This is a genomic window from Mycobacterium sp. NGS61, from assembly GCF_059812325.1.
This window is the reverse complement of record NZ_JCALCL010000010.1, coordinates 167,480-211,133: the sequence shown is the minus strand read 5'-3', so window position 1 is coordinate 211,133 and position 43,654 is coordinate 167,480. Positions and strand designations below refer to the sequence as shown.

The following is a 43,654-nucleotide window of genomic DNA, read 5'->3' as shown; positions in this document are numbered from 1 at the left end:
CCTTCGCGCTGCCCTGCAGCCATAACGATAGGAAATTAGCCGGACAACGTACCCATGAACCTCAAATTTTCTGGCATCGTCGGATCAGGTCGGGCAAATCGCGCCGCAGCCCGCCGGGACCGGCTGCGCGAACGCTCTTCAGCAGACTCGCGGGCTCGGGGTGAATACCACCGGCATCGACTCCAGCCCGGACACGAAGTTCGCCGGACGCAGCGGCAACGCCGATTCATCGGCAAGCCGCAGATCGGGTAGCCGCTCGAGCACCCGCGACGTCATCAGCGACAGCTCCAGGCGGGCCAGCTGATTACCCATGCAGAAATGGGTGCCGAATCCGAATGCCAAGTGGCTGTTCGGGTTTCGTCGGATGTCGAAGTTCTCCGGCTGGTCGAACTGCGACTCGTCAAAGTTCGCCGACTCGAAGAGCAGCATGATCTTCTCGCCCGCCCGCATCGAGGTGCCGTGAAATTCCGTGTCACTGGTCAGCGTCCTGCACATGTTCTTCACCGGCGACGTCCAGCGCAGCATCTCCTCGATCGCCCCCGGCAGCAACGACGGGTCGGCGACCAGCGCCTCCCACTGATCGCGATGCCGTACCAGTTGCTCGGTCCCCCCGCTCAGCGTGTGCCGGGTGGTCTCGTCGCCGCCTATCAGGATCAGCAGTGTCTCCATCACGATCTCGTCGTCCGACATCCGCTGACCTTCGACCTCGGCGTTGATCAGGATGGAGTACAGGTCGTCGGTCGGTTCCGCACGGCGCTTACCGATCAGATCCATCGTGAAAGCGGTGTACGCGGCGAAGGCTTCCATCACCGTCTGGAATTCCGCCGACGTCGGGTCGATGTGCGAGCTGAGCCCGCAGACCAGGTCGTCCGACCATTTCAGCAACATCCCGCGGTCCTCGGGCAGTACGCCCAGCATGTCGCCGATCACCGCCATCGGCAGCGGTGCGGCGATGTCCCGGACGAAGTCGCACTCGCCACGCTCGCACACCGCGTCGATCAGGGTGTCGCACAGCTCGCCGATCGATGCTTCTTTGTCCTTCACCCGCTTGCGGGTGAACCCGGCGTTGACCAATTTCCGGCGGATCAGGTGGGCCGGGTCGTCCATGTCGATCATGTAGGGCATGCCGGGCTGATCGGGGCGGATACCGCCGGTGCTGGAGAACAGTTCCGGGTTGCGTTCGGCGTCCAGGATTGCTTGATAGGTGGTGGCTCCGGCCAGTCCGTTGCGATCCCGAAACACCGGCTGATTGGCCCGCATCCAGCGGTAAGCTGCCCGCGCCGCGACGCCGTCGGCATAGAAGTTGCCGTCCGCCAGATCGATGTTCAGGATCGTCTCGGGAATGGTTTCACCCACAACGTCAGTCATCTACAGCCTCCAGTTCGCTACGTCGAGCCCATTACAGTAAGCCCCATGACTGTCTCGCAACACACCATCGCCGGAACCGTGCTCACCATGCCGGTGGTGATCCGCAAGGCCGATCAGCATTCCGCGATGTTCTCGGTCCCCGCCGGCGCCGCGCAGCGTCTGATCGACTACAGCGGCCTGCAGGTCTTCGAATACCTGCCGGGCCGGGCGATTCTGGTGCAGCTGCTGGTCCGCTACCTCGACGGCGATCTCGGCAAGTACCACGAGTACGGCACCGCCTTCCTGGTCAACCGGCCGGGAACGCACGCCAAGGGCTTGCGGGCAATGGCCGATGCCGCCACTTTCATCCATCGCCTGCCGGTCGACCAGGAGTTCACCCTCGAGGCCGGGCGCACCATCTGGGGATATCCAAAGATCATGGCGGACTTCACCGTTCGCGAGGGACGCAAGTTCGACTTCGACGTCAGCGCCGACGGTCAGCTGATCGCCGGGATCGAGTTCAGCCCCGGCCTTCCGCATCCGGCCATGAAAGCGCAGCACCTCACGACGTACTCCCACCTGGACGGGGTCACCCGGGAGACCTCGTCGACAATGCAGACCTCGGGGGTGCGCACCCGCCTCGGCGGCGCCCGGATCAGGCTGGGCGAGCACCCCTACGCCAAGGAGTTGGCATCGCTGGGCCTGCCCAAGCGGGCGTTGATGACGCAGTCGGTGACCAACGTGGAGATGTCGTTCGGCGACGCGCACGCCGTCTGAGCCCATCCCCATCGAGTCAATCTAGAACGCGTTCTAGCGGTACCGCAAGGCCGCCGCTCAGATCAACGCGGCGAGGTCCCGTACCTGCTCAACGCTGCGGGCACCCACCACCATCATGGTGACGCCCGCCGCCTCCCAGGCGCCGATCTGCTTACGCACGTAGTCCAGATCGCCGACGATCATCGCGTCGTCGACGAGCTCGTCCGGGATGGCCTTGCCGGCTTCGTCCTTGCGGTCGGACCGGAACAACCTGGTGACCTCCTCGACCACCTCGGCGTATCCCATCCGGCGATAGACGTCGGCGTGGAAGTTGGTGTCCTCGGCACCCATGCCGCCCATGTAGAGGGCCAGGAACGGCTTGATGCCCTCGAACGCCGCAGCCCGGTCTTCGGTGACGACGATCTGCGCGGTCGCACAGATCTCGAAGTCCGCCCGGGAGCGTCGGGCGCCCGGCCGCGCGAACCCCTCGTCGAGCCACTCGTTGTACATGTCGGCCATGCGCGGCGAGTAGAAGATGGGCAGCCAGCCGTCGCAGATCTCGGCGGCCAGCGCCACGTTCTTGGGCCCCTCGGCCCCCAGCATGATCGGGATGTCGGCGCGCAGCGGGTGGGTGATCGGTTTGAGCGGCTTACCCAAACCTGTTGTGCCGGAACCGGACAGCGGCAGCGGATAGTGCGGACCGGCGCTGGTGACCGCCTCCCTGCGGGCCCACACCTGGCGCACGATGTCGATGTATTCGCGGGTGCGGGCCAGCGGCTTGGGGAAGCGCTGCCCGTACCACCCTTCGACGACTTGGGGTCCGGACACGCCCAGGCCCAGAATGTGCCGGCCGCCGGACAGGTGGTCCAGCGTCAGCGCGGCCATCGCACAGGCCGTCGGGGTGCGCGCGGAAAGCTGGACCACCGAGGTGCCCAGCCGCACCCGTTGCGTCGAGGACCCCCACCACGCCAGCGGCGTGTAGGCGTCCGAACCCCATGCCTCGGCGGTGAACACCGCATCGAACCCGGCTTCTTCGGCCACGGCGACGAGCTCTGCGTGGTTCTCCGGCGGTTGAGCGCCCCAGTAACCGAGTTGCAGTCCGAGCTTCACAGCTTGCCTCCTACGGCCTTGGTAAAGGGCTAGTTGAAACCATTCTTAGAACCTGTTCTACTCGAAGGCGTGACAGCCAGTTCGAGCGGCCCGACCCTGATCGACCACCCTGAGCCGCCTCTCTCCGCACCGTTGACGTTGTCTTTCGACTACACCCGTTCGGTGGGTCCCACGCTCGGTGAGTTCTTCACCGCGCTGCGGGACCGCCGGGTGTTGGGGGTCCGTGGCTCCGACGGCCGGGTTCATGTGCCGCCGGCGGAATACGACCCCGTCACCTACGAACCGCTGCGCGAGATGGTACCCGTGGCCAGCGTCGGCACCGTGGTGTCCTGGACGTGGCAACCCGAGCCGCTCGGCGGGGAGCCGCTGGACCGACCGTTCGCCTGGGCGCTGATCAAGCTCGACGGCGCGGACACCCCGCTGCTGCACGCGATTGATGTCGGAGCCGCGGGTCCTTCGTCCATCAAGACCGGTGACCGGGTGCACGTGCACTGGGCCGAGCAGACCGTGGGTGCCATCACCGACATCGCCTACTTCGTGCCCGGCGAAGACACCGAGCCCGAAGGCGAGCCGTCCGAACAGGATCCGGTCACCATGATCGTCACGCCCGTCTCGCTGACCATCCAGCACACCGCGTCGCACGAGGAAAGCGCCTACCTGCGGGCCATTGCCGAGGGCAAGCTGCTGGGCGCCAAGACCGGCGAAAACGGAAAGGTCTACTTCCCCCCGCATGGCGCCGACCCGGCCACCGGCCTGCCCACCACCGATTTCGTCGAACTGCCGGACAAGGGCACGGTGACGACGTTCGCGATCATCAACATCCCGTTCCAGGGTCAGCGCATCAAACCGCCCTACGTGGCGGCCTACGTGCTGCTCGACGGCGCCGACATCCCGTTCCTGCACCTGGTCGCCGACGTCGACGCGCACGAAGTCCGGATGGGCATGCGGGTGGAGGCGGTGTGGCGTCCTCGCGAAGAGTGGGGCTTCGGCATCGACAACATCGAGTTCTTCCGGCCGACCGGCGAACCGGACGCCGACTACGACACCTACAAACACCACCTGTAAAGGGCTTACTCACACCATGAGCACTCGCAATGTCGCGGTGGTCGGCTTCGCTCACGCGCCGCATGTACGCCGTACCGACGGCACCACCAACGGCGTCGAAATGCTGATGCCGTGCTTCGCCCAGCTCTACGGCGACCTCGGCATCACCAAGTCCGATATCGGATTCTGGTGTTCGGGGTCGTCGGATTACCTTGCTGGACGGGCATTTTCGTTCATCTCCGCGATCGACTCGATCGGCGCGGTGCCGCCGATAAACGAATCCCACGTGGAGATGGACGCCGCCTGGGCGCTGTACGAGGCTTACATCAAGATCCTCACCGGTGAGGTCGACACCGCGCTGGTGTACGGGTTCGGCAAGTCGTCGGCCGGCATCCTGCGCCAGATCCTGTCGCGCCAGACCGACCCCTACACCGTGGCGCCGTTGTGGGCGGACTCGGTGTCGATGGCCGGACTGCAGGCGCGCATCGGACTGGACTCCGGCAAGTGGACGCACGAGCAGATGGCGCAGGTCGCCCTCGACTCGTTCGCGCGGTCGGAACGGACCGACTCCGAGCAGCCGGCCGACAGCATCGACGAACTGCTGGCCCGGCCGTTCTTCAACGATCCGTTGCGACGCCACGACATCGCGCCGATCACCGACGGTGCGGCAGCGATCGTGCTCGCGGCCGACGACCGGGCGCGCGAACTACGCGAAAAGCCGGCCTGGATAACGGGAATCGAACACCGCATCGATACCCCCGCGTTGGGTCTGCGCGACCTGACCATCTCGTCGTCCACCGCGGCTTCGGCGAAGGCGGCCACCGGTGGTGACACCGGCATCGACGTTGCCGAGATCTGCGCGCCGTTCACCCACCAGCACCTGATCCTCGCCGAGGCGATCGGCCTGAGGGAGTCGACGAAGGTCAACCCGTCCGGCGGCGCACTGGCCGCCAACCCGATGTTCGTCGCCGGCCTGGAACGCATCGGTTTTGCCGCACAACACATCTGGGACGGCTCGGCGGGACGGGTGCTGGCACACGCCACCAGCGGCCCTGCGCTGCAACAGAACCTGGTCGCGGTCATGGAAGGGAAGAACTGATGGCTGGCGCAGGAGCGAACCTCGCCGCGGTGCTCGGCACCGGACAGACCAAATACGTGGCGAAACGCAAAGACGTTTCGATGAACGGGCTGGTGCGCGAAGCCATCGACCGGGCGTTGGCGGACTCCGGGTCCACTTTCGACGACATCGACGCTGTCGTCGTCGGTAAGGCGCCGGACTTCTTCGAGGGCGTTATGATGCCCGAACTGTTCATGGCCGACGCCGTAGGAGCGACCGGCAAGCCGTTGATCCGCGTGCACACTGCAGGTTCGGTAGGCGGATCCACCGGCATCGTCGCGGCCAGCCTGGTGCAATCGGGCAAGTATCGCCGGGTGCTGGCGATGGCCTGGGAGAAGCAGTCGGAGTCGAATGCCATGTGGGCGTTGTCGATTCCGATCCCGTTCATCAAGCCGGTGGGTGCCGGCGCCGGTGGCTATTTCGCCCCGCACGTGCGGTCCTACATCCGCCGCTCCGGTGCCCCGCTCAACATCGGTGCCATCGTCGCCGTGAAGGACCGACTCAACGGCGCCAAGAATCCGTTGGCGCACCTGCACCAACCCGACATCACCGTGGAGAAGGTGATGCAGTCCCCCATGCTGTGGGACCCGATCCGTTTCGACGAGACCTGCCCGTCGTCCGACGGCGCCTGCGCTGTGGTGATCGGTAACGAGGAGATCGCCGATGCCCGGCTGGCAGAGGGGAACCCGGTGGCCTGGATTCACGCCACCGCGCTGCGCACCGAGCCGCTGCAGTTCTCCGGACGCGACCAGGTCAGTCCGCAGGCGAGCCGGGACGCCGCGGCCGCGCTGTGGAAGGCGGCCGGCATCACCAGTCCCATCGACGAGATCGACGCCGCCGAGATCTACGTTCCGTTCTCCTGGTTCGAGCCGATGTGGTTGGAGAGTCTGGGCTTTGCCCCCGAGGGTGAGGGCTGGAAGCTGACCGAAGCCGGCGAGACCGCGATCGGTGGACGGTTGCCGGTCAACCCGTCGGGCGGGGTGTTGTCGTCCAACCCGATCGGCGCGTCGGGCCTGATCCGCTTCGCGGAGTCCGCGATACAGGTGATGGGCAAGGGTGGGGACCATCAGGTGCCGAATGCGCGTAAGGCGTTGGGCCACGCCTACGGCGGGGGTTCGCAGTACTACTCGATGTGGGTGGTCGGATGCGACAAGCCGGAACAGGCCGGCGCATGAAATACACCCTCAGCATCGCGTTCAGCCCGATCGACCAGCTGACCGAACTCGCCAAAACCGCAGAGGAAGTCGGCTTCGACGCGATCGCGCTGCCGGATTCGATCTTCTACTTCGAGAAGCAGTCCGTCGACTATCCCTACACCGCCGACGGCAAGCGGATGTTCGACGAGAACTCCCCCTGGGTCGACCCGCTGATCCTGGCGGGCACCATGGGCGCGGTCACCTCGAAACTGCGGTTCTACACCAACGTGATGAAGTTGGGGTCACGCAACCCGTTGCTGCTGGCCCGCCAGGTCGGCTCGGTGGCCAACCTGACCAACAACCGGTTCGGATTCGGTGTCGGAATCGGCTGGGCGCCCGAAGAATTCGAATGGTGCGGGGTACCGTACGCGCGTCGCGGCAAGCGGGTCGACGAGATGATCGACGTGATCAAGCTGGTACTCGCCGGTGGCATGGTCGAATTCCACGGCGAGTTCTACGATTTCGACCGTCTGCAGATGAGTCCGGCGCCCAGTGAGCCGGTGCCCTTCTACGTCGGCGGGCACACCGACGTGGCACTCAAGCGGGCGGTGCGCGTCGGCGACGGCTGGACCAGCGCGATGATGACGCACGCGCAACTGGACGAAACCATCGGCAAGCTCAAGGCGCTGCTCGCCGAAAACGGCCGTGCGGAAGACCCTTTCGAGTACCAGGCCGTGTGCATGGACAAGTTCGGCGTGGACGGCCACCGCGAGCTCGCCGACATCGGGGTGACCGACTACATCACCATTCCCTGGGTTTTCGACGGCCTGAGCTTCGATGCGCCGCTGGACAAGAAGCAGGATTCGATGAAGCGGTTCGCCGACACCTACATCCACTCGGGTTGGCAGGACGCGTGACTCATCCGGCGCACGAGGCCGGCCGGCGCTCCCGCGAGGCGGTCGGCGCGCGCGACAAGGAGGCCTGGCTGGCGGTATTCGCCGACGACGCGATTGTCGAAGACCCTATCGGGCCATCGCATTTCGACCCTGAGGGCAAGGGGCATCGCGGCAAGGAGGCGATCTCGCGGTTCTGGGATCTGGCCATCGCGCCCACCGACAAGATCGAGTTCTTCTTCCAAGACAGCTATCAATGCGGAAATGAGGAAGCGAACGTCGGGCACATCCTGATCACTGCGGGCGGTTACCAGGTCACCGCCCAGGGCGTGTTCACCTACCGGGCCGACGATCAGGGGCAGCTGCTGGCGCTGCGCGCCTACTGGGAGTTGGACCAGGCGACCGCGTCCGCTCGCCCAGTCTCCAGCTGAGTGTGAATCACACGACACAACACGGCGATTCTGCGTCGCCGACTTCACTTTCGCTGTGGTGAAGTCGAATATGGACCAGCTACGCATCGTGTCAGTTTCCCTCCCTTTCTGTCAGCAAGGGGCTAAAGTCCGTTGGGCTTCCATTCGCACGGGTCAGGTGTCGCCGGCAACAAGCGTGCGATGAGCTAACTCTGGGTTCCGTCGGGCGGGATGCGCAGAGCCACGATCAGGGCCGCGTGTAAATCTCGCGACCACAGAGTTTGAGGGAGCCAAATGTCGTTTGTCATTGCAACACCTGACTTGGTGGCGGCTGCGGCTGATAATTTGGCCGGGATCGGGACGGCCGTTCAGACGGCAAACCGGACGGCGTCGGTCGCGACGACGCGGCTGGTGGCTGCCGCCGGTGATGAGGTGTCGGCGGCCATCGCGGCCCTGTTCGCGGCGCACGGCGAGGAATATCAGGCCTTCAGTGCGCAGGCGACGGCGTTCCACGATCAGTTCCTGCAGACCCTCGCGAGCGCCGGCAAGGCGTATGCCACAGCCGAAACCAGCGGCATTGATGCGCTGCTGCTCGAGGTAGTCAATGCGCCGACACAGACATTGCTGGGACGCGCGCTGATCGGCAATGGCGCCGACGCGACCGTCCCGGGCGGCCGGGGCGGCGACGGCGGGCTGTTGTGGGGCAACGGCGGCAATGGGGCCGCTGGCGCGGCTGGTCAAAGCGGCGGAGCAGGTGGCTCGGCGGGTTTGGTCGGCACGGGCGGGGCCGGCGGGGCCGGCGGTGCCGGACAGGCCGGTGCGGCCGGTGCACCGGGGATGGCCGGCGCCAATGGTGGCGCGGGTGGCGCCGGTGGATTGTTCTTCGGTCAGGGCGGAGCCGGCGGGATCGGTGGCGGAGGCGGCGAAGGCGGGGCGGGCGCGTCGGCCGTAGCGGGTAGCGGTGCGGCCGGTGCTACGGGCGGGGTCGGCGGGGTCGGCGGCCAAGGGGGTGCCGGCGGAGCACGCGGACTGCTGTTCGGCCAGGGCGGTAGCGGCGGTCTGGGCGGTCACGGAGGTCTGGGCGGCAACGGCGGAGACGGTGCCTCGGCTAGCGGCGCCGCGGGCGGTGATGGCGGAGCCGGTGGTGCCGGCGGTGCGGCCGGTGCCGGTGGCGCCGCTGGGGCTGGCGGCGTGGCGGGCGCATCGGGTAACGGTGGGCACGGTGGTGACGGCGGCAATGGAGCTATCGGCGCGAACAACACCGACATACCGACCAAGGGCAACGGCGGTTCGGGCTTTGCTGGGGGGTCGGGCGGGGCTGGCGGCGCGGGCGGGAACAGCGGTGCCGGCGGTATCAACGGCAGCGGCGGGCTCGGCGGCAATGGCGCCGCCGGCGGGCGCGCGGCCGACGGCTCCGCTGGCGCATTGACCGGCGGCGACGGCGGCACCGGCGGTCGCGGCGGCAACGCCGGCGCCGGCGGTGCCGTCGGCACCGGAGGCACCGGAGGTACCACCGGCCCCTCAGGTACCGGTGGTACCGGAGGCCGAGGCGGCGACGGTGGCTCTGTGTTCACCTCCGGTTCGAGCAACGTCGTGGGAGGTAACGGCGGCTCGGGCGGCGCCGCAGGCACCGGCGGGAACGGTGGTAACGGCGGCAACGGCGGCGACGCCCGGACCGACGGGTCGGGCAGCGCCACCGGCGGTAACGGCGCCGCGGGCACCGACGGGGCCACCGGCGGCAACGGCGGCAACGGCGGCAGCGCTGAGACCTCCGGGTCCGGGCAGGTCACTGCCGGTGCCGGCGGGGTGGGCGGGCACGGCAGCGCCGGGCGCGGCGGCAACGGCGGAAACGGCGGCTCCGAATACGTCTACTCCGAATCGAAGCAGCACGCGGTGGGCGCCAACGGTGCGGCGGGCGGCACCGGCACCACCGGCGGCGGCAACGGCGGCAACGGCGGCAACGCCCAGACCAACGGGCCGGGCAGCGCCACCGGCGGTGCCGGCGCCGCGGGCACCGCAGGGGCCACCGGCGGCAACGGCGGCGACGGGGGGAACGCCAGGACCACCGGGTCCGGGCAGGTCTTTGCCGGTGCCGGCGGGGTGGGCGGTGACGGCAACGCCGGGCGCGGCGGCAACGGCGGCAATGGCGGCTCCGAAACCGTCTCCAACACCGGTTCGGCGCAGAACGTGGTGGGCGCCGACGGTGCGGCGGGCGGCAAGGGCACCACCGGCGGCGGCAACGGCGGTAACGGCGGCAACGCCGCGACCGACGGGTCGGGCAGCGCCACCGGCGGCAACGGCGCCGCGGGCACTAACGGGGCCACCGGCGGCAACGGCGGCAACGGCGGCACCGCCCAGACCTCCGGGTCCGGGCAGGTCAAAGCCGGTGCCGGCGGCGTGGGCGGGCACGGCAGCGCCGGGCGCGGCGGCAACGGCGGCAACGGCGGCTCCGAATACGCGTTGGCCACCGATTCGAAGCAGAACGTCACGGGTGCCGACGGTGCGGCGGGTGGTACCGGCACCACCGGTGGCGGCAACGGCGGCAGCGGCGGCGATGGGGCGACCAACGGGTCGGGCCGCGCCACCGGCGGCAACGGTGCCGCGGGCACCGCCGGGGCCACCGGCGGTAACGGCGGCAACGGCGGCTCGTCGATCTCGGTGTCCGGGCAGGTCGCTGCCGGTGCGGGCGGGGTGGGCGGTGAGGGCAGCGCCGGGCGCGGCGGCAACGGCGGCAACGGCGGCAGCGTATTACTCGCCGACCCCAGGTCGGCGCAGAACGTGGTGGGCGCCGACGGTGCGGCGGGCGGCAAGGGCACCACCGGCGGCGGCAACGGTGGCAACGGCGGCGATGCCTCGACCTTCGGGTCGGGCAGCGCCACCGGCGGCAACGGCGCCGCGGGCACTAACGGGGCCACCGGCGGCAATGGCGGCAACGGCGGCAACGCCACGACCGATGGGTCCGGGCAGGTCACTGCCGGAGCCGGCGGTGCGGGCGGTCACGGCAGCGCCGGGCGCGGCGGCAACGGCGGCAACGGCGGTTCCGAAACCGTCTACTCCGGGTCGGCGCAGGACGTGGTGGGCGCCAGCGGTGCGGCGGGTGGCACCGGTACCACCGGCGGCGGCAACGGCGGCAGCGGCGGCAACGCCCAGACCTCCGGGTCGGGCAACGCCATCGGCGGCAACGGCGCCGCGGGCACCAGCGGGGCCACCGGCGGCAACGGCGGCAACGGTGGCAACGCCGCGACCGCCGGGTCCGGGCAGGCCACTGCCGGTGGCGGCGGGGTGGGCGGTGAGGGCAGCGCCGGGCGCGGCGGCAACGGCGGCGACGGCGGCGACGCGACCATCATCAATTCAGCGTCCACCGCCACGGCGACCGCCGGCGGTGGAGGAAACGGCGGTGCAGGGAACGGCGGCGCAGGTGGCGATGGGGGTGACGGCGGGAATGCGACCACCGATTCTGTTTTCGGCAACGCCATCGGCGGCAGCGGCGGATCGGCGGGCCGCGGAACACCCCCCGGCACACCCGGCACCCACGGAACCCCGTAGATCCACCCCGTCAGATGCCGATGACCGACGTCGTAGCAGCGCCCACGCACTTACAGGTGTGTTCGTCGTTGGCCTCGTTGCCGAACCCGAATCACAAAACCGGCTCGATCCCCGCGATGTGCCGCTGCGCGAGGTCCCGGTAGGCCTGCGGATTCACGTTCACCCATAGCTCCGCGCCGGTCCCCTCGATCGGCCCCTTCACCTTGGCGGGCGCACCCACCACCATCATCCCGGCCGGAATCTGCGTGCCCCCGACCACCAGCGCACCCGCCGCCACCATGCACCGCGCGCCGATCACCGCGCCGTCCAGCACCGTGGCGTGGTTGGCGATCAGCGCCTCGGACCCGATGTGGGCGCCGTGGATCACGCACAGATGCGCGACCGTCGCCCCCGGACCGATGTCGACGGGGATTCCGGGCGGGGCGTGCAGCACCGACCCGTCCTGCACGTTGGCGCCCTCCCGGATCACCACCGGGGCATAGTCGCCGCGCAGCACAGCGTTGTACCAAACGGACGCGCCGGCCTGCACGGTGACGTCGCCGATCAGCGTCGCGGTAGGTGCCACAAATGCGGTCGGATCGACGCGCGGCGAGCGACCTTCGAAAGAGAACAACGGCATCAATTACATATACCGTAACGCGCATATACCGTGGTTAGCCTCACCGTCGTTGCGCACCTCCGCCCCAAAACTGTAACGTGTTCTAGTTAGCAGCCCCTTTTTTGCGATACAACCGCGGAGGTAACAGGGTGAGTACCGACACAAGCCACGTCGGTGTCCGGGAAATCGACCCCGGCGCCTTGCCGACCAGGTATGCCCGCGGCTGGCACTGCCTGGGCGTCGCGAAAGACTTTCAGGACGGCAAACCGCACTCGGTGCAGGCGTTCGGCACCAAACTAGTGGTGTTCGCCGACTCTCACGGTGACATCAAGGTGCTCGACGGCTACTGCCGGCACATGGGTGGCGACCTGTCCGAGGGCACCATCAAGGGCGACGAGGTCGCCTGCCCGTTCCACGACTGGCGCTGGGGTGGCGACGGCCGCTGCAAGCTGGTGCCGTACGCCAAACGCACCCCCAAGACGGCGCGCACCCGGGCGTGGACCACTGATGTCCGCAGCGGTCTGCTGTTCGTGTGGCACGACCACGAAGGCAACCCGCCGGACCCTGCGGTCCGGATTCCGGAGTTGGCCGAGGCGGCCAGCGACGAGTGGACCGAGTGGCGGTGGAACAGCATCCTCATTGAAGGGTCGAACTGCCGCGACATCATCGACAACGTCACTGACATGGCGCACTTCTTCTACATCCACTTCGGGTTGCCGACGTACTTCAAGAACGTCTTCGAAGGCCACATCGCTTCGCAGTACCTGCACAACGTCGGCCGGCCTGACGTCGACGATCTGGGCACCACTTACGGTGAGGCGCATCTGGATTCGGAGGCTTCGTATTTCGGCCCGTCGTTCATGATCAACTGGCTGCACAACAGTTACGGCGGTTACAAGGCCGAGTCGATCCTCATCAACTGCCACTACCCGGTCACTCAGAACTCGTTCGTGCTGCAGTGGGGCGTGATCGTCGAGAAGCCCAAGGGCATGGACGAGAAGATGACCGACAAGCTGTCCCGGGTCTTCACCGACGGCGTGAGCAAGGGCTTCCTGCAGGACGTGGAGATCTGGAAGCACAAGACGCGCATCGACAACCCCTTGCTGGTCGAGGAAGACGGCGCCGTCTATCAGCTGCGCCGCTGGTATCAGCAGTTCTACGTCGACGTGGCCGACATCCAGCCGGAAATGGTGGAGCGCTTCGAGATCGAGGTCGACACCACCCGCGCCAACGAGTTCTGGAACGCCGAGGTTGCGGACAACCTGAAGGCACGCGACGCCGAGCCGGCCGCCGACGACGTACCTGCGCAGCAACACTGAAGTCGTGGCCGACGACCAGGACGTACCCGACGTCGACCGGCTGGCCCGGTCGATGCTGGCCCTGCACGGCGATCACCATGATCATGACGACGCACCGTCGCACAATGGCCGTAGCGGTTCCGGAACGTGGTCCAAGTCAAGGGATTTCACCAATGACCCGGAGCGCGCCGCCTCGGTGGCCGAAGCCAGCCGCGTCGACCGGGACCGCTACCTGAGCGCAGGGTTACGGCCGGTGGACTGCCGGTTCTGCCACGTCACGGTGACGGTGCGGCGGCTCGGACCGGGACACACTGCGGTGCAATGGAATACCGAGGCCGCTCAGCGCTGTGCGCACTTTGCCGAGGTGCGCGCCGGGGGCGGCGACACCGCACGCACCAGGGCCTGTCCGCGGCTATCCGACAGCATCGAGCACGCGGTGGCCGAGGGCATTCTCGAGCACGAAGCGGCCGACTGAGACGCGCGACTCAGTCGCGCGGGTTAGCCACGCGGTCACATCCGTCACGCCAGCCCCACGGCCGGGATGCTCACGCGACTGCCCGCCTCACCGCGACTTTCCCACCTATCAGCGACTTTGGCCGCGCAGTGCATTGTCGCTGCTGGTGGGCAAGTCGTTCGCAGCCGGGCACGCTCACAGGCCGGCGAACCGCTCCTTCACCGCTTCGGCGGTCAGCCCGTAATCGGCCAGCGAATACCGGTGTTTCGGCGCCCGATCACCTTGCTGGCTCGCGGCGTGACTGGCTTCCATCGCCTGCCGGGCCTCGTCTGTCAGGGCGATACCGAAGTGCCGGTAGATGTCGGCCACCGTGCCCAGTGGGTCGGCGATCAATTCCTGATAGTCGACGTCGTAGAACTGCGCCGAATCATATTTGGCGCGCGCAGCATTGAACCGTTCCAGCCCGCGCGACCAGGTCTCCATCGAGTCGGCCCCGATCTGGGCCCCGGTATACGTGGTGGACCATCCCTCGGCGGTGTGCTGGGCCAGCGAGCACATCGACGCCATGATCGTCTCGACCGGTCGGTGCGTCTGGATCACCAGCGCGTCAGGATAAGTCGCCATCAGCGCGTCCAGCGCAAACAGATGACTCGGATTCTTCAGCACCCAACGCTTGTCCGTGTCGTTCATGCCGATCAATTGAAGGTTGCGCTTGTGCCGCTGGTACGACGGCGTCCAATCCTGTTCGGACAGCCACCTCGCGTAAGTCGGCAGGTGGGCAAGGGTCTCATAGGACACCGAGTGCAGCGACTGCCGCAGCAACTGCCAGCACTCCTCGAGCTCGTAGGCCGCCATGAAGTGCAGGCCGGTGTAACCGGGGTTCTCCGCATGGTGCTGGTTTAACTGGTCATCAAGCCTGCGGTACAACGGATTCGAGTCCCAGGTGTCGCGCGGCGGGCGGGGCTGCGGGAACTCCGCCAGCCACATGTGCAGACCCTGGTGCGCCGGATCGGCGCCCAGCAGCCGGTGCAGCGCCGTCGTCCCGGTGCGCACCAATCCGGTCACGAAAATCGGCCGCTCGATCACGACGTCCGCGTATCCCGGATGCTGTTTCCACGCCGATTCGGACAGCAGCCTGGCCACCAGCGCGCCGCGCAGGAAGAACCTGTTCATCTTGCTGCCCAACACCGTCAGGCCGGCTTCGGTCCGATACGAGTCGAGCAACACCGTCAGCGCTTCGCGGTAGTTGTCGTCGTCAGAGCCGAAATCATCCAACCCGGTGAGTTTGGTTGCCGACGCGTGCAATTCGTCGACCGTCGCAATGTCAGTTCGCTCGGCCATTACGTGTGATACTCCCCGCAGTTGACGTCCAGGGTCTGTCCGGTGATGCCACTGGACAGATCGCTGGCCATGAACAGGATCGCCGACGCCACCTCGTCCTCGGTGGGCAACCGTTTGAGGTCGGAGTTGGCCGCGGTGGCCTGATAGATCTGCTCGGCGGTGGTGCCGTACTTGCCCGCCTGGTGATTGAAATAACCCTGCAGGGTGTCACCCCAGATATAGCCAGGTGCAACGGAATTGACGCGGATACCCTGCTCACCGAGTTCTGTCGCCAGGGACTGCGACATCGACAGCAGGGCCGACTTGGCCATCTTGTACGCCCCGTATTTGGCCTGCGAGTGCCGGATCACCATGGAGTTGACGTTGACCACGGAGCCATGCGACTCCGCGAGCGCCGGAGTGAAGCCCTGAATGAGCCGCAACGCACCCAGCGCACTGAGTTCGATCGCATCTCGGATGTGCTGAAACGTGGTGCCGGCCAGCGGTTTCATCGACGGCACCCGGAACGCGTTGTTGACCAGCACGTCGACCTTGCCGAATGCCTCCAGCGAGGCGTCAACGAGGTTGCTCACCTGTTCGTCGTCGGTGATGTCGGTGCGTACCGCAACCGCTTTGCGGCCGATATCGACGACCTGCTTGGCGACATCGTCCAACCGGTCGGCACTGCGGGCCGCCAGCACCAGGTCGGCCCCGTCGAGGGCACATCGGCGCGCCAGCGTGGTTCCCAGACCGGGGCCGACCCCGCTGATCACCACTACCTTGCCGTCGAGCAGATCGGTCATCCAAGCATCCTTGCCGCTATTTGTTGCTGCCGCAGCGCGATTCGCGCCCGCCAGTTTTCCTCGGAAATCTTGTTGTGGTCGAAGTACGGCAGCGCGGCCGGCACGTTGTCGACGTCCACCAGTTCGACGGCGGGACCGTCGGCGTCGGTGAGCTGCCTGGACACCCGCTGCCAGCGGAACTGCAGGAATCCGCGCCGATGTCCCAGCGTCTCAACCCAATTGGTGACCCCGGGGTTGTGGTCACTGACCACTATGCGCACCTTGCCGTCCGGATCGGCTTGAGCCTGAGTGTTGTTCAATGAAGTCTGGTGATTGATGTAGTCCAGCGAGATGTACCACAGGCTGCCCAGCTGGAAGCCCAGGTACGGCGCGTCACTGACCGGCACTGTGATCACCAGCGCCTGATCGGGCCGTAAGTCGAAGTGGCCCACCGACGAGTACTGCGTCGCCAGTCCGCCGGGGGTCAGCCGGGGCGGCACCATGGTGTTGACCGGTATGTCGAGATAGAACCACTGCGGGAACTGCAGCCACGTCTTGACGCGATTCACCAGCTGTTTTCCGGCTGTGGCGTAACGCTTTTCGATCGTTTGACGGGTGAGCGGGGGCGGTGCGGTGCCGGCGGTGTCGAGCCGCTCGATGGTCAGCGTGCCGCGTCGCGCCGACCAGTCGCCATACACTTCGCGCATCACCAGCTGGCCGGGACTGGTCGGGCGCACCCGCCACTCGAAGGTGCCGTCCGGCGCGATGTCGAGTTCCCGGTCGTCGAACGCGGCCTGGCTGGCAGGCACGTTGTCGTCGGTGTACTCGCCGCCGAGCAACTGGAAGCTCAGATCGGTAGTGGTACCGCGCACACCCCGGACCACGTAGTCGCGATCGGCATGCACGCGGGTGCCGAAGTACAGGGTGTCGGGATTGTCCAGGGCCATCTTGGTGAACGGCCCGGTGCCCGACTGCAGGAACGGGTGGTCACGCTCGTAGTCGAAGGCCAGATGCAGACAACCGGACACACATCCGGCCAGGTATTGCAGCCCCTCGAGGAGGTCGGCTTCGGTCTCGATGAACGGGGCGGCGGCGACCAACCTCTCGGCTTCGGCGATCGCCTCGGTCAGTTGGTCGGAGACAAGGGGTGCGGACACGGCTCTGACGCTAGAACGTGTTCCTGTTTTGAGTCAACCGCTAACATTTCCGCGCGTCGCAGACGCGGAGGGCCGACGAATCCCGCTCACCTCACGAGGTGCACTGATTGGCCAGCGTGATCAGCGCCTGCCGCACATCGGGGTGCCGGTTGAGGTAGTCGTTGAGGTCCGTGCCCGACCCGGCCCGGGCCTGTAGTTGGGCTCTGACGTCGGGGTGGCGGTCCAAGTAGCCGTTCACCTGCTCCCCCGCGGTCTGTCCCACGGTGGTGTTGCAGGGATCTGCGTTGGCCACCGGCATCGCGATCAGTGCCGAGGCGCAAGCACCCAGCAGGCCGCCAACGAGCAGGCGGGAAATCCTCGAAGTCACGATCATCGGAAGTCTCCTTCACGAGGCGAAACGGTGCAGTCGAGAGTACCCACGCAAGTTAGGCACAAGCTGAGGAATTCGAGCTGCTCAGCGCGCCCGCGCCGACCTCGGAGCGGGCTCTAGCTGCGTGCCGCTTCCTGCTCGCGCTTGATCTCCAGCGCGATGTCGATCAACTGGTCCTCCTGACCGCCGATCAGTTTGCGCTGTCCGGCCCGGTGCAGCAGTTCGTGCGCCGGGACGCCGTACCGCTCCCCTTGCCGTACGGCGTGCTTGAGGAAGCTGGAGTAGACGCCGGAATACCCCATGATCAGCGCGTTGCGGTCCAACAGGCACTCGGCCGGCATGGCGGGACGCACCACGTCCTCGGCGGCGTCGGCGATGTCGAAGAAGTCGATGCCGGTCTTCACACCGATCTTGTCGAAGACGCCGATCAGCGCCTCGACCGGGGCGTTGCCCGCGCCGGCACCGAACCGGCGCACGCTGCCGTCGATCTGCTTGGCACCGGCGCGTACGGCTTCCACCGAGTTGGCCACTCCGAGCCCGAGGTTCTCGTGGCCGTGGAAACCCACCTGGGCGTCGTCGCCGAGCTCGGCGACGAGGGCGGCCACCCGGTCGGCGACACCGTCGAGCACCAGCGCGCCGGCGGAGTCGACGACGTAAACACACTGACAGCCGGCGTCAGCCATGATTCGGGCCTGCGCGGCCAGCTTCTCCGGCGGGATGGTGTGCGCCATCATCAGGAATCCCACTGTTTCCAGACCCAGTTCGCGCGCCAGCCCGAAGTGCTGAATCGACACGTCGGCCTCTGTGCAGTGGGTGGCGATCCGGCAGATGGACCCGCCGTTGTCCTGGGCCTCCTTGATGTCCTCCTTGGTGCCCACCCCGGGCAGCATCAGGAAGGCGATCTTGGCATCCCGGGCGGTTTCGGCGGCGAGCTTGATCAGCTCCTGCTCGGGTGTCTTGGAAAAGCCGTAGTTGAACGACGAGCCGCCCAGGCCGTCGCCGTGCGTCACTTCGATCACCGGCACCCCGGCGGCGTCGATCGCCGTCACGATCGCCTGCACCTCGTCCTTGGTGAACTGGTGACGCTTGTGGTGCGACCCGTCCCGCAGCGACGTGTCGGTCATCCGGACGTCCCAGACCGGGTTGAAGAAGATGTCGGTCGTCATCGTGCGCCTCCTTGCACGGCCAGCGTCTCCTTGGCGATCTCCTCGCCGACTTTCGTCGCTGCCGCGGTCATGATGTCGAGGTTGCCGGCGTAGGGCGGCAGGTAGTCCCCGGCGCCTTCTACCTCCACGAACGTGGTGACCACGTGATTGCCGCCGTTGACCACCGAGGGCTCATCGAATTGCGGCTCGTTGAGCAGGCGGTAGCCGGGCACGTAAGTCTGCACTTCGGCGACCACGTCGTGGATGGACTTGGCGATCGCATCACGGTCGGCGTCCTCGGGGATGGCGCAGAAGATGGTGTCGCGCATGATCATCGGCGGATCGGCCGGGTTCAGGATGATGATGGCCTTGCCGCGAGCGGCGCCACCGATGGTCTGCACCCCGCGCGACGTGGTCTTGGTGAACTCGTCGATGTTGGCCCGCGTTCCGGGGCCTGCGGACACCGACGCCACCGACGCCACGATCTCGGCGTACGGAACATCGACCACTCTGGACACCGCGTGCACGATCGGGATCGTGGCCTGTCCGCCACAGGTGATCATGTTGACGTTGGGGGCGTCCAGGTGCGCGCGCAGGTTCGCGGGCGGGATCACCGCAGGGCCCACCGCGGCCGGAGTCAGATCGATGGCACGGATACCGGCGGCCTCGTACTTGGGAGCGGCGTCGCGGTGCACGTAGGCGCTGGTCGCCTCGAACACCAGGTCGGGTTTCTCGGACTGCTCCAGCAGCCAGTCCGCACCTTTGTGGCTGGTCTCCAGACCCAGCTTGCGGGCCCGGGCCAAGCCTTCGCTGTCCGGGTCGATGCCGACCATCCAGCGCGGCTCCAGCCAGTCCGATCGCAGCAGCTTGTAGAGCAGGTCGGTGCTGATGTTCCCCGACCCGACGATGGCGACACTCGCCTTACCAGGCATGTTGCTCCTCTACTAACTTGTCGCGATCCGGCGGCTGCGATCGCTCGCTACTGAAATGTAAGACGGACCGCACCCAGACCCGCGAAGTCGGCGACGAATTCGTCGCCACCTCGCACGTCAACCGCTACGGTGCACGATCCCGGCAACACGATGTCACCCTTTCTCAACCGCACCCCGAAACTTTCCACCTTGCGGGCCAACCAGGCCACTGCTGTGGCGGGATTGCCCAGCACGGCGTCGCTGCGCCCCTGCGCGATCAACTCCCCGCTGCGGGTCAGCTTCGCGTCGATCCCGGTGATGTCGATGTCGTTCGGCCCCACGCGCGCTTCACCCAGCACGAAGCCGGCTGAGGAGGCGTTGTCGGCGATGGTGTCGCACAGCGCGATCTTCCAGTCCCTGATCCTGGTGTCGATCAACTCGATCGCCGGGGCGACGGCTTCGGTGGCAGCCAGCACGTCGTCCTCGGTGCAGCCTGCGCCCGGCAGGTCCTCGCCCAAGATGAACCCGACCTCGACTTCCACCCGCGGCAGCAGATAACGACTCGTCTGCACCGGCGTCGACTCGAACACTTCCATCTCGTCGAGCAGATGACCGTAATCGGGTTCGTCGACGCCCATCATCTGCTGCATCACCTTCGAGGAAAGGCCGACCTTGTGCCCCACCACGCGGGCGCCTTCGGCCACCCGTTGGCGGATGTTGATCAGCTGGATCTCGTAGGCGTCGACGACGTCGATATCGGGGTATGCGGCGGTCAACGGGGCGATGCCGCGGCGGCTTCGTTCCGCCTCCGCCAGGTCGGCAGCGAGCTCGTCGCGGGTGGCCACATCGAGCATTTACCGAATTCCCTTCGCGCTTGTGACCGGGCCAGTAGCGCCCGACCCGGGCAATTCTATAACGTGTTCTACATGACCGCACAGGAGTACGACGTCGTCGTGGTCGGCAGCGGCGCCGCCGGCATGGTAGCTGCCCTGACCGCCGCCCACCGCGGCCTCTCGACAGTAGTCGTCGAGAAGGCTGCGCACTTCGGTGGCTCCACCGCCCGCTCCGGCGGTGGCGTGTGGATCCCCAACAACGAAGTGCTCAAGCGCGACGGAGTCAAGGACACACCCGAAGCCGCCCGCACCTACCTGCACGGCATCGTCGGCGACAAGTCGGTGAGCGGGGTCGAACCCGAACGCATCGACACCTATCTGCAGCGCGGACCGGAGATGCTTTCGTTCGTCCTCAAGCACACACCGCTGAAAATGTGCTGGGTGCCGCGCTACTCCGACTACTACCCCGAGGCACCGGGCGGCCGCGCGGAAGGCCGGTCTATCGAACCGAAGCCGTTCGACGCCCGCAAGCTCGGACCCGACGAGGCCGGACTGGAGCCCGCCTACGGCAAGGTCCCGCTCAATGTGGTTGTGATGCAGCAGGATTACGTGCGACTGAACATGCTCAAGCGACACCCGCGGGGCGTGGCCCGCAGTTTGAAGGTGGGCGCCCGCACCATGTGGGCCAAGGCGACCGGTAAGAACCTGGTCGGCATGGGTCGCGCGTTGATAGCGCCTCTGCGCATCGGTTTGCAACAAGCGGGTGTTCCGGTGGTACTCAACACCGCGCTGACCGACCTCTACGTCGAGGACGGTGCGGTCCGCGGAATATATGTGCGCGACACCGCGGCGCCCGAGTCCGCCGAACCCCGGCTGATCCGCGCCCGGCGCGGCGTGATCCTGGCCTCGGGCGGTTTCGAGCACAACGAACAGATGCGAGTGAAGTACCAGCGGGCGCCCATCACCACCGAGTGGACGGTCGGCGCCAAAGCCAACACCGGGGACGGCATCATCGCCGGCGAAAAGCTCGGTGCCGCACTGGATGTCATGGAGGATGCGTGGTGGGGCCCGACGGTTCCGCTGGTCGGCGCACCGTGGTTCGCGCTTTCCGAGCGCAATTCGCCGGGCTCGATCATCGTCAACATGTCCGGTAAGCGATTCATGAACGAGTCGATGCCCTACGTCGAAGCCTGCCATCACATGTACGGCGGCGAGTACGGCCAGGGCCCCGGGCCGGGTGAGAATATTCCGGCTTGGCTGGTGTTCGACCAGCAGTACCGGGACCGTTATATCTTCGCCGGACTGCAGGCGGGACAACGCATTCCGCGAAAGTGGATGGAGTCGGGAGTGATCATCCAGGCGGACACTCTGGAAGAACTGGCCACCAAAGCCGGCCTGCCGGTCGATGAATTCAACAAGACAGTGGCCCGCTTCAACGGCTTCGCCCGCTCCGGCGTCGACGAGGACTTCCACCGCGGCGAGAGCGCTTACGACAGGTACTACGGCGACCCGACCAACAAGCCGAACCCGAACCTCGGAGAGATCAGCCACGCACCGTATTACGCCGCCAAGATGGTCCCGGGCGACCTGGGCACTAAGGGCGGTATCCGCACCGACGTGCACGGTCGGGCTCTGCGCGACGACGGCAGCGTCATCGACGGCCTCTACGCCGCAGGCAACGTCAGCGCACCGGTGATGGGTCACACCTATCCGGGTCCGGGCGGCACGATCGGTCCGGCCATGACATTCGGATACCTGGCGGCGTTGCACATAGCTGGGAACAACTGACATGCCCATCGATGTTGACGTCGCGCTGGCCGCCGAGCTGGAGCCGATCGAGTTCTCTTGGACCAGTAGCGACATACAGCTCTACCACCTCGGGCTGGGCGCCGGCAGTGATCCGATGGACCCACGCGAACTGCGCTACCTGATCGACGACACACCGCAGGTGTTGCCGACGTTCGGCAATGTCGCCGCGTCGTTTCATATGACGGAGCCACCCACCGTGCAGTTCCCCGGCATCGACATCGAGTTGGCGAAAGTGCTGCACGCTTCCGAGCGGGTCGAGGTGCCTGCCCCGCTACCGCCGTCAGGATCGGCCACGGCTGTCACCCGGTTCACCGACATCTGGGACAAAGGTAAGGCCGCGGTGATTTGGAGTGAGACGACGGTGACCGCGCCTTCCGGTGATTTGCTGTGGACGCAGCGACGGTCGATCTTCGCTCGCGGCGAGGGCGGGTTCGGCGGCGAACGGGGGCCGTCGGGGTCGGATACCGCACCGGACCGCGCACCCGATCTCGAGCTGGCGATGCCGCTGCTGCCGCAGCAGGCACTGCTGTACCGGCTGTGCGGCGATCGCAACCCGCTGCACTCGGATCCTGAATTCGCTTCTGCCGCAGGATTTCCCAGGCCGATCCTGCACGGTCTGTGCACCTACGGCATGACCTGCAAGGCGATTACCGACGCACTGCTGGACGGGGACGCTTCGGCGGTCGGGGCCTACGGTGCCCGCTTCGCCGGTGTGGCCTTCCCCGGGGAGACGCTGCAGGTCAACATTTGGAAAGAGGACGGCCGCTTCCTGGCCGGGGTCGTCGCACCGGCACGCGACAACGCTGTCGTGCTGTCCGGGGTGGAACTGATCCCTGCGTAGCGCCTGCTGTTCTGCGCCTCCCACCCCCGCCGAGCGTCACGCTAGCGTGGCTGTCGACGCCGAGCGTCACGCCTCCCACCCCCGCCGAACGTCACGCTAGCGTGGCTGTCGACGCCGAGCGTCACGCTAGCGTGGCCCCCGCAGCCGCTTGCCCCCAACAGATTTACTCACCCCCGCCGAACGCCACGCCTCTCACCCCCGCCGAGCGTCACCCCCGCCGAGCGTCACGCTAGCGTGGCTGTCGACGCCGAACGTCACGCCAGCGTGGCCTCCGCAGCCGTTTGCCCACAACAGATTTGCTCACCCCCGCCGAACGCCACGCCTCTCACCCCCGCCGAGCGTCACCCCGCCGAGCGTCACCCCGCCGAGCGTCACGCTAGCGTGGCTGTCGACGCCGAACGTCACGCCAGCGTGGCCCACGCAGCCGTTTGCTCACCACAGATTTGCTCACCCCGCCGAACGTCACGCTAGCGTGACAGCCGCAGCCGGTCTGCGCACCCGCGACTGGCACGCGCCGCTGCGACACGCTTGATGATGTCGGCCGGACGATCCCCAGACAGCACCCGGATGTCAATCCATCCACGGGCCCTGATCTTCTCTTGCCGCGTGCGATCCCAGTTGTACTGCCAACTATTGACTCGGTGCTGTTCCCCGTCGTACTCCACAGCGACTTTCACTTCCTCCCAACCCATGTCGAGATAAGCGAAAGCCTCGTCCGCCTCGTCGCACACCGTTATCTGGGTGCGCGGCCGCGGAAAACCAGCCCGGATCAGCAGCAAGCGGAGCCACGTTTCCTTTCTCGATTGCGAGCCACCGTCGGCCAGCTCGAGCGCAGTCCGTGCCCGCCGGATACCGCGCCGAGTGGGGTAGCGCTGACAGAGCAATTCCACATCCGCATCCTTGATGTCGACCGCGGCGAATAACGCATCCAGAGCCTCAACGGCATCGTCGGTCGGATACCAGCAACCCATGTCCAAGGCAGTCCGGGCCGGAGTTGTCACCGGCATCCCGCGGACGTGAACAACCTCGTCATCTTCGATGCGATCACCCCGAACCTTCAGACCTGGCAACGGGTTCCGATTAGTATGCAGGATTTCCAAAGGCGCACAAGCGTCGACCCACTTCGCACCGTGCACCGCACTCGCGGTCATACCCGCGACGATGCCTCTCCGTCGCGACCACAGCCATGCCGCTCTGGCCCGCACCTCTGGTGTCAACTCGTCGTGCGGACCGACGTATACGTCACGAAGTAGCTTCTTGTAGCGCGTTCGTAGTGCGCTCTTGACGATATCGCCGTTGGCGACGGCCTCACTGCCGACAAATGGTTCGGGCATGGAACCGTAGGGTTCCACGGCTGCGACAAGTCGTCAGCTCACCGACAGCGCGCGATCCACAACCCGTCACACTGGCTTGACACTCAACGCCCGCCGCCACGCTGGCGTGACGCTCGGCGACCAACAGCGCCGCCGCAACCCCCACCAATCCTGCCCCGCCACACTGGCATGACACTCAACGCCCGCCGCCACCCTGGCGTGACGCTCAGCGACCAACAGCACCGCCGCGCCCCCACCAATCCTGCCCCGCCACACTGGCATGACACTCAACGCCCGCCGCCACCCTGGCGTGACGCTCGGCGACCAACAGCACCGCCGCGCCCCCCACCAACCTTGCCGCGCCACGCTGGCGTGACGCTCGGCGACCAAAGGCGCCGAGCTACGCCAGGGACGACATCTAACCCAGGATCAATCCCGACGTCGGCACCCCGGTACCCGCGGTGACCAGCACATGCTCGACGTCGGGCACCGGGTTCACCGAGGTGCCGCGCAACTGTCGCACCCCTTCGGCGATCCCGTTCATGCCGTGGATGTAGGCCTCACCGAGCTGCCCGCCGTGGGTGTTGATCGGCAACCGCCCACCGATCTCTACGGCGCCGTCGGCGATGAAGTCCTTGGCCTCGCCCCGGCCACAGAACCCCAACTCCTCCAACTGAATCAGCGTGAACGGCGTGAAGTGGTCGTAGATCACCGCGGTCTGGATATCCGACGGCGACAACCCCGACTGCGCCCACAGCTGTTGGCCGACCAGACCCATCTCGGGCAGTCCCAGTTCGGGCCGGTAGTAGCTGACCATCGTGTATTGATCAGGACTCGAGCCCTGTGCGGCACCGTCGATGACGGCCGGGCGCTGTTTGAGATCCTTGGCACGTTCGACCGAGGTGATCACCAACGCCACCGCGCCGTCGGTCTCCTGGCAGCAGTCCAACAGGCGCAGCGGCTCGGCGATCCACCGCGAATTCTGGTGATCCTCAATGGTTATCGGCTTCTCGTAGAAGTACGCCTTGGGGTTCTTGGCGGCGTGCCGACGGTCGGCCACCGAGATGGCACCGAAGTCGCGACTGGTCGCCCCAGACCAGTGCATGTATCGCTGCGCGATCATCGCCACCTGCGCGGCCGGCGTGGAGAGCCCGTGCGGATACGAGAAGGAATTGTCGGCCGACGTCGAATCGGCTTCAGCCGCAGCGCTTCCCACCAAACGTGTCTGTACCTGCCCGAAACGCATCCCGGACCGCTCGTTGAACGCCCGGTAGGCCACCACGACGTCGGCCAGCCCGGTCGCCACAGCCATCGCGGCGTGGGCGACAGTGCCGCACGCAGCTCCACCGCCATAGTGCACCTGCGAGAAGAACTTCAGGTCGCCCATACCGGTGGCGCGGGCGACGGCGATCTCCTTGTTGGTGTCCATTGTGAACGTTGTCAAGCCGTCGACATCGGCGGGCGATAACCCGGCGTCGTCCAACGCATCCCGGACCGCTTCGGCCGCCAGTCGCAGTTCGGACCGACCGGAGTTCTTGGAGAAGTCAGTGGCGCCGATGCCGACGATCGCAGCCTTACCCGAGAGCATTACGCATCCCCGATCGTCAGCGTGACGTTGGCAATCACGTGGTCGCCAAGGCTGTTGCGGCCGAACACCTTCAACGTGATCAGCCCCTCCTCGACCGCGGTCACCTCACCGGAGAAGGTCACCGTGTCGTAGGCGTACCACGGCACACCGAGCCGCAGCCCTATCGACTTGATCCGCGCCGACGGGCCGGCCCAGTCGGTGACGAAGCGTTGCACCAAGCCGGTGTCGGTGAGGATATTGACGAAGATGTCCTTGGACCCCTTGGCCTGGGCCAGGTCCCGGTCGTGGTGCACATCCTGAAAGTCTCTGGTGGCCAACGCCGTTGAAATAATGAATGTCGGCGTGCCCTCCAGCTTCAGTTCGGGCAGCTGCACGCCCACTTCGACCACCGGCGCGCTCATGTCGAAGGCTCCCAAGCGTGAAGCGTCCATTCCGGGCCGCTATCGCCGGCCGGAAAGTCGATATAGGTTGCGCGAACCGGCATTCCGATCTTCACCGCACCAGGATCGACACCCCGCAACTCGCCCAGCATGCGCACCCCCTCCTCAAGCTCCACCAGCGCGATCACGAAGGGCAGCGTGCGGCCCGGCACCTTCGGCGCGTGATGCACCACGAAGCTGAACACGGTGCCGCGGCCGCTGGCCACCGCGTAGTCGACCGGATCGCCGGGCGGCTGCCAGACCGCCGGCACCGGAGGATGCACCAGGCTGCCGTCGCCGCGGCGCTGGATGCGCAACTCGTGGGCTTTGACGCCCTCCCAGAAGAACGCGGTGTCCCGCGACACCGCGGGCCGCATCATTGCATCGGCATCCAGGTCATCCGGCACCGCAGACACGGCTGCATCGGCCTCGCGCGGCTTGAACTTCAATATGCGCCAAGCCATCTCGGCGACGTCCTCGTCACCGACGCGCCAGGTGATGTGCTGGTTTATGAACCAGCCCTCGCCCAGTCCGGTCTGTTTGGGGCCGACCACGTCGCGCATCTCGGAGTGGATGGTGACCCGCTCGCCGGGGCGCAGATAGCGGTGGTAGGTCTGCTCACAGTTGGTGGCGACTACGCCGATGTATCCGGCGTCGTCGAAGAGTTGCATGATCGGGCCCATGGGGCCGTCGGTCGGGCGTTCGCCACCCTGCCCGAACATCGTCCACACCTGAATCATGGCCGGCGGTGCGACAATTCCCGGATGTCCGGCAGCCTTCGCTGCTTCCTCGTCCACGTAGATCGGGTTACGGTCGCCCAGTGCCTCGACCCAGTTGTTGACGATCGGCTGATTCACCGGGTCGCGGGACACGCGCGGTGCGGCGACGACGGTGGCGGTGATCTCCGCGACCGCTTCCCGAATATCCGTCATCGAGGGACCCTCGGCACCTTCAGCCCGGCGGCAGCGATCATCTCACGCATGACTTCGTTGACGCCCCCGCCGAAGGTGATGACCAGGTTGCGTTTGGTCTGCGAGTCCAGCCATTGCAGGAGTTCAGCGGTCTCCGGCTCCGCCGGGTTGCCGTATTTGCCGACGACCTCCTCGGCCAGCCGTCCGATGTACTGAATCTTCTCGGTACCGAAGACTTTGGTCGACGCGGCATCGGCCACGTTGATGTCCTCACCGGCTGCGGCCACCTGCCAGTTCAGCAGCTCGTTGATCCGCCACATCGCATAGATCTCGCTCAGCGCCCGCTTGACGTCGTCGTGCTCGATGGGGGTGACACCGTCGCCACCGGGCTTGGATGCCCAGTCGTGCACGCGGTCGTAGATCCCCGCGGTCCGTCCAGCCGGACCCAGCATCACCCGCTCGTTGTTGAGCTGGGTGGTGATCAACCGCCAGCCGCCGTTTTCCTCGCCGACCAGCATGTCGGCCGGCACCCGGACATCGTTGAAGTAGGTGGCGTTGGTGTGGTGGGCACCGTCGGACAGGATGATCGGTGTCCAGGAGTAGCCGGGATCCTTGGTGTCGACAATCAGGATCGAAATGCCCTTGTGCTTAACGGCTTCCGGGTCGGTGCGGCAGGCCAGCCAGATGTAGTCGGCGTCGTGCGCGCCGGTGGTGAAGATCTTCTGCCCGTTGACGATGTACTCGTCGCCCTGGCGCACGGCGGTGGTGCGCAGCGACGCCAGGTCGGTGCCGGCGTCGGGTTCGGTATAGCCGATCGCGAAATGGACCTCGCCGGCCAGGATCGCCGGCAGGAACTTCTTCTTCTGCAGATCGCTGCCGAATTGCTGCAGGACCGGACCGACCGTCTGCAGCGTCACCGCCGGCAGCGGCACGTCCGCCCGGTGCGCCTCGTTGACGAAGATGGACTGTTCGATCGGCCCGAATCCCAAGCCGCCGAATTCTTTTGGCCACCCGACACCGAGCTTGCCGTCTTTCCCCATCCGGCGGATGACCGCGCGGTAGGCCTCATTGTGCCGGTCGGACTCCATCGCCTTCGCCTCGTCCGACGAAATCAGATTGGAGAAGTATTCCCGCAACTCCGCCTGCAACTGGCGCTGCTCGGGGGTCAGGTCTATAAACATTGCGCTCCCACCAATCCCAGCCGATGAGACGACCCGCCCAGCAGCCGGGTCAGATCTTTGATCGACGAGTAGTACCGGTGCATCGGATAGGTGATGTCCATGCCCATGCCCCCGTGCAGGTGATGGCAGATCTGCATTGCCGGCGGCGCCTGAGCGGCCAGCCAGTACCCGAGGACATCCAAATCGGCGGTGGCGTCGAGCCCCTCGGACAACTTCCACAGCACCGCCTTGGCGGCCAAATCGATGGTGCGCGAAGCGATGTAGACCTCGGCTAATTGCGCAGCAACCGTTTGGAACGTCGACAACGGCTTGCCGAACTGTTTGCGTTCAGCCACGTAGTCGGCGGTCAGCCGCAGCGCGCCGGCCACCAGACCATCGGCGTAGGCGCCGATCATGGCCAGCGCCAACTGATTCACCCGCGCCGGTGCGGCACCGGCCAGCACCTCGGATTCCCCGACCGCAACATCGTCGAAGGTTACCGTGAACTCGTCAGCACCGGTCGACGTCGGCGTCCGGACCAGCCGGACGCCATCGGCCTTCGGCGACACCAACACCACGGCACTGTCGGTGGTCACCACGATCCAGTCGGCCGAATCGGCGTATCCGACACCGACTTTGGTGCCGGACAGCCGTCCGTCGACGAGACTCACCGAGGGCCGGTCCGGCAATGCGCGGCCAGGCTCATTCAACGCCGCCGTCAACACCCCGCCCTTGGCCACGCCGGCCAGAAAGCGGTCCTGCTGCTCGTCGGACGCCAACTCCACCAGCGGCACCACGCCAAATCCCAGGGTGGCCAGGGCCGGGGTGATGGCGCCGTGCCGACCCACTTCGGTCAGCACGGTGCCCACCTCGGAGAGGCCGACACCGTCGCCACCGAGCCGGTCGGGAACCGCCAGCGCCGTGACGCCGCCGTCTGCCAAAGCGGCCCAGGTCGATTCGCGACTCAGAACTGAGGTGACGACATCGGCGACAGCCTCTTGTTCTGCGCTGAGGTCGAAATCCATCAGGAGGTCACCGGGGTCTTACCGGTGTAGTCCACCTGCCAGTGCTTGATGCCGTTGAGCCAGCCGGACCGCAGCCGTTCGGGTTCGGAGATGGGCTTGAGGTCGGGCATGTGGTCGGCGACGGCGTTGAAGATGAGATTGATCGTCATCCGCGCCAGGTTGGCGCCGATGCAGTAGTGCGCCCCGGTGCCGCCGAAGCCGACGTGGGGATTCGGGTCGCGCAGGATGTTGAACGAATGCGGATCGTCGAAGACCTCTTCGTCGAAATTGGCTGAGCGGTAGGACATTACCAACCGCTGGCCCTTCTTGATCTGTACGCCGTTCAGCTCGGTGTCCGCATTGGCGGTGCGCTGGAACGCAGACACCGGCGTCGCCCAGCGGACGATCTCGTCGGCGGTCGTCGAGGGACGTTCCTTCTTGTACAGCTCCCATTGGTCGGGGTTGTTCGCGAAGGCGATCATTCCGTGAGTGATCGAATTGCGGGTGGTCTCGTTGCCCGCCACGGCCAGCATGATGACGAAGAAACCGAATTCGTCGTCGGACAGTTTCTCACCGTCGATGTCGGCCTGGATCAAGGTCGTGACGATGTCGTCGGTGGGGTTCCTGCCCCGCTCGTCGGCCATCGCCATCGCGTACATGATCAGTTCCATCGACGACTGCGCGGGATCGATGTCCGCGTACTCCGGGTCCTCCCCGCCGGTCATCTCGTTGGACCAGCGGAACAGCTTGTCGCGGTCCTCCTGCGGCACACCCAGCAGACCGGCGATGGCCTGCAGCGGCAGCTCACACGACACCTGCTCGACGAAGTCGCCGCTGCCCGCTGCGGCCGCTTCCTTGGCGATGTTCTGCGCGCGCCGGGCCAGCTCGTCCTCCAGCCGGCCCACCGCCCGCGGGGTGAAGCCGCGGGAGATGATCTTGCGCAACCGGGTGTGGTGCGGGGCGTCCATGTTGAGCATGACGTTGCGCTGCAGCTCGACGCTCTCCCGCGTCATCTCTTTGGGCCACGTGGGGATGGCCCCGTTCTGCCAGCTGGAGAACATGTCGCTGCGGCGCGACACTTCCTTGACGTCGGCGTGCTTGGTCAGCAGCCAGTAACCGTTGTCCTCGAAGCCCCCGCACCCGTCGGGCACCTCGACCCAGTGGATAGGTTCGGACGCGCGGAGTTGCGCGAGTTCGGCTACGGGCAGGCCGGCGAGGTTGATGTCGGGATCGAGGAAGTCGAAGTCAGCCGAAATATTTGCGGGTGCCATTCGAGTGTTCTCCTAAAATTGCAACGAGTTCTAGTTCCAGTAAAACACGCCTCCACCGCAGACAAAAGGCGGTCCGGCATCCTCGCTTGTCATAGTAATGAAACGTGTTCTAGCCTGGCTGCATGGGTAACCCGGTAATCGTCGAAGCCACCCGCAGCCCGATCGGCAAGCGCAACGGTTGGCTCTCTGGACTGCACGCCACCGAACTGCTCGGAGCTACGCAGAAGGCGCTGGTCGACAAGGCCGGAATCTCGTCTGAATTTCAAGCCGGCGAGGTCGAGCAGATCATCGGCGGCTGCGTGACACAGTTCGGCGAGCAGTCCAACAACATCACCCGGGTGAGCTGGCTCGTCGCCGGGTTGCCGGACCACGTGGGTGCGGTGACCGTGGACTGCCAGTGCGGCAGCGGCCAGCAGGCCAACGGTCTGGTCGCCGGCCTGATCGCCGCCGGCGCCATCGACATCGGTATCGCCTGCGGGATCGAGGCAATGAGCCGGGTGGGCCTCGGCGCCAACGCCGGCCCCGACCGCAGCATCCTGCGGCCCGCCTCGTGGGACATCGACCTGCCGGACCAGTTCACCGCCGCCGAGCGAATCGCCAAGCGGCGCGGCATCACCCGCGACGAAATCGACGAATTCGGCTACCAGTCGCAAGCGAAGGCCAAGCAGGCGTGGGCGGAGGGCCGCTTCGACCGCGAAATCTCGCCGATCGAAGCCCCCGCGCTCGACGAGAACAAGCAACCGACCGACGAACGTGTCACGATCAGCCGCGACCAGGGCCTGCGGGAGACCTCGCTGTCGGGGCTGAGCGCGCTGAAGCCCGTGCTGGACGGCGGAATTCACACCGCAGGCACATCGTCACAGATCTCCGACGGTGCCGCGGCGGTGCTGTGGATGGACGAAGACAAAGCCAAGTCGCTCGGACTCAAGCCTCGCGCGCGAATCGTCAGCCAGGCACTCGTCGGCGCCGAACCCTACTACCACCTCGACGGTCCGGTGCAGTCAACGGCCAAGGTGCTGGAAAAGGCCGGCATGAAGATCGGCGACATCGACATCGTCGAGATCAACGAGGCGTTCGCATCCGTGGTGCTGTCCTGGGCGCGGGTGCACGAGCCCGACATGGACCGGGTCAACGTCAACGGCGGCGCGATCGCGCTGGGTCACCCGGTGGGCAGCACCGGCAGCCGGCTGATCACCACCGCGCTGCACGAGTTGGAACGCACCGACAAGAGCACCGCGCTGATCACGATGTGCGCGGGCGGCGCGCTGTCGACCGGGACCATCATCGAGCGCATCTGATCGGGCCGTGCCGGTTTCCGACGAGCACCGCATCGCGGCCGCGCAGAGCTATATCGACGCACTGGTGAGCCACGACGCGGACGCGGTGCCGTTCGCCGCCGGTTGCACTCGCATCGAGTTGGGTGTGAAGAACGGTTTCTCCGGAAATCACCTGCGGCGCAGCCTGAGTCGCAACCCGCAGTACCGGATCATCGCCGACGCAACACCCCCGCAATACCGCATCGAGGGCGACGACGTGCACGCGGAGTACGACGTGCTGACCAAGGTGGCGTTCGCCGGCCGCCGGGTCGTCGGACGGGTCACCGAGACCTTCGTGATCCCGGCCGAAAGTCCCAGCGGCAAGGCCGAGATCCAGCACATCCGGGCACGGTTCGTGCCGTTCATCCAGCACTAGGAACCAATGATGCCGAAAGCCCAACCGCGGTACCTGAATTCGCCGTTCACCGATTTCTTCATGAAGTGGATGGCCAAGCTCAATACGTGGATGTACCGCCGCAATGGCGGCGACGGTCTGGGCGGCACCTTCGGCAACAGCCCGGTGGCACTGCTGACCACCACCGGTCGCAAGACCGGTGAACCCCGGGTCAGCCCACTGCTTTTCCTGCGCGACGGCGACCGGGTCATCCTGGTGGCCTCCCGCGGCGGCTCCGACAAGCACCCGATGTGGTACCTGAACCTCAAGGCCAACCCGGAGGTGAAGGTGCAGATCAAGAAGGAAACGCTGGAACTGACCGCCCGCGACGCCACTGACGACGAGCGCGAGCGGTACTGGCCGCAGCTGGTCGCGATGTATCCGTCGTTCGACGACTACCAGTCCTGGACAGACCGCAAAATACCGATCATCATCTGCGACCCCTAACATCTCTTGGCATGACCGACCGGCTGAACGACGTCGTCGCCAACCAGTACGAGAAGTGGACGTATCCCGAGCCGATACAAGATCTCGAGGTGTGGTTGCAGGACGGGTGGCAGTGGTTCGACCCCAGTCACGCGTCCATCCAGTTCTGGCCCGACCGGGACTACAAGCCGGACATGGACATCCTGATCGCGGGCTGCGGCAGCAATCAGGCGGCCATCGTCGCCTATAACAACCGCGCCTCCCGCGTGATAGGGATCGACGTCAGCCAGCGGTCGCTGGACCACGAGCAGTACCTCAAGGACCGGCACGGGTTGTCCAACCTGGAGTTGCACCGCCTCGCGATCGAAGAGGTCTCGACGCTGGGCCGGGATTTCGACCTGATCATGTCAACCGGGGTGCTGCACCACCTGGCGGATCCCGAGCTGGGTATGAAGGCGCTGGCCGATTGCCTGCGCCCGGACGGCGCCGTCGGACTGATGCTCTACGCCAGGTACGGCCGCATCGGAGTGGAGCTGGTGCAGTCGGTCTTTCGCGATCTCGGGCTGCAACAGGACGACGAGGGCATCCGAAAGGTGAACGAGACCATCGCGATGCTCGATCCCAACCACCCCTTCCTGGTCTACCGCGATACGGCACCGGACCTGTATTACGATGCGGGACTGGTCGATACCTGCCTGCACGGCCGCGACCGAAGTTTCACCACGGGGGACTGTCTGGACCTGCTCACCTCGGCTGGCCTGGAGTTCCAGCGCTGGTTCCACAACGCGCCGTACTACCCGCACGATGTCAACAGCCTGGCCAACCCGGCTACCGAGTTCTACGAGATCATCAGTGCACTGCCGCAGCGGCAGATGTGGTCGGTGATGGAGCGGCTGCGCACGGCCAACGCCTGCCACTTCTTCATCGCGACGCACCGCGACCGGCCCAAGGCCAGCTACACCATCGACTTCAGTGCGGCCGAGGCGCTGGACTTCGTTCCGCGAATGCGCCTGAGCTGCAACCTGTCCGGGGCTGTCATCCACCGACCGCACTGGGACATGACCCTCAACGCCACCGAACTGCCCTACGTCCAGTACATCAACGGTCAGCGCACCATCCGCGAAATCGCGGCCGCGGTCGCGCACAACGAAACGGACCCGTTCAAGCTCGGGCTGTATGAGAACTTCGGCCGCGGGCTGTTTCAGTCGCTGTGGCGACTGGACTTCATCGAGATGAGTCTGGAAGCGGTGCGCCGCTAGGGGGTCAGGAACCCGCCCCGTACACCGGAACCGGCGGCCGCGACTTGGCCAGCAGGTCGGTGACGACCGGCCCCAGTTCGGCCGGGTCCCACTTGGCTCCCTTGTCGATCTGCGGTCCGTGCGCCCAGCCTTCGGCGACCCGGATCAGGCCGGCCTCGACCTCGAACACCTTGCCGGTGACGTCCCGGGACTCCACGCTGCCCAGCCAAACCACAAGTGGGGAGACGTTTTCCGGCGCCATCGCGTCGAACCCGCCGTCTTCGGGTGCGGCCATGGTCTCGGCGAACACCGCCTCGGTCATCCGGGTGCGGGCGGCCGGCGCGATCGCGTTGACGGTGATGCCATAGCGTCCCAGTTCAGCGGCACCGACCAGGGTCAGCGCCGCGATGCCGGCCTTGGCCGCCGAGTAGTTGCCCTGCCCGACACTGCCCTGCAGGCCGGCCCCCGAGCTGGTGTTGATGATGCGAGCGTTGAGGTCGTCGGGACCGACGGTGCCGCCCTTAATCTGCCGGCGCCAGTAGCCCGCGGCGTGCCGCAGCGTCGCGAAGTGCCCCTTCAGGTGGACGCGGATCACCGCATCCCACTCGGATTCACTGGTATTGGCCAACATTCGGTCACGAATGAACCCGGCGTTGTTGACCAGCACATCCAGGCCGCCGAAGGTATCGACGGCAGTGTCGATCAGGTTCTGGGCACCCGTCCAGTCGGCGACGTCGTCACTGTTGACCACAGCCTCGCCGCCGGCGGCCTTGATCTCGTCGACCACCTGCTGCGCGGGGCTCTCGCCGGCGGACCCGTCCAGCCCGACGCCGATGTCGTTGACCACGACGCGCGCGCCCTCGGCGGCGAACGCCAAGGCATGCGCGCGGCCGATACCGCGGCCCGCTCCGGTGACGATGACAACCCGGCCGTCAACCACTCCCATGAGTTTCCCCTGTCCTCTACTTGACCGCGCTTGCGTTCGTTGTGGCTAGATAGTGCGGTGGTTCGCCGCCACCGTGTACCTCGAGCGTGGCACCGCTGATGTAGGACGCCGCGTCGGAGGCCAAAAATGCCGCGGCCCAACCGATGTCGTCGGGGCGGGCCAGCCGGCCCAGCGGCACGTTCTTGGAGATCGCGGCGATCGACTCGGCGTCGCCGTAGAACAGATCGGCCTGCTCGGTCTCGACCATGCCGACCACACACGCGTTCACCCGGACCTTCGGCCCCCACTCCACGGCCAGCGTCTCGGTCAGACTCTCCAGGCCGGCCTTGGCCGCGCCGTAGGCCGCGGTGCCCGGACTGGGCCGCCGCCCGCTGAGGCTGCCGATGTTGACGATCGACCCGCCGCTGGGCTGTGCCTGCATCTTGTCGTTGGCGTACTGCGAAACCAGCAGTCCGCCAATCAGATTGAGCTCGATGATCTTGCGGTTGAACTTCGGGCTGGATTCCGCGGTCAGCACGTACGGCGAACCGCCGGCATTGTTGACCACCACATCGAGGCGGCCGTGTTGTTGCACGATCGTCTCGATCAGCGCCTGGACGGCCACTTCGTCACGGATGTCGCAGCTGTGAAACTCGTGCGGAAACCCCTCGACCGGACGACGGGCACAGGTCACCACCGTCGCGCCCTGCCCGGCGAAAACCGAGCTGATACCGGCTCCGACGCCACGCACCCCGCCGGTCACCAGGACCACTCGCCCCGTCAGTCCGAGGTTGATCCCATTCGCATTCGGGGGGGCTGCTTGCGGATTGGTCACTGTGCTAGCGTACCAAGCAAGTGCTTGCTTAGGTAGTTGACCCCAGCGGACCCAGCAGGAAGTGCCATGACGATCACCTCCACCACCCTCGAACCCGGAATAGTCGCGGTCACCGTCGACTACCCGCCGGTCAACGCCATTCCGTCCCAAGGATGGTTCGAACTCGGCGACGCCATCACCGCCGCGGGCCGGGACCCGGAAACCCACGCGGTGATCCTGCGGGCCGAAGGCCGCGGCTTCAATGCCGGCGTGGACATCAAGGAAATGCAGCGCACCGAAGGCTTCACCGCGCTGATCGACGCCAACCGCGGCTGCTTCCACGCGTTCCGCGCGGTCTACGAGTGCGCGGTGCCGGTGATCGCGGCGGTCAACGGTTTCTGCGTCGGGGGCGGCATCGGCCTGGTCGGCAACTCCGATGTCATCGTCGCCTCCGACGACGCGGTGTTCGGACTCCCGGAAGTGGAGCGCGGTGCACTCGGCGCGGCCACCCACCTGTCCCGGCTGGTGCCCCAACACATGATGCGGCGGCTGTTCTTCACCGCCGCCACTGTCGACGCAGCCACCCTGCACCACTTCGGTTCGGTGCACGAGGTGGTGCCGCGGGGCGAGTTGGACGAGGCCGCGCTGAAGGTGGCCCGCGACATCGCCGCCAAGGACACCCGGGTGATCCGCGCCGCCAAAGAGGCGCTGAATCTCATCGACGTGCAACGGGTCAACGCGAGTTATCGCATGGAGCAGGGGTTCACCTTCGAGCTCAACCTCGCCGGCGTGGCCGACGAGCACCGCGACGCGTTCGCCGGCACGGCGAAGGGCAAGAAGGATGAGTGACAAGCGGACCACCCTGGACGACGCCGTCGCCCAGATCGAGAGCGGCATGACCATCGGCATCGCCGGCTGGGGTTCCCGACGCAAGCCGATGGCGTTCGTCCGCGCCCTGCTGCGCACCGACGTCACCGACCTCACCGTCGTCACCTACGGCGGGCCAGATCTGGGTCTGCTGTGCTCGGCCGGCAAGGTGAAGCGGGTCTACTACGGGTTCGTCTCACTGGACTCGCCGCCCTTCTACGATCCCTGGTTCGCCAAGGCGCGCACGACCGGCGCCATCGAGGCCCGGGAGATGGACGAAGGCATGCTGCGCTGCGGGCTGCAGGCGGCGGCACAGCGCTTGCCGTTCCTGCCGATCCGCGCGGGGCTGGGCAGCTCGGTGCCGGACTTCTGGGCGGGCGAACTGCAGACCGTCACCTCGCCGTACCCGACCGACGGCGGTTACGAGAAGTTGATCGCGATGCCGGCTCTGCGCCTGGACGCGGCCTTTGCCCACCTCAACCTCGGTGACGCCCAAGGCAACGCGGCCTACACCGGCATCGACCCCTACTTCGACGACCTGTTCCTGATGGCCGCCGACCGGCGGTTCCTGTCCGTAGAACGCGTGGTGCCCACCGAGGAGCTGGTCAAATCGGTTCCCCCGCAAGCGCTGTTGATCAACCGGATGATGGTCGACGGTGTGGTGGAGGCTCCCGGCGGCGCGCACTTCACCACCGCCGCACCGGATTACGGACGGGACGAGAAATTCCAGCGACACTATGCCGAGGCCGCCTCGACCGACGAGGGCTGGCAGCAGTTCAAGGCGACCTATCTGTCCGGCAGCGAGGACGACTACCAGGCGGCGGTGCGCAAGTTCGGTGAGGAGGCTTCGAAATGAGCGCGACCAGAGTCGAAGTCTGCGCGATCGCCTGCGCTGAATTGTTCAGAGACGCCGGCGAAATCATGATCAGCCCGATGACGAATATGGCGTCGGTGGGTGCACGGTTGGCGCGACTCACCTTCTCGCCGGACATCCTGCTGACCGACGGGGAGGCCCAACTGCTGGCCGACACCCCAGCGCTGGGCAAGACCGGAGCCATCGAGGGCTGGATGCCGTTCGGCCGGGTGTTCGAGACGCTGGCCTGGGGCCGGCGGCACGTCGTCATGGGCGCCAATCAGGTTGACCGCTACGGCAATCAGAACATTTCGGCGTTCGGGCCCCTGCAACAGCCGACCCGGCAGATGTTCGGGGTGCGCGGCTCGCCGGGCAACACCATCAACCACGCGACCAGTTACTGGGTCGGCAACCACTCCAAGCGCGTCTTCACCGAAACCGTCGACGTGGTGTCCGGCATCGGCTACGACAAGGTGGACGCGGACAACCCGGCGTTCCGGTTCGTCAACGTCTACCGGGTGGTCTCCAATCTCGGCGTCTTCGACTTCGGCGGTCCGGACCGGACCATGCGGGCGTTGAGCCTGCACCCCGGCGTCGGGCCCGACGAGGTTCGCGAGGCGACCTCGTTCGAGGTGCACGGCCTCGACGAGGCTGGCGAATCCAGGGAGCCGACGCAGGACGAACTGCGCCTCATTCGGGACGTTATCGATCCGAAAGCGCTGCGCGACAGAGAGATCCGCCAGTGAAGCTGCGTACCCCGCTGACCGAGCTGGTCGGCATCGAGCATCCGGTGGTACAGACCGGGATGGGCTGGGTGGCCGGTGCCCGGTTGGTGTCGGCGACGGCCAACGCCGGCGGCCTCGGGATCCTGGCGTCGGCCACTATGACGCTGGACGAACTGGCAACAGCGATCGGCAAAGTCAAGGCCGCCACCGACAAGCCGTTCGGCGTCAACATCCGGGCCGACGCCGCCGACGCCGGCGACCGCGTCGAGTTGATGATCCGTGAGGGCGTCAAGGTGGCGTCGTTTGCGCTGGCGCCCAAGCCGGAACTGATTGCGCGGCTCAAAGAGGCCGGTGCCGTTGTCATTCCGTCGATCGGCGCCGCCAAACATGCCCGCAAGGTGGCCGGCTGGGGTGCGGACGCGATGATCGTGCAGGGCGGCGAGGGCGGCGGACACACCGGTCCCGTCGCAACCACGCTGTTGCTGCCCTCAGTGCTCGACGCCGTCGAGGGCAGCGGGATTCCGGTGATCGCCGCGGGTGGTTTCTTCGACGGACGGGGACTCGCCGCCGCACTTTCCTACGGCGCGGCCGGGGTGGCCATGGGCACCCGGTTCCTGCTCACCTCCGATTCCACCGTGCCCGACGCCGTCAAGCAGCGATACCTGGACGCCGCGCTGGACGGCACCGTGGTCACCACCCGTGTCGACGGCATGCCGCACCGGGTGCTGCGCACCGGTTTGGTGGAGAAACTCGAAGGCGGCTCTCGGGCAAGGGGTTTCACCGCAGCCGTGGGCAACGCGGCCAAGTTCAAGAAGATGTCACAGATGTCGTGGCGCTCGATGATCCAGGATGGTCTGGCCATGCGGCACGGCAAGGAACTGAGCTGGTCGCAGGTGGTGATGGCGGCCAACACGCCGATGCTGCTGAAGGCCGGTTTGGTCGAGGGCAACACCGAAGCGGGTGTGCTGGCGTCGGGCCAGGTAGCCGGAATTCTGGACGACCTGCCGTCCTGCGCGGAGTTGATCGAGTCCATCGTGGCGCAGGCGATCGAGCATTTACACAAGGCCGCCAACTTCGTGCAGTAGCCGCCCGTGTCAAGTGGGTTACGCTTTCGCATTTATGGCGACCGTCGAGATGGACCAAGCGGCTCCAGAGTCCGCTGCGCACCACGCGCTGCCCGATCCGGGTGAAGCGGTACCCAAGCTCGCGCTGCCGACGATCGGCATCTTCCTCGCATCTTTGACCGGCTTCGTCACAGCGACGCTCGGCTATGTCAACGGATGGTCGCCGTGGTGGGTGACGGTTCCGGTCAACGCCGCGGTGACGTTCGTGATGTTCACCGTGGTGCACGACGCGTCGCACTACTCGATCAGTTCGGCCCGCTGGGTCAACGCCCTGATGGGTCGGCTGGCCTGGACGTTCGTCGGTCCGGTGGTGGCCTTCCCGTCGTTCGGCTACATCCACATTCAGCATCACCGGCACTCCAACGACGACGACCAGGACCCGGATACCTTTGCCTCACACGGGAAGTGGTGGCAGCTGCCGTTGCGGTGGTCGCTGGTGGAGTACTTCTACATCCGCTACTACCTGCCGCGCGTCCGCAGCCGGCCGGTCGGTGAGGTGGCCGAGACGCTGCTGATGTTGGCGCTGAGCATCGCCGGGGTGGTCGCGGCCATCGCCACCGGAAACTTCTGGACGCTGGCGGTGGTGTTCCTCATCCCCCAACGGATCGGCCTGACCGTCCTGGCCTGGTGGTTCGACTGGTTGCCGCATCACGGGCTGGCGGACACCCAGCGCACCAATCGATACCGGGCCACCCGCAATCGCGTTGGCGCAGAATGGCTTTTCACACCGTTGCTGCTGTCGCAGAACTACCACCTGGTGCATCACCTGCACCCGTCGGTGCCGTTCTACCGCTACATCCGCACCTGGAAGCGCAACGAGGAAGTGTACCTGGAGCGCAACCCCGCGATCAACACGGTCTTCGGGCAGCAGCTCAATCCCGACGAGTTCCGGGAGTGGAAGGAGCTCAACGGCAGGCTGGCCGCGGTGCTGCCAGTGCGGATGCCGACCAGGTCCAACTCGCCGCACGCGATGCTGCACCGGATTCCGGTGGCGTCGGTCGACCCGATCACCGCCGACAGCACGCTGGTGACCTTCGCGGTGCCCGAGCCGTTGCAGGATGCGTTCCGGTTCGAACCGGGCCAGCATGTGACGGTTGTCCGGGAGGGTGCGCGTCGCAACTACTCGATCTGTGCGCCCGCCACCCGGGCCCAGTTACGCATCGCGGTGAAACACATTGCCGGCGGAGTTTTTTCGACATATGTCGCCGAGCAGTTGCAGGCCGGCGATGTGCTGGAGCTGATGACGCCGTCCGGGCGGTTCGGCGCCCCGCTGCATCCGCTGCACCGGAAGCACTACGTGGGACTGGTGGCCGGCAGCGGCATCACCCCGGTGTTGTCGATTCTGGCAACCACGTTGGAGATCGAGACCGAAAGCCGGTTCACCTTGATCTACGGCAACCGCACCAAGGAGTCGACGATGTTCCGGGCCGAGCTCGACCGGTTGGAATCGCGCTATGCCGATCGTCTGGAGATCCTGCATGTGCTGTCCGGCGAGTCGATGCACACTCCCGAGCTCCGTGGCCGTATCGATCGTGCCAAGCTCGGCAACTGGCTGACGAGTTCGTTGCCCCCCGACAGCGTGGACGAGTGGTTCATCTGCGGCCCAAAGGAAATGACGACGACAGTGCACGAGCTGCTGGTCGAGCATGGCGTGGACACCGAACGGATCCACCTCGAGCTCTTCCACGGCTTCGAGACGTCCACTGTCGCCGGCGGCCGCTACGAGACTGCGACGGTGACGTTCACATTGTCCGGCACGCAGTACACCTGCGACCTGACCCCGGGCGACTCGGTGCTCGAAGGTGCGTTGCAGGTGCGTGACGACGCGCCGTACGCCTGCATGGGCGGCGCTTGTGGGACGTGCCGGGCCAAGCTGGTCGAGGGCGACGTGGAGATGGATCACAACTTTGCGCTGGGCCGCGCCGAACTCGATGCAGGATATGTGCTCACCTGTCAATCCCGCCCGACCACGCCGTTCGTCGCCGTCGACTTCGACGCCTGACCGGCGCTCCCCGCCCTCCCGGCGCTCCCCGCCCTCCCCGCTCCCCGCTCGGCCCTCCCCGCTCCCCGCGCGACTGTGCATCCGGCGACGCTTCACCTGGGGTTTGCGTCGGCGATTTCACAGTCGGCATTCAGGTCCGCCAACCAGCGGCATGCATCGCGGCGAACACCCGCGAGATGAACGTGCCCTCTCGGTAACGCAGTAGGTCGTTGTGGACCCGAATGATCGTCCACCCCAGATCTGCCAACGCGACCTGCTTGTCGGCGTCCGCCGCGCGTACCGCGGGGTCGGTCCAGTGTTGCGACCCGTCGTATTCGACTCCGACAAGAAACTCCTTGTAGCCCATATCGATCCGGGCCACGAAGTCGCCGAACTCGTCCCGCACCACGATCTGCGTCTGAGGTGCCGGCAACCCGGCATCGATCATCGCTAACCGCGTCCGCGTTTCCGGTGGCGACTCGGCGCCACTGTCGACGAGCGGCAACACCCGCCGAAGTCTGGCCAGTCCCCGTGCGCCGGAATGCTCGGCGATAACTGCCTCGATGTCGGTGATCTTCAGATCAGTCGCATTCGCCAAAGCATCGATCCGCTCGATGGCCCGAAGTCTGTTCGGTGTTCGTCGGCCGATGTCGAAGGCGGTGCGTGCCGGGGTGGTCACGGCCATCGCTCCAATCAGCAGCGTTTCGTGGGGCGCCAGGACGTCGGAGTGGACGATGATGCGCTTTGGCGGTCTTCGGTTGTCGTGCACCAATTCTGCGTCGAGCTCGGGGCCGACCCACTTCGCACCGTGCAGCGCCGATGCGGACGTGCCGGCCAGTACACCGCGCCGACGCGACCAGAGCCACGCCGCCCGCGCGCGCTGGCGCGCACTGAGCCTGATACCGGAGGGGGCGTAGACGCCTGGGTACACCGGTTCATACAGCGCCCGCATGGTGCGCTCCGGGATAGCGCCTGCGGCGAGTGCTTCCGCGGCCCGAAACGGCCAGTCCATCGACGGATCGTGCGCCCGCCCTGCGGTCGCGGCCAGTCACTCATCCCCAACCCTGCCGACAGTGCGAATCGCGACGCAAAACCCAGGTGGAGGGTCGCCAGACGCACACTCGCGCGGGAGGGCGGGCACGCGGGCGGGCGCGGGAGGGCGCGCGGGAGGGCCACCGGGTCGGGCGCGCGAAACTACAGCCGTTCGATGATGGTGACGTTCGCGGTGCCGCCGCCCTCGCACATGGTCTGCAGGCCGTACCGACCGCCGGTGCGCTCCAACGTATTCAGCATGGTGGTGAACAGCTTGGCTCCGGTGGCACCCAGCGGATGCCCGAGCGCGATCGCGCCGCCGGACGGGTTGACCTTCTCCGGGTCCGCCTTGATCTCCTTGAGCCACGCCATGACCACCGGCGCGAACGCCTCGTTGATCTCGACCGTGTCGATGTCGTCAATGGAAAGCCCGGTCTTCTCCAACGCATAACGGGTGGCTGGGATGGGACCGGTGAGCATGAACACCGGGTCGGCGCCGCGGGTACTGATGTGGTGGATGCGCGCACGCGGGGTCAGGCCGTGCTCCTTGACGGCCTGCTCGGAAGCCAGCAGCACCGCCGAAGCGCCGTCGGATATCTGACTGGCCATCGCCGCCGTCAGCCGGCCGCCCTCGACCAATGTCTTCAGCCCCGCCATCTTCTCCAGCGACGACTCACGTGGTCCTTCGTCGACCCGGAACGACCCGGATTCGGTTTCCACGGTGACGATTTCGTTGTCGAAGTTACCCCCGCGGATGGCCGCGAAGGCACGCTCGTGACTGGCCAGCGAATACTGCTCCATCTCCTCGCGCGAGAGGTTCCACTTCTCGGCGATCAGTTCGGAGCCGCGGAATTGGGAGATCTCCTGGTCGCCGTAGCGGTGCAGCCACTGCTTGGACTCGTTGGTCGGCGAGGTGAACCCGAACTGCTCGCCGACGGTCATCGCCGAGGAGATCGGGATCTGACTCATGTTCTGCATGCCGCCGGCCACGATCAGATCGGCGGTACCCGACAGGATCGCTTGTGCCCCAAAGGAAATAGCTTGTTGACTTGAGCCGCACTGCCGGTCGACGGTGACGCCGGGCACCTCTTCGGGATATCCCGCGGCCAACCACGACAACCGGGCGATATTGCCGGCCTGACCGCCGACGGCGTCGACGCACCCGGCGATCACGTCGTCGACGGCGCCCGGGTCGACGTCGTTGCGGTCGAACAGTCCGCGCCAGCCCAGCGCGCCCAGGTCGACGGGATGCACCCCGGCCAATGCGCCCCCGCGCTTGCCAACCGCGGTACGCACAGCGTCGATGACATAGGCCTCCGCCATTTCAGACTCCTTCTTTTGCGATCCCGCCCAGCACAATGGCGAGGTATTTCCGACCGACTTGCTGGGCGGTGAGCGGTCCGCCCGGTTGGTACC

At 66.4% G+C, this 43,654-nt stretch carries 42 protein-coding genes (1 of these 42 only partly in view); 20 read left to right on the top strand and 22 right to left on the bottom strand.

Going from position 1 to position 43,654, the window contains the following annotated elements; all coding sequences use genetic code 11:
• Window positions 1-138: 138 nt before the first annotated feature.
• Window positions 139-1,368, bottom strand: coding sequence for a cytochrome P450 (locus AC5Y3Z_RS20175; RefSeq protein WP_463828644.1), 1,230 nt, complete (start codon window positions 1,366-1,368; stop codon window positions 139-141).
• A 45-nt stretch (window positions 1,369-1,413) separates the two neighbouring features.
• Here AC5Y3Z_RS20175 and AC5Y3Z_RS20170 point away from each other — a divergent pair, with 45 nt between their 5' ends.
• The gene (locus tag AC5Y3Z_RS20170; protein WP_473140331.1) at window positions 1,414-2,124 is read left to right on the top strand and encodes an acetoacetate decarboxylase family protein; all 711 of its coding nucleotides are present in this window, start codon (window positions 1,414-1,416) and stop codon (window positions 2,122-2,124) included.
• A gap of 57 nt (window positions 2,125-2,181) precedes the next feature.
• On the opposite strand, the gene AC5Y3Z_RS20165 is transcribed toward AC5Y3Z_RS20170, so the two are convergent.
• Window positions 2,182-3,213, bottom strand: a complete 1,032-nt coding sequence (locus AC5Y3Z_RS20165) for an LLM class F420-dependent oxidoreductase (RefSeq protein WP_473140332.1) — start codon at window positions 3,211-3,213, stop codon at window positions 2,182-2,184.
• Between the two features lie 69 nt (window positions 3,214-3,282).
• Here AC5Y3Z_RS20165 and AC5Y3Z_RS20160 point away from each other — a divergent pair, with 69 nt between their 5' ends.
• From AC5Y3Z_RS20160 to AC5Y3Z_RS20135, 6 genes are all read left to right on the top strand, one after another.
• Window positions 3,283-4,278, top strand: a complete 996-nt coding sequence (locus tag AC5Y3Z_RS20160; RefSeq protein ID WP_473140333.1) for a Zn-ribbon domain-containing OB-fold protein — start codon at window positions 3,283-3,285, stop codon at window positions 4,276-4,278.
• Window positions 4,279-4,294: 16 nt separating this feature from the next.
• Entirely contained in the window at window positions 4,295-5,356 is a 1,062-nt protein-coding gene (locus tag AC5Y3Z_RS20155; RefSeq protein WP_473140334.1) for a thiolase family protein, read from the top strand.
• The gene (locus tag AC5Y3Z_RS20150) at window positions 5,356-6,549 is read left to right on the top strand and encodes a thiolase family protein (RefSeq protein ID WP_473140335.1); all 1,194 of its coding nucleotides are present in this window, start codon (window positions 5,356-5,358) and stop codon (window positions 6,547-6,549) included. The genes AC5Y3Z_RS20155 and AC5Y3Z_RS20150 overlap by 1 nt, the downstream gene beginning before the upstream one ends.
• Entirely contained in the window at window positions 6,546-7,427 is an 882-nt protein-coding gene (locus AC5Y3Z_RS20145; protein ID WP_473140336.1) for a TIGR03619 family F420-dependent LLM class oxidoreductase, read from the top strand. The genes AC5Y3Z_RS20150 and AC5Y3Z_RS20145 overlap by 4 nt, the downstream gene beginning before the upstream one ends.
• A complete protein-coding gene (locus AC5Y3Z_RS20140) occupies window positions 7,424-7,834 on the top strand; it encodes a nuclear transport factor 2 family protein (protein ID WP_463828637.1) in 411 nt (136 codons plus the stop codon). The genes AC5Y3Z_RS20145 and AC5Y3Z_RS20140 overlap by 4 nt, the downstream gene beginning before the upstream one ends.
• Before the next feature lie 273 nt (window positions 7,835-8,107).
• Entirely contained in the window at window positions 8,108-11,359 is a 3,252-nt protein-coding gene (locus AC5Y3Z_RS20135; RefSeq protein ID WP_473140337.1) for a PE family protein, read from the top strand.
• Between the two features lie 91 nt (window positions 11,360-11,450).
• Here the strand turns inward: AC5Y3Z_RS20135 and AC5Y3Z_RS20130 are convergent, their stop codons facing one another.
• Window positions 11,451-11,978: a gamma carbonic anhydrase family protein gene (locus AC5Y3Z_RS20130; protein ID WP_463828635.1), complete on the bottom strand. Its 528-nt coding sequence runs from the start codon at window positions 11,976-11,978 to the stop codon at window positions 11,451-11,453.
• A gap of 128 nt (window positions 11,979-12,106) precedes the next feature.
• On the opposite strand from AC5Y3Z_RS20130, the gene AC5Y3Z_RS20125 reads away from it, so the two are divergent.
• On the top strand, window positions 12,107-13,276 hold the full coding sequence (locus AC5Y3Z_RS20125; RefSeq protein WP_463828634.1) for a 3-ketosteroid-9-alpha-monooxygenase, oxygenase component: 1,170 nt from the start codon (window positions 12,107-12,109) through the stop codon (window positions 13,274-13,276).
• A 4-nt stretch (window positions 13,277-13,280) separates the two neighbouring features.
• Complete coding sequence (locus AC5Y3Z_RS20120) at window positions 13,281-13,730, top strand: hypothetical protein (RefSeq protein ID WP_463828633.1); 450 nt, start codon at window positions 13,281-13,283, stop codon at window positions 13,728-13,730.
• A gap of 174 nt (window positions 13,731-13,904) precedes the next feature.
• Here AC5Y3Z_RS20120 and AC5Y3Z_RS20115 read toward each other — a convergent pair whose 3' ends face one another.
• The 7 genes from AC5Y3Z_RS20115 to AC5Y3Z_RS20085 form a co-directional block, all read right to left on the bottom strand.
• On the bottom strand, window positions 13,905-15,050 hold the full coding sequence (locus AC5Y3Z_RS20115) for a sulfotransferase family protein (protein WP_473140338.1): 1,146 nt from the start codon (window positions 15,048-15,050) through the stop codon (window positions 13,905-13,907).
• Window positions 15,050-15,832 (bottom strand): SDR family oxidoreductase, encoded by a 783-nt coding sequence (locus AC5Y3Z_RS20110; protein WP_463828631.1) that lies wholly within the window; start codon window positions 15,830-15,832, stop codon window positions 15,050-15,052. Before AC5Y3Z_RS20110 ends, AC5Y3Z_RS20115 begins: the two co-directional genes overlap by 1 nt.
• Window positions 15,829-16,968 carry a hypothetical protein gene (locus AC5Y3Z_RS20105; protein ID WP_463828630.1) on the bottom strand — a complete coding sequence of 380 codons (1,140 nt, stop codon included), beginning with the start codon at window positions 16,966-16,968 and terminating at the stop codon, window positions 15,829-15,831. The genes AC5Y3Z_RS20110 and AC5Y3Z_RS20105 overlap by 4 nt, the downstream gene beginning before the upstream one ends.
• A 91-nt stretch (window positions 16,969-17,059) precedes the next feature.
• Entirely contained in the window at window positions 17,060-17,341 is a 282-nt protein-coding gene (locus AC5Y3Z_RS20100) for a hemophore-related protein (RefSeq protein ID WP_463828629.1), read from the bottom strand.
• Between the two features lie 113 nt (window positions 17,342-17,454).
• The gene (dmpG, locus tag AC5Y3Z_RS20095) at window positions 17,455-18,504 is read right to left on the bottom strand and encodes a 4-hydroxy-2-oxovalerate aldolase (protein ID WP_473140339.1); all 1,050 of its coding nucleotides are present in this window, start codon (window positions 18,502-18,504) and stop codon (window positions 17,455-17,457) included.
• Complete coding sequence (locus AC5Y3Z_RS20090; RefSeq protein ID WP_473140340.1) at window positions 18,501-19,415, bottom strand: acetaldehyde dehydrogenase (acetylating); 915 nt, start codon at window positions 19,413-19,415, stop codon at window positions 18,501-18,503. The genes dmpG and AC5Y3Z_RS20090 overlap by 4 nt, the downstream gene beginning before the upstream one ends.
• A 47-nt stretch (window positions 19,416-19,462) precedes the next feature.
• Window positions 19,463-20,248: a 2-keto-4-pentenoate hydratase gene (locus AC5Y3Z_RS20085; RefSeq protein ID WP_473140341.1), complete on the bottom strand. Its 786-nt coding sequence runs from the start codon at window positions 20,246-20,248 to the stop codon at window positions 19,463-19,465.
• Window positions 20,249-20,320: 72 nt separating this feature from the next.
• Between AC5Y3Z_RS20085 and kstD the strand changes: the two genes are divergently transcribed.
• Together kstD and chsH3 are read left to right on the top strand one after the other, a co-directional pair.
• Window positions 20,321-22,015 carry a 3-oxosteroid 1-dehydrogenase gene (kstD, locus tag AC5Y3Z_RS20080; RefSeq protein WP_473140342.1) on the top strand — a complete coding sequence of 565 codons (1,695 nt, stop codon included), beginning with the start codon at window positions 20,321-20,323 and terminating at the stop codon, window positions 22,013-22,015.
• 1 nt (window position 22,016) lies between these two features.
• The gene (gene chsH3 / locus AC5Y3Z_RS20075) at window positions 22,017-22,877 is read left to right on the top strand and encodes an enoyl-CoA hydratase ChsH3 (RefSeq protein ID WP_473140343.1); all 861 of its coding nucleotides are present in this window, start codon (window positions 22,017-22,019) and stop codon (window positions 22,875-22,877) included.
• Between the two features lie 467 nt (window positions 22,878-23,344).
• Here chsH3 and AC5Y3Z_RS20070 read toward each other — a convergent pair whose 3' ends face one another.
• The 7 genes from AC5Y3Z_RS20070 to AC5Y3Z_RS20040 form a co-directional block, all read right to left on the bottom strand.
• Window positions 23,345-24,211, bottom strand: a complete 867-nt coding sequence (locus AC5Y3Z_RS20070) for a hypothetical protein (protein ID WP_473140344.1) — start codon at window positions 24,209-24,211, stop codon at window positions 23,345-23,347.
• Between the two features lie 397 nt (window positions 24,212-24,608).
• Window positions 24,609-25,778 carry a 17-hydroxy-3-oxo-4-pregnene-20-carboxyl-CoA lyase gene (gene ltp2, locus AC5Y3Z_RS20065; protein WP_473139805.1) on the bottom strand — a complete coding sequence of 390 codons (1,170 nt, stop codon included), beginning with the start codon at window positions 25,776-25,778 and terminating at the stop codon, window positions 24,609-24,611.
• On the bottom strand, window positions 25,778-26,179 hold the full coding sequence (locus AC5Y3Z_RS20060) for a MaoC family dehydratase (RefSeq protein WP_463828622.1): 402 nt from the start codon (window positions 26,177-26,179) through the stop codon (window positions 25,778-25,780). The genes ltp2 and AC5Y3Z_RS20060 overlap by 1 nt, the downstream gene beginning before the upstream one ends.
• Window positions 26,176-27,129 carry a bifunctional MaoC family dehydratase N-terminal/OB-fold nucleic acid binding domain-containing protein gene (locus tag AC5Y3Z_RS20055; protein ID WP_500001845.1) on the bottom strand — a complete coding sequence of 318 codons (954 nt, stop codon included), beginning with the start codon at window positions 27,127-27,129 and terminating at the stop codon, window positions 26,176-26,178. Before AC5Y3Z_RS20055 ends, AC5Y3Z_RS20060 begins: the two co-directional genes overlap by 4 nt.
• On the bottom strand, window positions 27,126-28,289 hold the full coding sequence (gene fadE29 / locus AC5Y3Z_RS20050; protein ID WP_473139807.1) for an acyl-CoA dehydrogenase FadE29: 1,164 nt from the start codon (window positions 28,287-28,289) through the stop codon (window positions 27,126-27,128). The genes AC5Y3Z_RS20055 and fadE29 overlap by 4 nt, the downstream gene beginning before the upstream one ends.
• Window positions 28,280-29,293, bottom strand: a complete 1,014-nt coding sequence (locus AC5Y3Z_RS20045) for an acyl-CoA dehydrogenase family protein (protein WP_473139808.1) — start codon at window positions 29,291-29,293, stop codon at window positions 28,280-28,282. The genes fadE29 and AC5Y3Z_RS20045 overlap by 10 nt, the downstream gene beginning before the upstream one ends.
• Entirely contained in the window at window positions 29,293-30,543 is a 1,251-nt protein-coding gene (locus AC5Y3Z_RS20040; RefSeq protein ID WP_463828618.1) for a cytochrome P450, read from the bottom strand. The genes AC5Y3Z_RS20045 and AC5Y3Z_RS20040 overlap by 1 nt, the downstream gene beginning before the upstream one ends.
• A 122-nt stretch (window positions 30,544-30,665) precedes the next feature.
• Here AC5Y3Z_RS20040 and AC5Y3Z_RS20035 point away from each other — a divergent pair, with 122 nt between their 5' ends.
• Genes AC5Y3Z_RS20035 through AC5Y3Z_RS20020 form a run of 4 tightly spaced genes read left to right on the top strand, consistent with a single transcriptional unit; the run spans window position 30,666 to window position 33,938 of the window.
• The gene (locus AC5Y3Z_RS20035; protein ID WP_473139809.1) at window positions 30,666-31,841 is read left to right on the top strand and encodes a steroid 3-ketoacyl-CoA thiolase; all 1,176 of its coding nucleotides are present in this window, start codon (window positions 30,666-30,668) and stop codon (window positions 31,839-31,841) included.
• A 7-nt stretch (window positions 31,842-31,848) separates the two neighbouring features.
• Window positions 31,849-32,235, top strand: a complete 387-nt coding sequence (locus AC5Y3Z_RS20030) for a DUF8021 domain-containing protein (RefSeq protein WP_473139810.1) — start codon at window positions 31,849-31,851, stop codon at window positions 32,233-32,235.
• Window positions 32,236-32,244: 9 nt separating this feature from the next.
• Window positions 32,245-32,700, top strand: coding sequence for a nitroreductase family deazaflavin-dependent oxidoreductase (locus AC5Y3Z_RS20025; protein ID WP_473139811.1), 456 nt, complete (start codon window positions 32,245-32,247; stop codon window positions 32,698-32,700).
• An 11-nt stretch (window positions 32,701-32,711) separates the two neighbouring features.
• Window positions 32,712-33,938: a class I SAM-dependent methyltransferase gene (locus tag AC5Y3Z_RS20020; protein WP_473139812.1), complete on the top strand. Its 1,227-nt coding sequence runs from the start codon at window positions 32,712-32,714 to the stop codon at window positions 33,936-33,938.
• A gap of 4 nt (window positions 33,939-33,942) precedes the next feature.
• Here the strand turns inward: AC5Y3Z_RS20020 and AC5Y3Z_RS20015 are convergent, their stop codons facing one another.
• Together AC5Y3Z_RS20015 and AC5Y3Z_RS20010 are read right to left on the bottom strand one after the other, a co-directional pair.
• Window positions 33,943-34,863 carry an SDR family oxidoreductase gene (locus AC5Y3Z_RS20015; protein ID WP_463828613.1) on the bottom strand — a complete coding sequence of 307 codons (921 nt, stop codon included), beginning with the start codon at window positions 34,861-34,863 and terminating at the stop codon, window positions 33,943-33,945.
• Window positions 34,864-34,879: 16 nt separating this feature from the next.
• On the bottom strand, window positions 34,880-35,677 hold the full coding sequence (locus AC5Y3Z_RS20010) for an SDR family oxidoreductase (RefSeq protein ID WP_473139813.1): 798 nt from the start codon (window positions 35,675-35,677) through the stop codon (window positions 34,880-34,882).
• Between the two features lie 66 nt (window positions 35,678-35,743).
• Here AC5Y3Z_RS20010 and echA20 point away from each other — a divergent pair, with 66 nt between their 5' ends.
• Genes echA20 through AC5Y3Z_RS19985 form a run of 5 tightly spaced genes read left to right on the top strand, consistent with a single transcriptional unit; the run spans window position 35,744 to window position 41,227 of the window.
• Window positions 35,744-36,505 carry a (7aS)-7a-methyl-1,5-dioxo-2,3,5,6,7,7a-hexahydro-1H-indene-carboxyl-CoA hydrolase gene (echA20, locus tag AC5Y3Z_RS20005; RefSeq protein ID WP_473139814.1) on the top strand — a complete coding sequence of 254 codons (762 nt, stop codon included), beginning with the start codon at window positions 35,744-35,746 and terminating at the stop codon, window positions 36,503-36,505.
• On the top strand, window positions 36,498-37,379 hold the full coding sequence (ipdA, locus tag AC5Y3Z_RS20000; RefSeq protein WP_473139815.1) for a cholesterol ring-cleaving hydrolase subunit IpdA: 882 nt from the start codon (window positions 36,498-36,500) through the stop codon (window positions 37,377-37,379). The genes echA20 and ipdA overlap by 8 nt, the downstream gene beginning before the upstream one ends.
• Entirely contained in the window at window positions 37,376-38,122 is a 747-nt protein-coding gene (gene ipdB / locus AC5Y3Z_RS19995) for a cholesterol ring-cleaving hydrolase subunit IpdB (RefSeq protein WP_473139816.1), read from the top strand. The genes ipdA and ipdB overlap by 4 nt, the downstream gene beginning before the upstream one ends.
• A complete protein-coding gene (gene ipdC, locus AC5Y3Z_RS19990) occupies window positions 38,119-39,186 on the top strand; it encodes a (3aS,4S,5R,7aS)-5-hydroxy-7a-methyl-1-oxo-octahydro-1H-indene-4-carboxyl-CoA dehydrogenase (RefSeq protein ID WP_463828608.1) in 1,068 nt (355 codons plus the stop codon). The genes ipdB and ipdC overlap by 4 nt, the downstream gene beginning before the upstream one ends.
• 34 nt (window positions 39,187-39,220) lie before the next feature.
• Window positions 39,221-41,227, top strand: coding sequence for a fatty acid desaturase (locus AC5Y3Z_RS19985; protein WP_473139817.1), 2,007 nt, complete (start codon window positions 39,221-39,223; stop codon window positions 41,225-41,227).
• 130 nt (window positions 41,228-41,357) lie between these two features.
• Here the strand turns inward: AC5Y3Z_RS19985 and AC5Y3Z_RS19980 are convergent, their stop codons facing one another.
• The 3 genes from AC5Y3Z_RS19980 to kstR2 form a co-directional block, all read right to left on the bottom strand.
• Window positions 41,358-42,218, bottom strand: a complete 861-nt coding sequence (locus tag AC5Y3Z_RS19980) for a type IV toxin-antitoxin system AbiEi family antitoxin (protein ID WP_473139818.1) — start codon at window positions 42,216-42,218, stop codon at window positions 41,358-41,360.
• A gap of 182 nt (window positions 42,219-42,400) precedes the next feature.
• Window positions 42,401-43,561: a steroid 3-ketoacyl-CoA thiolase FadA6 gene (gene fadA6 / locus AC5Y3Z_RS19975; protein ID WP_473139819.1), complete on the bottom strand. Its 1,161-nt coding sequence runs from the start codon at window positions 43,559-43,561 to the stop codon at window positions 42,401-42,403.
• 1 nt (window position 43,562) lies between these two features.
• On the bottom strand, window positions 43,563-43,654 hold the final stretch of the coding sequence (gene kstR2 / locus AC5Y3Z_RS19970; protein ID WP_463828605.1) for a TetR family transcriptional regulator KstR2. Its footprint extends 511 nt past the window's final position; only the last 92 of its 603 coding nucleotides appear in the window; its start codon lies off the right edge, out of view; it ends in the stop codon at window positions 43,563-43,565.

Excerpts from the sequence above, each read along its gene's own strand:
- AC5Y3Z_RS20175 (WP_463828644.1), bottom strand. The coding sequence starts at position 1,368 with ATGACTGACGTTGTGGGTGAAACCATTCCCGAGACGATCCTGAACATC.
- AC5Y3Z_RS20170 (WP_473140331.1), top strand. The coding sequence starts at position 1,414 with ATGACTGTCTCGCAACACACCATCGCCGGAACCGTGCTCACCATGCCG.
- AC5Y3Z_RS20155 (WP_473140334.1), top strand. The coding sequence starts at position 4,295 with ATGAGCACTCGCAATGTCGCGGTGGTCGGCTTCGCTCACGCGCCGCAT.
- AC5Y3Z_RS20150 (WP_473140335.1), top strand. The coding sequence starts at position 5,356 with ATGGCTGGCGCAGGAGCGAACCTCGCCGCGGTGCTCGGCACCGGACAG.
- AC5Y3Z_RS20145 (WP_473140336.1), top strand. The coding sequence starts at position 6,546 with ATGAAATACACCCTCAGCATCGCGTTCAGCCCGATCGACCAGCTGACC.
- AC5Y3Z_RS20135 (WP_473140337.1), top strand. The coding sequence starts at position 8,108 with ATGTCGTTTGTCATTGCAACACCTGACTTGGTGGCGGCTGCGGCTGAT.
- AC5Y3Z_RS20130 (WP_463828635.1), bottom strand. The coding sequence starts at position 11,978 with ATGCCGTTGTTCTCTTTCGAAGGTCGCTCGCCGCGCGTCGATCCGACC.
- AC5Y3Z_RS20115 (WP_473140338.1), bottom strand. The coding sequence starts at position 15,050 with ATGGCCGAGCGAACTGACATTGCGACGGTCGACGAATTGCACGCGTCG.
- AC5Y3Z_RS20110 (WP_463828631.1), bottom strand. The coding sequence starts at position 15,832 with ATGACCGATCTGCTCGACGGCAAGGTAGTGGTGATCAGCGGGGTCGGC.
- AC5Y3Z_RS20100 (WP_463828629.1), bottom strand. The coding sequence starts at position 17,341 with ATGATCGTGACTTCGAGGATTTCCCGCCTGCTCGTTGGCGGCCTGCTG.
- dmpG (WP_473140339.1), bottom strand. The coding sequence starts at position 18,504 with ATGACGACCGACATCTTCTTCAACCCGGTCTGGGACGTCCGGATGACC.
- AC5Y3Z_RS20090 (WP_473140340.1), bottom strand. The coding sequence starts at position 19,415 with ATGCCTGGTAAGGCGAGTGTCGCCATCGTCGGGTCGGGGAACATCAGC.
- AC5Y3Z_RS20085 (WP_473140341.1), bottom strand. The coding sequence starts at position 20,248 with ATGCTCGATGTGGCCACCCGCGACGAGCTCGCTGCCGACCTGGCGGAG.
- kstD (WP_473140342.1), top strand. The coding sequence starts at position 20,321 with ATGACCGCACAGGAGTACGACGTCGTCGTGGTCGGCAGCGGCGCCGCC.
- chsH3 (WP_473140343.1), top strand. The coding sequence starts at position 22,017 with ATGCCCATCGATGTTGACGTCGCGCTGGCCGCCGAGCTGGAGCCGATC.
- AC5Y3Z_RS20070 (WP_473140344.1), bottom strand. The coding sequence starts at position 24,211 with ATGCCCGAACCATTTGTCGGCAGTGAGGCCGTCGCCAACGGCGATATC.
- ltp2 (WP_473139805.1), bottom strand. The coding sequence starts at position 25,778 with ATGCTCTCGGGTAAGGCTGCGATCGTCGGCATCGGCGCCACTGACTTC.
- AC5Y3Z_RS20060 (WP_463828622.1), bottom strand. The coding sequence starts at position 26,179 with ATGAGCGCGCCGGTGGTCGAAGTGGGCGTGCAGCTGCCCGAACTGAAG.
- AC5Y3Z_RS20055 (WP_500001845.1), bottom strand. The coding sequence starts at position 27,129 with ATGACGGATATTCGGGAAGCGGTCGCGGAGATCACCGCCACCGTCGTC.
- fadE29 (WP_473139807.1), bottom strand. The coding sequence starts at position 28,289 with ATGTTTATAGACCTGACCCCCGAGCAGCGCCAGTTGCAGGCGGAGTTG.
- AC5Y3Z_RS20045 (WP_473139808.1), bottom strand. The coding sequence starts at position 29,293 with ATGGATTTCGACCTCAGCGCAGAACAAGAGGCTGTCGCCGATGTCGTC.
- AC5Y3Z_RS20040 (WP_463828618.1), bottom strand. The coding sequence starts at position 30,543 with ATGGCACCCGCAAATATTTCGGCTGACTTCGACTTCCTCGATCCCGAC.
- AC5Y3Z_RS20035 (WP_473139809.1), top strand. The coding sequence starts at position 30,666 with ATGGGTAACCCGGTAATCGTCGAAGCCACCCGCAGCCCGATCGGCAAG.
- AC5Y3Z_RS20025 (WP_473139811.1), top strand. The coding sequence starts at position 32,245 with ATGCCGAAAGCCCAACCGCGGTACCTGAATTCGCCGTTCACCGATTTC.
- AC5Y3Z_RS20020 (WP_473139812.1), top strand. The coding sequence starts at position 32,712 with ATGACCGACCGGCTGAACGACGTCGTCGCCAACCAGTACGAGAAGTGG.
- AC5Y3Z_RS20015 (WP_463828613.1), bottom strand. The coding sequence starts at position 34,863 with ATGGGAGTGGTTGACGGCCGGGTTGTCATCGTCACCGGAGCGGGCCGC.
- echA20 (WP_473139814.1), top strand. The coding sequence starts at position 35,744 with ATGACGATCACCTCCACCACCCTCGAACCCGGAATAGTCGCGGTCACC.
- ipdA (WP_473139815.1), top strand. The coding sequence starts at position 36,498 with ATGAGTGACAAGCGGACCACCCTGGACGACGCCGTCGCCCAGATCGAG.
- ipdB (WP_473139816.1), top strand. The coding sequence starts at position 37,376 with ATGAGCGCGACCAGAGTCGAAGTCTGCGCGATCGCCTGCGCTGAATTG.
- AC5Y3Z_RS19985 (WP_473139817.1), top strand. The coding sequence starts at position 39,221 with ATGGCGACCGTCGAGATGGACCAAGCGGCTCCAGAGTCCGCTGCGCAC.
- AC5Y3Z_RS19980 (WP_473139818.1), bottom strand. The coding sequence starts at position 42,218 with ATGGACTGGCCGTTTCGGGCCGCGGAAGCACTCGCCGCAGGCGCTATC.
- fadA6 (WP_473139819.1), bottom strand. The coding sequence starts at position 43,561 with ATGGCGGAGGCCTATGTCATCGACGCTGTGCGTACCGCGGTTGGCAAG.